Below are 52,654 nucleotides of genomic sequence, written 5' to 3'. Positions count from 1 at the left end.
AGGTCTTGGAATCTGCTGAGCTTGAAGAAGATAAGTATCTCAAGCCGCAGGAGCTGCTTGGTATTGGAGATCTGGAGAAGAAGATCGGCAAAAAGGAGCTTGCTTCTTTGCTAAAGGGTCTGATAGTGAAGCCTTCAGGTAAACCGGCACTGGTGCCGGAGACGGACAACCGGTCGGAGCTTAACAGTGTGGATCAGGACTTTGCTGGAGAGGAATTTGAGGTGTAGTCATGGGTGATATAGCTGATTACCACGTAGACAGAATGACTTCTGGTGCTTGGTCAGTTGGAAGAACTAATTCAAATAAAAGGGGAAATGAACAAATGGCAATCGACAATCAATCAACAAAAGTAATCACGGGAACAGTACGTCTCTCTTATACTCACGTTTTTGAACCACAATCCATTGATGGTGGGGATGAGAAATACAGCACGGCGATCCTGATTCCGAAGTCTGATAAGGATACGCTTCGCAAGATCAAGGCAGCCGTTGACGCTGCTAAGGAGCTTGGAAAAAGTAAATGGGGCGGCAAGATCCCAGCAAACTGCAAGACACCGCTGCGTGACGGTGACGAGGAACGGCCAGATGATGAAGCGTATGCTGGTCATTACTTCTTGAATGCCTCTAGTAAGAACAAGCCTGGAATCGCTAAGCCGATCGGTAAGGACAGCAACGGTAAAACCAAATTTCAAGAGATCACGGACACGACCGAAGTGTACTCCGGTTGCTATGCCAAAGTAAGTCTAAACTTCTATCCGTTTGACGCAAAAGGAAACCGTGGTGTTGCTGCGGGGCTGAACAACCTCGTCAAAGTGCAAGATGGGGACTTCCTGGGCGGACGAAGCAGCCTGAATGATGACTTTGCAAGTGAGGACTTCGACGACATTGTAGACATCAGTGACGATGACGATTACTTGAACTAATTTTACTTCTTTGGAGGGGCTTGGTATCAGGCCCCTTTTCATAACTCCAAAATTCAAATGGGAGAAAGTGATATGACTCTATTGCAGATCGACCTTGAAACATACAGCAGTGTGGACATTAAAAAATCAGGCGTTTATCCCTACGTCGAGGCTCCGGACTTCGAAATTCTCTTGTTCGCTTACGCTTGGGATGACGAGCCGGTAACCGTCATCGACTTTACGGATTTTGAGGAACTGCCTGACGAAGTCCTAGCCGCTCTCACTAATCCGGGCATCATCAAGGCGGCGTTCAATGCAAACTTTGAACGAACTGCGCTGGCGAAGCATCTGGGTGTATCGATACAGCCGGAACAATGGCGCTGCTCAAGTGTTCATGCCCTTACCTTGGGGTTACCTGGAGATCTGGCCGGAGTAGCTAAGGTCCTGAAAGTGAATGAACAGAAAGACAGTGCTGGTAAGGCGCTGATTAAATACTTTTCAACGCCATGCAAGCCGACCAAGGTAAACGGTGGACGAACACGAAACCTTCCGTACCATGATCCGGAGAAGTGGCAGCAGTACAAGGAGTATAACCGGCAGGACGTGGAGGCAGAACGGGCCGTTCGTAAGATGATCGAGAAATACGAAATATCTGAATTTGAACATAAGCTCTGGGCTTTGGATCAGAAGATCAATGATAACGGGATACTGCTTCATCCGGAACTAGATGCTCGGGCCATTGAATGTGATGAAGCCTTTAAGATTCGAACAGTTCAGGAGGCAAGGGAGCTAACTGGACTGGACAACCCCAATAGTGTTGCACAACTAAAGGTTTGGGTGGAGGAAGAGGAAGGGATCCAGATCGATGGTTTAACTAAAGACACTATTCCTGGTCTGATCAAAGAGGTGAAGAGCAAAAAAGTAAAAGCAATGCTAAAGCTTCGGCAGCAGCTTTCCAAAACATCCGTGAAGAAGTTTGAAGCCATGCAGCGCGCACGCTGCCAGGATGGTCGGGTTAGGGGGCTACTGCAATTCTACGGAGCAAATCGGACGGGGCGCTGGGCGGGAAGGTTGGTGCAGGTGCAAAACCTTCCACAGAACAAACTGCCGGACTTGGAACTTGCAAGGGATCTCCTGCTTTCCGGGGATTATGAACTGTTGGAAATGCTGTTTGGTGCTCCGCCATTTGTCCTGTCTCAGCTGATCCGCACGGCATTCATTCCTTCGCCGGGATGTCGGTTCATCGTTTCAGACTTCTCAGCGATCGAGGCACGGGTGATAGCCTGGCTGGCGGATGAGACGTGGCGACTGGAGGTATTCAAGACCCATGGCAAGATTTATGAAGCTTCGGCGGCGCAGATGTTCAATCTGAGTCTTGATGATATCACCAAGGACTTACGGCAGAAAGGGAAGATCTCGGAGCTTGCGCTGGGTTACGGCGGTGCAGTTGGAGCTTTGGAGCAGATGGGGGCCCTGAAAATGGGACTCTCTCCGGACGAGCTGCCACCACTGGTTAAGACTTGGCGTGCAGCTAACCCGAAGATAACAAAGCTTTGGTGGGATGTGGACAGGGCAGCCATGACAGCCGTCCAAGAGCGAAGAACGGTCAAGCTGCAGTACGGTTTAACGTTCTACTGCGAAGGCGGCTATCTGTTTATCCGGTTACCATCCGGGCGGCGGTTATCTTATGTAAATCCCCGGATCGTTGATGGGAAGTTTGACAAGCCGGCACTTGTCTATGACGGCGTGGACCAGACAAAGAAGACATGGGGCAAGATTGACACCTACGGGCCGAAGCTTGTCGAGAACATTGTGCAGGCCATCAGCCGGGACTGTCTGGCCGTGAGCATGCTTCGCTTGGATGCTGCAGGCTTTGAGACTCGGATGCATGTCCACGATGAGGTCATTGTCGATGAGCCTTACGACAATGGCAGGGATTCCTTAAACGAGATAACTGAAATTATGGGGCAGCCGATCGAATGGGCGCCGGGGCTTCCGCTTCGGGCTGAAGCATTCGAGACGGACTTTTATAAGAAGGATTGAGTTTAATGGAACTTACTCTCACTAATGAGGATATTGAAAAGCATAATGGTATGGTTCACAAGCTGGCTGGGAGATATCATAGGCAAGTCCTAGACCCCGCTATTGATTATGAAGATCTTGTTGCAGAAGCTCAAATTGGCCTCTTGAAAGCTTTTGAGAGGTTTGAACCAAAGAAAGGCTTTGCTTTCTCCACTTTCGCATTTGCCACTGTAGCAGGATATCTACAAATTTTTCTAGCTCGGCGGGGGACTCGGATTAGATTTCCAGCCCATGCCGTTACATTAGCTAACAAAATATATCGCGAAGGTTTAGAGATAGAACCCTTGGAGAAAATTGCAAAATTGCTTGGGAAGCCCGTTTCTTACGTTCAGACAGCAATGGAGTATCTGGCATCATTAAATATTTATGAAATCGATAGACCTCAAACTAACTATATGTCAGGTACGGAGGATGAAAAATCAAACTCTCATTTCTTAGTAATATCCGAGGATGATAATTCATTGGTATTTGTTGAAGAGTTTCTTAGTTCAATCAAGCCTCGTGATCGTGAAGTGGTGGAGCTGGTAATGAAAGGATTTAACTATAGGCAGATTGGTAAAATGGCAGGCGTAAGCCATCAGGCAATCTGGAATAGAATGAGGAAAATTCAAGAGATTTACCTCAAATATGAACTTGGGCGGCCAATAAGAAAGAAAGGCAGCCTTAGCATAGGTTGATTGGTGGACGATCATGTTTGAACAAGATCCGTATTTTCAGGATATCCCTTGGGATTTGATATATGACGATGGTGGTGAGCTGATCGGCGAGGTCTACGTGATCTTGCCAGATCCACCACCGAGGAGGAAAGCATTATGAAGTGGGAAGCTTTTGAGTGTGACGACTGTAAACAGCGCTTTGCGCTTGAACAGAAACCTGACGATGAGATTGAAGAACCTTTATGCCCAGGATGCGGCGGTTATTATTGCGGGCCAGTAGAAGTGGAAATCGTGGAGAAAAGTCCTGAGGAATTGGAGGTAGTTGAATGAGTAGAGACAAGTATTTCAAAGGATACAATCCAGACTTTGTATCTGCTTATGGTAAGAGAGACTGGCAAAAGGATATGAACGGATGCCAAGGTTTGCCGCCTACACCATGGCAATGGGTAGAAACCGACACAATGGAATGGATTGAGGACGCAAACCAGAAGTTGGTGTTTGGCGGCGAAATGTCATTCTGGGATTGGGTTGGAGGTAACGTTGAAGCAGAAAAACTGTTTAGGTTCTTCATAAATGCTCCTGATGCGCTTCCCTACTGGCTCCAACAATACGCAACAGAGAAAGAACGTGCTGATAAGCTCCAGGAAGCGTTAGAACAAGCACAAGTACATTTAAGTTCGGAACATTACATGACTGCTGAAGATATCGTTAACGAAGCTCTGGCATCCCTTTACCAAAAGGAGGGAGAGGAATGATTGAGTGGATAAAGTACGATCCCGAGAATCCGCCAGAGCTGAATGTAACTTGCCTCGTGCTCACTGGAATACGTCCAGTGACTGCTTTCTTGGACGTTGATGAAACGGGGACATTGCTTTGGCTGAACAGTGATAGCGCTGAAATGATATCAGGTGTAACTCATTATGCGGTTATCCACCTTCCAGGAAGTGCACGACCATGAGGACTCTGACGGCAGAAGAAAAGGCTCTAAGTAAAGCAGCTAAGCAACGGGCGAATAAACACCTACAGGCTCAGAGACGTGACATCGATGCTCGGATCCGTAAGTTAAAAAATGCTCCTGACCCGGAGTATCCGGTGTCACATCATCGCAGTACTGCAGTGCTGGCAGCTGAATCTGAAATGCTCCAGGATGTGAAAGGGGATCCGGTTGTCCTTAAATTGGACGGAAGCTCTATCATCCTTAACTATGAGATGCTTCGCCGGCTCATCCGATCGCTGAAGAATCGGCAATGGAATATGAGCTTGGATACATCTACAGGATCCCCTGTACTTATCATTACACATCATATCAATTTATGGGGCAAGGATCGGGGTTACATCGAGCTCTATGACTTGCCCTCGTATCAAAAGGAACTACTGACGGAATTACCGGTTATTGAAATAGAACGTAATTGAGGTGGCATCATGCAGGAACTGGACATTAGCTTCGGCAAGCACCGGGCTGATACGAACTGGAAAACTGAATATTTGACCTGGGATGAGTTCGTGGACCGGCTGCGGAAGGTCCGGCGGACGGCAGAGACGATGGCCCAGTATGACAAGATGAACAACAATGCCCGCGGTAAATTGAAGGATGGGCCCGCTTTTGTTGGCGGGCTTGTCCGGACGGGGCGGCGTAAGAAAGAGAATGTCGATAGTCGGAGCTTAATTACCTTGGATGTCGATCGAGGAGACGATGATTTTCTGTTCTCAGCTGAGCTTGTTCTAGGTGGGTCGGCTTACGTTATCTATTCTACCCACAGCCATCGGCCAGAGAAACCGAAATACCGTCTGATCATCCCGGTGGATCGGAACATGAGCCCGGATGAATATGCAGCCGTTAGCCGCAAACTGTCGGAGCATATCGGCATGGAGTATTTCGACAAGACCACGTTTGACGTCCACCGACTTATGTACCTGCCGAGCTGCAGCAAGGACGCAGTCCCGGTCATGGAAGTCTTCGAGGGGGAGCCACTTGATGTGGATCGGATCCTCGATGAATACGCCGATTGGCATGATGTTATGGCTTGGCCGCGGCACCCAGAAGATAAATCTCCTGCTCAGCTGGCAGCCAAGAGGGCGCAGGATCCCCGGGAGAAGTTCGGAACGATCGGCCTCTTCTGTAGGGCCTTCTCTATTGAAGAAGGGATCGAAACCTTTTTATCGGATGTTTATGAAAAGGGATCGATGCCGGATCGGTACACATACACCAAGGGCTCCAGCGGTAATGGCCTGGAAGTCTATCCGGATCAGGATCTTGCATTCTCACATCAAGACAGCGATCCGATCGCAGACGGACGCACTTATAATCTTTTTGACCTTGTACGAGTTCATAAATTCGGTCATCTGGACGAACGGGTGAAAGAGCACACTCCGGATGCGAAGAAGCCAAGTCATATGGCTATGGAGCAATGGGCGATCCAGCGGCCGGAGGTTAAACGTTTGGCGGCTGCAGAGAAACAAGCAGATTTCGCAGAGATGGCTGCCGCGTTCGATGATGAGGACAGCGGCCCTGACGATCCGGAGGATGACAGCTGGACTGAAAAGCTTGAGAGGCACCATAAAAGCGGTGAGCTGCTGCCGACAGCCGGGAATGTCGAACTGATCTTAACCTATGGTTTATGGCAGGAGACGCTTGCTTATGACGCTTTCGGTAACACCGAAGTTATCCGGCGATCGCTGCCGTGGCGTGGACAGGAACGTCTGGGACGCTCCTATGAGCCATGGTTGGGTGCCGATGATAAACGGCTTCAGCATTGGTTTGCCAAGGTACACGGTATTAATTCGGCTAAGACGATCCAAAACGCCTTTACTGAGGTGGTCCACCGGAATACGTTTCATCCGATCAAGTCCTATGTCGAGAGCACCGAATGGGACGGCCAGCCGCGGGCAGAACGCATATTTATTGATTACCTGGGCGCCTCAGACATCCATTACACCAAGCAGGCGACTCGGAAGATGCTGCTGGCAGCCGTTGCAAGGCTATACCGACCAGGGTGTAAGTTTGACCAGATGCTAGTTCTTGTGGGGCCTCAGGGTGCCGGGAAGAGCTCTCTACTGGCGAAGCTAGGACGTGAATGGTTCTCCGATTCCTTACGGACATTTGAGAATAAGGAAGCCGGGGAACACCTGCAGAGTGGCTGGATCTTTGAGATCGGCGAGCTGTCGGCCATGAAAAAGACCGAGGTTGAAGAGGTTAAGGCGTTCTTATCCAAGACCGAGGACCGTTACCGGGTGGCTTATGATCGCCAGGTATCTGAGTTCCCACGGAAGTGTGTATTTTTCGGGACAACGAATACCCGTGATTTTCTTCGGGATGCGACCGGGAACCGGCGCTTTTGGCCCATCGAGATATTCCCCGATCGAGCTGTAAAGAGTCACTGGGAGGAATTGACCGAGGAAGAAGTGAGCCAAATATGGGCTGAGGTATTGAGCTGGTTTAAGGCGGGGGAAACCTTGGAGCTTGACAGCGAAGCCCGCATGGAGGCGGAACGACAACAAGCTGCGCATATGGAGATGGATCCGCGAGAAGGCATTATCCAAGAGTGGCTTGATATGCCTTTAGAGGATGAGATGGGGCGCCCTACCGATGACATGTGTGAACGTGTTTGTGCGGCCCAGATTTGGACGGAGTGCCTTGGTAAAAAGCGCGGAGATATGAAGCCCTGGGATGGAAAGGACATCATGGACATACTCCGCCGCATACCAGGTTGGGTCGAAAGAAAAGGTAAGGCCCGCGTCCCAGGTTATGGAGTCCAACGTGTTTTTGAAAGGTTGCCGTAAAGGGTTGCCGAGGCGTTGTCGTTGTTGCCGTGAAAGGTTGCCAATGTTTCCTTAGGTTGACGAGAATTTGATTTTACGGCAATCGAGTCAATCGCAAGCGTACCAAGGGGCTAAGGCTTGCTGTTTCCGTTGTTGCCGTAAAATCTACTATTTAAGTAAAAATATTAATTAACCCATATAGGGATACGGAAATATAACTTAAACGCGTAAAAACGCAGTACGTGCGTGTAGGGGGCAATTTGGCAACCTGTTGAAAGGAGCAAATATGAGAGAGTCTACACTGGAACGCCGCTTGGTCCGTGAAGTCAAAAAGATCGGCGGGCAAGCGCCAAAGTGGGTAAGCCCAGGAAATCGAGGAGTACCGGACCGGATTGTCCTTCTTCCTAACGGTCAAACGATATATGTCGAGATGAAAGCACCGGGTAAGCAACTGGAGCCCTTACAGGAGCGTTGGAAAAGAAAGCTGCTTAGCATGGGCCACAGACATTATAAAATTGATTCGAATGAGGACATTGACCGGTTTATAGACGAGGTGAGCGCCAAATGAAGTATAAACCGCATCAATATCAGGAGTATGCCACCAAGCGGATCCTGAATACCCCATTCTTAGCCTTGCTGCTTGACATGGGATTAGGGAAAACCGTTAGCACTTTGACCGCTATGGACTTATTGCTGAACGATTATTTCGATGCTAGCCGTGTTTTAGTTATCGCACCGCTGCGGGTTGCAGATGACACTTGGGCCCGAGAGATTGAGAAGTGGGACCACCTGAGACATCTCCGGATCAGTAAGGTTTTGGGGAGCGCCGCGGTTCGACGCAAAGCCTTGAAAGCAGAGGCGGACATCTACGTGATCAACCGGGAGAATGTAGAGTGGCTTGTCAGCGAGTACGGCAGCCAGTGGCCGTTTGATACGGTGGTGATCGATGAGCTATCCAGCTTCAAGAACCCACAAGCAAAACGCTTCAAGGCCCTTCGCAGGGTCCGGCCAATGATGAAGCGTGTGATCGGCCTGACGGGTACGCCGGCACCGAACAGCCTTATGGATCTATGGGCGCCGATGTATCTGATCGATCAGGGGGAACGACTTGGTAAGACGATAACCGGTTATCGCGATCGTTATTTTACACCAGGCAGCCGTAGCGGCCATGTGGTCTACGAATGGAAAGCCAAGCAGGAAGCAGAGGAACGGGTATATGAGGCTATATCGGATATCGCCGTCAGTATGAAAGCCGAGGATTGGCTGGAGCTGCCTGAACGGATCGATCGGACGATTCAAATTCCTTTGAGCCAGAAAGCCCGGGAGCAGTACAAGAAACTGGAGAAGGAGTTGCTTCTGCCATTCCTTGACGCTGATGTGGTAGCGCAAACGGCCGCAGTCCTGTCGAATAAGCTGCTGCAGATGGCCAGCGGTGCTGTGTACGATGAGGAAAAGGGTGTGAAGCTGATCCACGATGCCAAGCTGGATGCCTTGGAGGATGTGATCGAGGCTGCCAACGGAAAGCCGGTTATGGTGCCCTACTATTTTAAGCATAGCCTATCGCGGATCCAAGAGCGATTCCCACAAGCGCGGATCCTGCGGAAAGGCAAAGACGGGAATGAAGATATCCGAGCTTGGAATAATGACGAAATCCCACTGTTGCTTTTGCATCCGAAGTCAGCTGGTCACGGCCTGAATCTTCAGGAATCGAGTTGTCGGACGGTTGTCTGGTTTGATCAGATTTGGAGCCTGGAAGAATACCAGCAGACTAATGCAAGAGTTCACCGTCAAGGAGTGAGGCATAATATTGTGGTCGCCCACTTGGTAGCCGAGGGGACAATGGATGAGGACGCCGTGGCAGCATTGGAGCGTAAAGCTGCAGGGCAAGATGCCTTGATGGAAGCCGTTAAAGCTAGAATAGAAAGGATGAAGGCATCATGAAAATAGAACAACAGGTGATAGAGCAGCTTTCCCAATACCGTCAAAAGAAAGCCCGCATACAGGCACTATCGACGTATAGCGTGGGTGCCGGAATCACCGTATCCCGGTTGAATGAGGATGACCAGCTGCAGGAGCTGCACCGGAAGTTGCGAGGCCTACCGTCATACATGTACCTCTCAGCGCGAGAACAGAAACTGGAGAACGTAGCCCACGCTTACATATCGGGTTACCCTGCCGGTGTTAAAGCCCAGCAGCAAGCCGTACCTGCGCGGGGGATGGATCCGGAAGACACGGAGCTACTTCAAGATTTGCGGCGAAAGATTCAAAAGGTGATCGAGGCAAGAGGGTACGATATTCGGAATGGGATCGAGGAGATTATGGAGCGCTTGGCAAGGCTTCAGGACCTACAGGAAGAAGTAAATCGGATCGATGCAGTATTGGATGCATTGGAGGAATTTAAACCGAACTATGCGAAACTACTTCGGATGAGATTCGTGGATGGAGTTGATCCGGGCGAAGCCGCAAGAGAGCTAAATATCGTAAGGCAAACGTTCTACAAATGGCAGCAAAAAGCCATAGAGGAGTTCTGCAGATTGGCTTCCTAGGGCAAGAAGACAAACAAGTTACAAAAGGGCGACAAACCATATATAACGGGTTAACCACAAGGCCAAATACTCCGTGTTAATATGATATTGTGCCCTTCATGTAAGGAGGCGGTAGTTGATGGATTTCCTTGAGGTTACCGCCTCTTTTTATTTTCACCGGTATAGCTCAATGGTAGAGCGCTGCGGGGCCCCTGTCATAACAGAGAGCAGAGGATCCAGGTTCAATTCCTGATGCCGGTGCCATCATTTCCGGATGTAGTGTAGCTGGGTAGCACGCTTGCCTTGGGCGTAAGTAGTGTGGGTTCAAATCCTGCCGTTCGGATTATTCAAAACCTTTATCATCTCCCCTTTTTGCCGTCTCGGATCGAGGCGGCCTTTTTATTATTATCCTGAGAGGAATGTTCGACATGAACCAACAAATTGAGAACAATTTCAGTTATCACGCCCCGACACCAGGACAACCGGAGGTCTATCAGGCGATCCGGAAGAAAGCCAAAGAGCTTGCCTATCTGATCGATGAACTGGCTCCAGGCAGCCGTGAGAAGTCGCTTGCTATGACGAATCTGGAACAGTCGGTATTCTGGGCGAATGCGGCAGTTGCTAGACACGATAAATAACAGAGCACCTTAACGGGTGCTTTTTTCTTTATTACAAAACCAACACAACGCCGGGGGTGGTGATCGTGTAAATGGCGGAAGCAAGAATATTGGCTGAGCAGGATTATCTGCTAGGCATGAAATATCAAGAGATTGCTGATAAATACGGGGTCTCGATTAACACCGTCAAAAGCTGGAAGCAAAGGCATGGCTGGTCTCGCGAAAAGGGTGCACACAAACCGAAAAGGGTGCACACAAATAAAGGCGGCGCGCCTAAGGGAAATAAGAATGCTGTTGGGAACCGCGGCGGCCCAGGCGGTCCTCCAGGCAATGATAAGGCCGTTACACATGGTTTCTTCCAGAAGTATCTGCCGGCTGAATCTCTGGAGATCATGGAGCAGCTACAAACGAGGCAGCCGCTGGACATCATGTGGGATAACATCATGATCCAGTATACGGCCATCATCCGAGCGCAGCAGATTATGTACGTTAAGGATCGGGACGACGTCACGACGACCAAGATCGAGGAGAAAGGCGGCAACGTTTGGGGCGAGCGCTGGGAAGTTCAGCAGGCTTGGGATAAGCAGGCCACATTCCTCCAGGCCCAGAGCCGGGCCATGGGTACGCTTCAAAGCCTGATCAAGCAATATGACGAACTCCTGAAGACGGATCTAGCGACCGAAGAACAGGAGCTACGGATCGCCAGGCTGAAAGGTGAGGTCGAGAAAATCAACAACGAAACGAATCCGGAAGTCGTTGTGTTTAAGGATGATCTGCATGAGTAGAGAAATCAGCTTACAGCAGACCGTCGGAAAAGGTTATGCCGAGTTCTGGCGCTACAAAGGTCGTTACCGGGTCGTTAAGGGCGGCCGAGGATCCAAGAAGAGCGTAACGAATGCACTTTGGATCCCGTACAACATGATGAAGATGCCGCTGGCGAATACGCTGGTCCTCCGGAAGACGTTCAATACTCATAAGGACAGCACATGGGCACAGCTCAAATGGGCCGTTAACCGGCTTGGGGTAGCTCATCTATGGAATTTCAAGAAGAGCCCGCTAGAGGCTATATACAAGCCCACCGGTCAGAAGATTTTGTTCCGGGGCCTCGATGATCCGATGTCGATCACCTCTATCACGGTGGACACCGGCTATTTGTGTTGGGCGTGGTTTGAAGAAGCCTATCAAATCATGAATGAAGATGATTTCGACAAGGTGGATATGTCCATACGGGGTGAGATGCCGGAAGGGTACTTCAAGCAGCTGACGCTGACATTTAACCCCTGGAACGAAAAGCACTGGTTGAAGTCCCGCTTCTTCGATAACCCGGATCCACACACGTTAGCCATGACGACAACTTACCGCTGTAACGAGTTCCTGGGTGATGACGACCGTGAACGGTTCGCCTGGATGAAGAAGCATAAGCCGAAGCGTCACAGGGTTGAGGGTGACGGGGATTGGGGAATTGCCGAGGGTGCAATATTTGAAGATTGGCGAGAAGAGGAATTTGATTATCGAGCGATCGCTAAGCTTCCAGGGTACCGCGCAGTGTTCGCCCTGGACTTCGGTTACACCAATGACCCGACGGCTCTTGTGGCTGCACTGGTGAACAAGGAAGAGAAGAAGCTGTATATCTTCGACGAGCATTATGAACACGGCATGATGAACGATGACATCGCGACCATGATCAAGTCGAAGGGGTATGCCAAGGAGCGAATTATCGCCGATTCCTCGGAGCCAAAGTCAATCGACGAGATCCGCGGGCTGGGCATAAGCCGGATCCGTGCTGCGGAAAAAGGCAGCGACAGCGTCAAGGTCGGCATTCAGTACCTGCAGCAGTACGAGATCATTGTCCATAAGTTCCACTGCCCTAACGTGAGCATCGAGCTTTCAAGCTATGTCTGGGAACAGAACAAAGCCGGGAAGTTCCTGAATAAACCGATTGATGATTTTAACCATACGATCGATGCACTGCGGTACGCCATGGAGCAGATCCGGAAGCCGAGTGGTGTGTCGTTCGAATAAGAGAGGAGGGGAACTGTGAATACCTTACAGGAGATTTTGCAGAATATCGAATTGAATGCACCAATGACCATCGATGAGATCCTTCGGGAAGAAATCAAGGATTGGGAAAAGTCGGATGAGCGGAAGCTGATGCTACTCGGCCAGAAGTATTACAGAGTCAAAAACAAAATTCTGGAGCGTACTCGCCAGGTCATTGATGCCCACGGAAAGCTATCTGAAGTTAAAAATCTAGCAGACAACCGTATTCCGCATGGTTTTGTGAGAAAGCTGGTCGATCAGAAGACCGGCTATTTATTGTCTCGTCCGTTCATTCCGAAAACGGAAGACAAGACATATCAGGATCTGCTGGATGATTACTTTGACGAAGACTTTAAGCGAATGCTGAAGAACACGGGGAAGGACGCTATCAACTGCGGGAAGGCTTGGCTCCAAGTCTACTATAACGTGCAAGGCGAACTATCGTTTATGCGTATTCCACCTCATGAAGTCATACCGCTCTGGAGAGATGCCGCCCATACGGAGCTCGATGCAGTCATTAGGGTGTATGAGGTGACGATGTATGAGGCTAAGCAGAAAAAGATTATCCGGAAAGCTGAGTTTTGGGACACAACCGGAGTAAGGCTCTACGAGGCTGCCGACGGTGGGGAATTCCGATTCCTGGAGTCCAAAGGACATTTTGCAGCTGTAAGTAAATCTCCAGAAGGTGAAGCTGTCGAAAATCCGATGAGCTGGGAGCAAGTTCCGTTTATCTGCTTTAAGTACAATGACGAGGAGCAGCCAATCATTGATATCATTCAAAAGATGGTCGATGACTACGATCGGAACCGATCTGATAACTCTAATAACCTTGAAGACCTGCCGAATAGCACATACGTGGTGAAGGATTACGACGGTACGGATGCAGCTTCATTTCGGAAAAACGTCTCTCAGTATCGAGTTATCTTTGTCCGCGGAGAAGGCGATGTAAAGACAATCGCCCTAGAGTTGGACACCGAAGCCCACAAGATGCACATCGAGCAGACGCGCAAAGATATTTATGAGTTTGGCCGGGGCGTAGACACGCAGTCGGAACGCTTCGGAAATAGCCCTTCTGGCGTGGCGTTGAAACATTTATATGCTGACCTGGATTTAGACGCGAATGATATAGAATCAGAGTTCCAGGCCAGCCTCAGCCGACTTCTTTGGTTTATTGATACGCACATTTACAACACCACGAAGAAAGACTATTCAGAGACAACGGTTACGTTCATTTTCAATCGAGACATGGCGATTAACGAAAGTGAAATAATAACCAGTGCTAAAGACAGCGTGGGGATCATCTCGAACAAGACTATCCGCGCTAATCACCCGTGGGTTACGAATACGGATGATGAAACCAAACAGATTGAAGAAGAAGAGGCAGCTGATCAGGAGCGATTCAACAAAGGCCAGTACGATGGACTGGAAGATGAGTCATCATGAAGCCGCGGGATTATTGGCGTAAACGGGCTGAACAGGTTGCCGAACGGCAATTTGAGAAATCGGATCGATATGCAGCTGGTCTCAGGAGGCAGTATGTTCTAGCTGAAAAGTCCATTCAACGGGATCTGGAATCCTTTTATGCTAGGTTCGCTGTGAATAATCAGGTCAGTATGGTTGAAGCAAAGCGGCTTCTAACAGCTGGCGAACTGGCAGAGTTTAAGATGACCCTTAGTGAGTTCAGGAAGAAGGCCAAGAACAACACAGACGGCCAGTGGACCAAGGAACTCGATAACGTCTATTATCGGACCCGCGTTACCCGTCTGGAGGCGTTACAGCTTCAAGTGAGGCAACAGGTCGAAATGTTGGCCGCAAGCCAGCAGACGGGCACAGGGAAGCTATTGGGCGATATTTACGAGGATACTTATCACCGCACCCTCTTCGAGATCAACAAGGGCGGAAACGGGATCCTCGCCTCATTTGCTCGTGCTGATAAGGAAGCCGTACAGGAGGTTATCGGTCGGCCATGGTACGGCAAGAACTACAGCTCCCGGATCTGGAGTGACCGTGATAAGCTGCTTCGGGAGTTGCGGACAACCCTGTCACAGTCCTTCATTCGTGGAGACAGTGCCAAAAAGGTCAGTGAGCAGTTGGCAAAGAAGATGGGTGTAGCGACTTCAACCGCTGAAAGGCTGGTCCAGACGGAGAGCGCCCACATCATAAACGAGGCAACAGCTGACGGGTATAAGAATAGCGGCGTCGTACAGCGGTATGAGGTTTTGGCTACGCTGGATAGTCGTACAAGCCCGATATGCCAAGACATGGACGGCAAGGTGTTCAAGTTGAGTGAGCGCGAAGTGAGCGTCAACTATCCACCATTTCATGCCCGCTGCCGCACAACGGTAACGGCCTATTTTGATGACGAAGTTAACCCGGGCAAACGGATCGCCAAGGACCATACCGGTAAGAGAATTTATGTGGCATCGGAAATGAAGTATGAAGATTGGAAGAAAGAGTATATCAGGCACTCTTGAATCACGAGGGTGCTTTTTTATGATCAAAAACATGTCTAGGAGGCGTCCTGATGGGAACTAAAATTTATGAGAAGCGTATCTCGGTGCAGGCGATTCAGTTTCAGGGGTTGGACCAAGCCCATATCAATGAAATCATTGCCTTTGTAGGCATGCCTATTTCAGTTGATTTTGGAACGTATGGTGTGAAATTGCGCATCATCCGCAGCAACTTTGACGTCATCGAAGCTTATCAAGGGGATTACCTTGTTAAAGACGCAGCAGGAGTCCTGAGACGAATGGACAAGAAGAGTTTTGAAGCTGAGTATCAAGAGGTTACACCATAACCGGGCTGTGAATGAGACTGTCACAGCCCTTTGCTCGTTGGCCGGAGCATCACGGCTGCCCATGGCGGGGTTGCGCCATAAAAACCGAATGGGAGAGTGTTGATAATGGATTTGAAGGAACTGCTTGGTGAGGAGCTTTATAACCAAGTCATTGCAAAGGCGGGTGATAAACATAAGATTGCCCTTGTCTCGGACGGCGCATGGATCCCGAAAGACAAATTCAACGAAGTGAACGAGGCAAAGAAGAAGCTTGAAGGTGACCTGAGTGAACGTGATAAGCAACTGGCCGATTTAAAAAAGGATGCTGGGGATAACGAAGCGCTTAAAGAACAGATCAGCAAGCTCCAAGAATCCAATAAAGAGGCAGCCGATAAGTATGCGGCAGATGTAAGAGAATTGCAGCTCAATACGGCATTGAAGTTGGCATTAGGTTCTGACGTACACGATGCAGACTATGCCATTTCACAGTTGGATAAAACGAAAATCGAGATCGGAGAGGACGGCAGCATCAAGGCTGGGCTTGAGGATCAAGTGAAGAGTCTTCGGGAGTCGAAGGCTTTTTTGTTTGCCGAGAAACAGGAGAACACCGGACCGACTTTCAAGGGAGCTAAGCCAGCTGAAGGCGGGAGGGGCAGCGGTGAAGGCGATCCCGTTGCTGCCGAAATATCTAGTATTTTTTCACAACGATAATAACGATAACAAGGAGATGAGTGTAAATGCCTATTAACACTTTAGAGTATGCAAAGCTATTTCAGACCGAATTGGATAAGCAAATCACGCAGCAAGCGACGTCCGGATGGATGGAGAGTAACGCGGGTCAGGTCATCTATAACGGCGGCGATGAGATCAAGATCCCTGAAATTGCCGTGCAGGGTTTGGCCGATTATAATCGCGATTCGGGCTTTGTACAGGGATCCGTTACGTACAAATACCAAACCCACAAGTTGACACAGGACCGTGGACGTACGTTCCAGTTAGACGCAATGGACGTGGATGAAACGAACTTCGGTGCTTCTGCCGCCAATGTCATGAGCGAATTTCAACGCGTGGAGGTGATCCCGGAGATCGATTCTTATCGGTACAGCTTCATTGCGGCTAAAGCCGCTGCAGCCGGAAAGAGCAGGGAATATGCGTTGGCTGAAAGCACGATTTTGAAGGAATTGTATAAAGATATTTTCGACTTGGCGGATATGGGAGTGGATCTGAGTCAATTGGTGATTTCAATTGCCTACCCGGCATACGGAGTCCTGACCGGAAACACCTCGCTACAAAAACGGATCGATGTCGGACAATTTGCACAGGGTGGCATCAATCTCCAAATCAAGATGCTGGATGGTATTCCGTTGATTCCTGTATCCTCCAGTCGTATGAAAACGGAATATGTATTCAATGACGGGGAAACTTCGGGGCAGGAGCAAGGTGGCATTGTGCCAGCAACGGGCGCCAAAGACGTAAACTGGATCGTATCGCCGCGTAACGCCCCAATTGGGATCAGCAAAACTGATAAGGTCCGAATCTTTACGCCAGACGAGAACCAGAAGGCTGATGCGTGGAAACTGGATTATCGCAAGTATCATGACGTGATCATTCCGGACAACAAAACCGCGGCATTCCGCGTTACGACAGGAGGCTAATCTCATGAGCAAGGAAATGATTACTTTGAAAATGTTGAACGTGGTTAAGCAGGTGGAGTCTGAGGCGAAAGCAAAGGCGCTGGAATCCAAGGGCTTTAAACGTGTGGGAGTAGATGAAACCGACGGTAAGAAGGGCAAAAAAGACGATAAGTAGGTGCCGGCCATGTTGAATGAAGCTGTGGCAGAGGTGATCAAGCAGCGCTACAAGCTCCCTGATTCCTTGGATAGTTTGGTCAAATCCTACATCGATGAATCAGGTTTACACATCATGAATTACCTTGGCCTTGATACTGTAGACGAAATTCCTACTGCATTAAAGTTTACCTGGGCCAATATCGCTATGGCTGCCTTCAAATCGGATCAGTCTCATTTACCTGAATTGGATGATATTCTGATGACCGAGATTGATCTGAAGATCGGGGATACCTCGGTGAAGTCATCTGCTGGTGGGGGATCGGGTATGGCAGCGGTACAGGCTTATTCATCAGACCTGATCCGGTACCGCAAACTGAGGTGGTAAATTATGAGTAATGTACGCCGATATCGAAAGATCATGGAAAAGACCTACACCGATAAGGTCACTGTTCAGCGGTTAGTTGATGTCAAACTTCCATCTGGTAAAACGGTCCAAAGACCAGACGTGGTGTACCCTGATGAACGTTGCCGCCTCTCTCAAACCGGGCTTGCTCGTAACAAGCAGACGGAAGCCGAAAATCAAATTGAGTATGATGCCAAGTTGTTCATTGCGCCGGAAATCGTGATCCTTCAAGGGGATGAACTTGCAATCACTCGTCAAGGCCGAACCTATAACTTTATTGCTGGTGAGCCATTTCCGCCATATTCCACCCACCAGGAGGTCAACCTAACCCGGAAAGAGCGAGCCTAATGGCAAAATGGGGGAAGTTTGACTTTGCTGAGATGGACAAGATGGCAAAGGCATTCAAGAAGGCTTTAGACGAAAGGGTTATTGAACGCTTCATTCATGAATTCCTCTTGGAAATGGCTTACCGTGGAGAAGGGAAGATCAAGAAGCGTACACCAGTGGATTCAGGGGAACTCCGAAGGAATTGGCGAGTAGGTAGTATAGAGAGGCAAGGCGATTCATTTGTTGTTGAGATATTCAATAATACCGAATATGCCTCTTATGTTGAAAACGGCCATCGAAACCGAGAAAAAACCGATTGGGTGGAAGGTCGGTTCATGATGGCTATCTCCATGAAGCAGCTTGAAAAGGAGTTACCGGTCTACTTGGAACGCAGACAGGGAGAGCTACTTAAACAAATTATGAATGGCCGTGCGCCAAAAAGGTGATGCCATGAATGCAGATCAAGTTACAGATGCGGTTACATTCAAACTGGATCAGACGTTTGGATGGCCTGTATACGGTAAGAACAGGCAGGGCTTGAAAGAGCCCTGCTTTATTGTGCTTCTCTTAAATGTCGATCACGGCAGACTCCAAGGCCGACGGTATGCAAGAGGGCATCAGTTCAACGTTCATTTCTTTTCAGCGACAAATGATGATTTTATCGTTGTTGCAGATCGTTTGTTTGACGTGCTGGAATGGATTGAAATAGATGGACTGAAGTTTAAAGGAACCGGCATGAACTTTGAGGTGATCGATGACGTCATGCATTTTTATGTGGACTACAACTACCACGTCATGCGAGCCAAGGAGCCGGGGATCAAGATGAAACAAATGGAACAGGAGGGACGCCTGAAATGAGTAACAAAGAGAAAAAAGCGCAGCCGCTACCAGTACCGCGTTACACGAAGGAGCAGCTGGTAAATGCTAAACGGTTTACCACATCAGAGAAAGACGTCCTGATGGGACTGTTGGAAGCTGACAAGACATATACGCTAGATGAAGCCGTCGAAGTCATTGAATCATTCAAAAGGAGAGAGGTGTAATCATGGCCGGAGGAACTTGGAAAGCGCAGAACAAAATTAGACCGGGTGTGTGGATCAACATTGAAACCACACAGCAGACGTTAGGAACCCTTGGAGAACGTGGCGTGGCATCGCTGGCATTGCCGCTATCATGGGGACCAGCAAAGAAGATGATCACAGTGGATGCAGGTGCTGATACGAAGGGCGTACTCGGTTACGACATCACGGCCCCTGAACTGCTTCCTTTGCGGGAAGCTCTGAAGCGGGCAAGTAAGGTGTTGATCTATCGTCTAAACGAGGGCACAGCCGCCACAGCGACTAACACAGACTTGACGGTAACCGCAAACTTTGGAGGCATTCGCGGGAACGATCTCAAGGTTATCGTTCAATCCAACATTGATGACCCGGCAAAATATGATGTTGTGACCCTGCTGGAAGGTGATGTTGTGGATACTCAAATCGTGTCCGAAATTGAAGAACTCGTCCCGAATGATTGGGTTAACTTTACAGGCACCGGGGCGCCGGATGTAACAGCCGGACTTAGTCTGACTGGTGGTTCGGACGGCACCGTGACCAATTCAGACCATACGGCATACTTGAGTACCGTAGAAGGCTATGAATTTAACACCATTGGACTTCTAAGTTCAGACGCCACTCTTAAACCGGTTTATGCTGCTGCGATTCGGCGGATGCGGGACAACGAAGGGAAGAAGGTCCAGGCGGTGATGTCCGATTACCCGAATGCGGATTATGAAGGCGTGATTAGTGTTAAAAACGGCGTGGTGCTTTCAGATGGTACCGTTTTGGATAAAGTGAAGGCTGTCGCTTGGGTTACGGGAGCAACGGCAGGAGCTGCCGCAAACGAATCCTTAACCTATGCGGCTTATGACGATGCGGTGGACGTAGATAAACGCTATACAAACAGCGAGATTGAGGCAGCATTGGTAGCAGGGGAATTCCTGTTCACCGCATCCAATGGGAAGGCTATTGTCGAACAGGATATCAATACTTTTACATCCTTTACGCCGACCAAGGGCAAAGAGCGGTCCAAAAACCGTGTATTGCGGGTGCTGGATAGCTTGGCGAATGATCTCAAACGAATCTTTGAACTGTATTACATCGGCAAGGTGGACAATAACCAAGACGGCAGAGCTCTATTCCGGAAGGAAATTGTCACCTACATCGATACGCTGGTAGAGCTTGGAGCCGTGCAAAACTTTGATGCTCAGACTGATATCACCGTATCGCCAGGCAAGACGTCAGATAGCATTTTTGTAGATGCGCGAATCCAGCCGGTGGATGCTGTTGAAAAAATCTATATGCGGGTATTGGTCCGCTAAGGGAGGTTAAATCATGGCAGGATTTTTGAAAGCGATAGATACCATTTCAGGGCAGGAAGGCCGGGCTTTTGCAACAATTAACGGCCGGAATGAAGAACTTTTCTATATCCAAACCCTTGAGGCAACAGTAGATAAACAAAAAGCGGAAATAAAGACGCTGGGGCGTCGTGGTGTGCAACACAAAGCTACAGGGTGGACCGGTTCGGGGAGTATGACGATTTATTATGTTACTTCTCTATTCCGTCAGATGATGTACGACTATATTAAAACAGGCAAGGATGTCTATTTTGACATTACGATCACCAACGAAGACCCATCTTCGTCCATTGGCACTCAGACCGTAACCATGAAGGGTTGCAATCTTGACAGTGTTGTTATGGCATCGCTAGATACGGAGTCCGAAGCTTTAACCGAGGACCTGGACTTCACGTTTGATGATGTGGATCTGGGACAGAGTTTTGTGGCGCCTGTACTTGGTAACTAATCTAAAATCTACTTAAGAGAGGGAGAATATAAATGTCTGATTTTTCGATGTTTTTTGCTGAAAATGCTGCAATGGAAGTAACGGAGGATTTCGTGGTATCCGATCGTTTTAAGGACAAGGAAGGTAAGCCGGTAGCATGGAAGCTGCGCAGTATCACGGAAGAAAAAAATACCGAGATCCGCAAGGCCGCCATGAAAAAAGTGAAGGGTAAAGGTGGGGTATACACTCCGGAGTTTGACGCGAACGAATATGTGGCGAAGTTGGCGACGAATTGTGTAGTATTCCCGGACCTGAAGGACGCCGAATTGCAGAAATCCTATGGTGCTGTTGGGGCTGAGATACTGCTTCGTAAAATGCTGCTGCCCGGTGAGTTCGGTGCATTGACAGAGCGAGTGCAAGCTATGAATGGCTATGATCAAGATATCAATAGGGTTGTTGAAGACGTAAAAAACTAATCAAGGAGGGTGACGGCGATGCGGTTTACGCCTATTTCGCCCTCCATGAATTGCACATCCTGCCGCATGATCTTATGGCTATGTCAATCAATGAGAGAGGTGTGATATACGCCATGATCTCAACAAAGGTGGATAAGGAGAGGGAGCAAGCCAAGAAATCAAAAGGCAAAAAGCGGTAGACCTAGCCTCCTGGATTTGGTAAACTTGTTGGGAAATATGACCTATTCAGGGGGATTGTCGTGAAAAAAACATTCGCATTACTTATTTCTCTTATTATGCTGATTGCTGTTGTTGGGTGCTCATCTAAAGAAGAAAAACAAGATTTGACTTTAGATAAATTCATTAAGGCTTATCAGGATGAAGGGATTGAGGTAGACCCAGGGGAGAAGCCAGCACTTCAAATGATCAATGCTAAAGATGGTGTCATTTTTTACGTTGATAAGAAAAAAGTTGCGATTTATGAGTATGCTTCTAAAAAAGATATCGATAATGCAATATCGACTTTTAAACAAATGAAAGATATGCCTAGAAAAGGGCTTTTTGTATTAGAGACTAAGAATGAGCAAGCCATTAAAATATTTGAAAATGTGAAATAGCACTTAACGCCTTCATTACGAAGGCGTTTTTATTTTTCTCAGAAATCAGAAAGGAGGGCGAATATGGCAACGGTATCCTCCACATTGCAACTGTTCGACTCCATGTCTGGTCCGATCAAAAGTATAGTTAGTTCAATGGATATGATGCTATCCACCATGAATGAACTGCAAAAAGCTGCGGGCCAGGATACCTCGATGGAAAGTATGATGGTTACTGCTCAACAGAGCATTACTCAGACAGAGACGATCCTTAACCAATTGACGGATACCATTATGAATACAGCCCAAGAACAAGAACATTTGAATAGCGTCATCAGCGAAATGGCAAATGTAAACGAATTAGCTGTGGTCGAGGATGGTTACAGGAAAATGACTTCTCAAGTTGAAGAAGCAGTACATCAACAAGAACAACTCGATCAACTGATGAAGGGATCGCCAGATTTGCAGGGAGTCCAAAACGCTGAAAACGAGATAAGCAAAATGGGCGACGCCATAGAACAAGTCATTCAACAACAAACAAGATTTAACAGCATATTTGGTGTTGTTCGTAGTTTGGCCGCGGGCACTGCTGTTAAAGTAACTTCGCTTGGGTCTGCTTTTAAACGGGCATATACAACAGCGAGAAATAAAATAGAAGAACTTAATCAAAGTATGAGTAGTACTTCGGGGCTTTTAAGTGGTATGACAAGCAAGCTCATGGCTTTTGCTGGCGCTTATATGGGGATATCTGCTGTCAAAGGCTTTTTAGGTCAATCGTCTCAAGCAGCAACTGATCAAATCACAGCAGAACAAAGATTACAATCTATCATGAGTAATATCAACGGAATGACACAAGATGGAATTGACCTAGTCAAAAACTATGCCAAAGAACTAGAAGCGACCGGGAAAACAGCGATCAACGCAGGTGCAGGAATAACGGGGTTATCTCAGCTTGCGGAATATGTTTATGATCCGCAAGTTTTAAAAGATATGACTCGCTCCATGTATGACTTGGCGACAGAGACGTACGGAGTGAATGTTAGTGCTGACCAGCTTACCCAAACCGCAAACTTGATGGGTAAAGTTATGATGGGTGATATCAATGCCTTGTCACGTAACGGCTTTAAGATTGACGCGATTTTCGATGAAGCGCAACAAAAAGTGCTCAAATTTGGTACAGAAGCTGAGCGAGCTGCACTGGTGATCGAAATGATCGATGAAAATCTTCAGGGCTTGTCTGAGTCGATGGCTAATACGCCTGAAGGAAAACTTGTTAGGTTGCAAAATCTATGGGGGGGTATTCAAGAAAAAGTTGGATATTTATTCTTAGATTTCAAACTTCAAATGGCCGAGATTGCACAAGATTTACTACCGGATGTCGAGAAAGGATTTATTAAAGCTTTTTCAGCCATCTTTAAATGGCTAAGTGATGTAGTGAAAATGGTGGTACGCATATATAACTTCACTGTTGAAAATTGGCCAACCATTGAAGCGGTTTTGTGGGGGATTGTCGCAGCAGTAGCGGCTTGGAGATTAGCGCAAATAGGTGTGAACATCGCTATGGCGGCAAACCCAGTAGGCCTAATCATAATGGCAGTTGCAGCCCTCATAGGCGTGATCGTGTTGCTAGTGAAGTGGTTTATAAACCTGTGGAACACAAATGATGAGTTTGTCGAGAATTTTATCAGAGGTTGGAATTCCGTTTTAAATTTCTTTGATCAGGTCCCCGTTTTCTTTACAAAGGTAGGGGTCGGAATAGCAAACGCTTTTCACGATGCCAAAGTAGAGTCTTTGAAAGCGTTAGATCAAATGGTAAATGGAGCCGTTGATAAAATAAATGGTTTGATTGAAAAACTCAACAAATTAAATTTTGTATCGATTGACTTTGTAGATGGAGTCGTCCTTTCAGCGTCTGCCCAAATTGAAGCAGAAGCAGCACGCCAAGCCGGTGAAGCTAAAATAGCTGCTGCTGAAGCAAAAGCAACTGGTAAGGCAGAAGAACGAGAGGCCAAGCTTCAGGAAATGATGAAAGGCAGGGCCGAAAAGAGGGCCCAAAAAGAAAAGGAATTAGAAAAACAGCTGGAAGAGCTAAACGCAGGTAAATATTTGACAGGTTTAATGGACCCAGGCACAGGTGTACCCATCATACCTAGTGAAACCAGTTACCCGGATGAGATAAAAAAGGTCAAACAGGTAGACAAGGTTAAAGGAAAGGTAGATATCTCTAGTGATGATCTGAAGATCATGCGCGAACTGGCCGAGATGAAGAACATACAGTACTTTAACACACTGAAACCTACCATCTCTATCAAGACGGGTAACATCAACAACAGCGGTGATCTGGATTCCATCGTCACCAAGCTCACGACTCGGTTAGAGGATGAAATAGCATCCAGCGCCAAAGGGGTGTATGAGTGATGGCTGACTATAGCATCGAGCTAAGCTTTAATAACCGAGAGGTTGTGTTCCAGATCCCGGTCCTCCCGGAAGAAATCGAGATTAAGGGCGAAGGGCAAGGCGAGGAACATAATGTTGCAGGTCTAGGACAGATCCATACAATCGAAGCGCCCAAGCTCAAAGAAATTACATTCAGTGGTGTGTTTCCGGCGGACATGGAGAACGCGATACAATCCAAAGGCTTTGACGCTCCGGCGGATTACATCCGGCATATTGAGGACTGGATGACCAAAAAGAAGCCCATCCGGTTTATTTTCATCAGTCAGGGATTAAAGATAAATATTCCGGTATCCATTGAGCAGTTTGATTATAAGGAAGTCGGCGGGACTCCTGGTGATTTCGATTATACCTTGTCGGTTAAAGAGTACGTGTTTTACTCGGCCAAGAAGGTGGTATTTGCAAAGGCCGCATCCTCCGGTAAGAAACAGGCAGCTGCATCAAAACCGAAGCGCCCCGACGAACGCGCAAAGCCCAAAACAGTCAAAGTCAAAAGCGGCGACAGTTTATGGTCAATAGCTAAAGCGAATCTGGGGGATGGCAGCCGATACAAGGAAATCATGAAATTGAACAATATCACGGAAGCCCAAGCCAAGAAACTCAAGGTGGGCACCGTGATTAAGTTGCCGGGGTGATCAGACATGAAAATAGTGATCGATAACAAGGACGGGAATGTGTGGGATGTCTCCGACATCGTAAAAAATTTGCGTTACAACACGGCCCGGATCGGAAAGGCTTCCTCTTTGGAGTTTACCTTGGTGGACAGCGGCATCTACCAGGATAAAAAGTTCAAATATCAGAATGGGGATATCGTTCAATTTACCGATGGCACGAACAAGGTGTTTATGGGGTATATCTTTAAATTCGAAATGTCTTTAAACGGTGAAGCCAAGATTACGGCGTATGATCAGCTGCGTTACTTAAACGCCAGTCATACGTATGTACTCAACCAGGTAACAGCTACGCAGGTTGTACAGCGGATCGCCAAGGATTTTAACCTGAAGACGGGTAAACTTGTAGACACCAAATACAAAATTCCAAATTTTCTTCAAGACGATCAGACGTTGTTCGATATGATCTGTTCTGCTTTGGATTCTACGTTAATCAAGAGTGGTACTAATTTTGTCCTTTATGATGATTTTGGCCAACTCACATTGCAAAACGTATCGGCTATGACATACGGTTTTGTCATTGGTGAGGGGAGTTTGATGACGAACTTCAACTATTCTAAATCGATTGATGAAGATACGTATAATCAAATCGTTCTCTATAAAGACAATGAAAAGTCTGGGAAGCGAGAAACCTTTATTGTCAAAGACAGCGGCCGAATCAAAAAATGGGGACTGCTGCAGCTGTATCAAAGCGTTGACGAGGACATGAACAAGGCTCAAATCAATGATCTGTTAACGCGTTTAATTACTGCCAAAAATCGAGAAACTCGTAAGATGCGGATCGATGCGATTGGAGATTTAAGGCTTCGTGCTGGGATGTACGTTAATATTCAGATTCAGCGCTTTGGGATTAATAAGTTGTTTTTGGTGGATGAATGTACACACAGCGTCGAGGGAACGTCGCATACCATGACCCTGGATTTAAGGATGGTGTAACATGCTGGATATCATTAAAAAAGCGGCAATGGATGCGCTAGGCTCTAGCAATCCGGTAGCCATACGAATAGGCACGGTAGAATCATTAAGCCCCTTGGAGATTAGCCTGGATCAAAGGTTAACACTCTCAGAGGCTTTTTTAATTGTCCCGGAATCCTTGACACGCTACGAGATTGATCTTCACCATACCCACGAATACTCGGATGACACCGGCACTGGATCAAGCACAAAGAAAACCGAGCCCGCCCTCCCGGCGAAGCCCGTTGTTATACGGAAGGGTTTATTGGTGGGTGACACGGTGATTCTAGTCCGGGTACAGGGTGGACAACAATTTGTGGTCATTGATAAGGTGGTGAGCGAGTGATACCCCAGAGCGATGTAGAAATGACAGACGAGGAGTTAGAGCCGGTCCAATTACCAGGCCGAACCTATCGATTTGATTTTAACAATGGCAGGGTAAGCAGCCACAAAGTGGATGGGATCGAAGCCGTTAAACAGACGGTGTTTAAGATCCTCTCCACCCGGCGTTTTGACCATCTCATTTACTCCGGCAATTACGGTAATGAGATGGATTTAAGCGCGGTTAGGGGAAGGGTTGTATTTGAATCAGAGGTTGAGCGGTGGGTAAGTGAAGCCTTAACACAGGATGATCGGATATCTGCCGTGACGGGGTTTAGCTTTAACTATCAACTGGACACCGTTCAGGTTAGGTTTACCGTTGAAACCGACTTTGGGTCATACCAAGAGGAACAGGAGGTGTAAGCATGTATGAGCATCAGACATATGAGGCTATATTGGAGCGAATGTTGGACCGGGTACCCGAAGGGATCGACAAGCGGGAAGGCAGCATTATTTATGATGCCTTGGCTCCGGCAGCCGTAGAGCTGGCACAGGTGTATATGGAACTGGATTTTAACTATGCCTTGTCCTATGCAGATACAGCTACTGGCGAGGACTTGGCCCGCAGAACAGCAGAGTTTGGCGTTAACCGGGAGCCTGCCACGAAAGCGAAGTGCGAAGGTAGATTCTACAATGCTTCCAATCAATTGTTTGACATTCCCCTCGGCAGCCGGTTTGCCATAGAAGATATCAATTATGTTGTGATCTCCAAAATTCGAACAGGTGTATTTTTGCTGGAATGCGAAACGGCGGGCGTGGTCGGCAATCAGAAATTCGGTGCTATGCTGCCTGTTGATTATATTAACGGACTGTCTCGGGCAGTGCTTGAGGAAATTCTTGTTCCTGGTGCAGATGAGGAACCGGATGACCAGTTGCGTGAACGGTTCTTTGCAGCCGTTAATGAACCGCCTTTTGGTGGTAATGTCGCGGACTATAAACAGCGGGTTAATGCTATTTCGGGCGTTGGAGCCACCAAGGTTTACCCGACCTGGAAGGGAGGGGGGACCGTCAAATGCACGATCATCGGTGCGGATTGGAGACCGCCGTCCTCTCTGCTGATCTCGCAAGTCCAGACGGCAGTTGACCCCAATGTAAATAGTGGGCTGGGATATGGTACCGCACCTATTGGGCACACCGTGACAATTACAGGGGTATCCACCTCTCTTATTGATGTCGAAACAACCATTACGCTTGAATCAGGCACGAGTCCAGGCCAAGTTCAAGGGCCGATCGAGGATGTTATCAAGGATTATTTGCTAGGTCTTCGAAAGACTTGGGCCTTTCAAGATCAAATGATTATCCGGGTGGCCCTAATCGAAGCGGGCATCTTGACGGTACCGGGGGTAGTGGATATTGCTAAGACAACTTTAAATGGTGCAGCTGAGAATATTATCTTGGGGGAAGAGGAAATCCCGGATATAGGGACGGTGACGCTACATGTCTGATCGCATTTTGCCGTATCTCCCGGAGTATTATCAAGAATTTCTTGAATTTAGGGAGCTGGCTCAAACCGAAGATATCGAGCTGGATCAACTGGAAACGGCTGTTCAGCAGCTATTCGACGACCAGTTTGTCATGCGGTCAAGCATACAGGCGATTAAGCGAAGAGAAATGATGTTGGGTATACAGGCTGATCCCACAACCGAATCTTTAGACTTTAGGCGCCAAAGAATTATGAACCGGTACCAGACTAAACCGCCTTTCACTGTTCGATGGCTTCAGGAGCAGCTTGACCAGCTGGTCGGCCTGGGTATGACCGTTGTGTCGGTGGACGTGGAAAACTTCATTCTATACGTAACAACCAATATTGAGAATGCCAACGTATTTCGCGAAGTCCAACACACCATACAAACCATTAAGCCCGCTAACATGGTCTACCAGCAAAATACTTCCTTAAGCGATGCCATCGACCTCAAGGAACGAATTGCTAAGCGGACCATCACATGGAACTACAAGCTGGATGGATGGAAGCTTGGGGAGAAGCCATTCTCTACGTTAGGTACGGAGGTGTTATTGAAATGATCTCATCCCAATTTTTGAATGGAGTAGCCGAATACATTAATGCCAAAGTCAGCAAGGTGGTCATTAATGAAGATTTTGAAATTACACAGTTTGACGTTAAACAGGTATCCGGCTCTATGTTGGCCCTTAACTATATCGTTCCTGCAAGTAGCATTTCTCTGGTCACACAAATCGATTTGACAGATGAATCGGGAAAACTCATATCTTCAAATCCTGTTTACTTGCCGGTATCGTCAGACACGCTCATATTACAAACAATCGAAGTTAAGGAGGTTATTCGATAATGGCTAAAACTGATTGGCAAGCGGGGGATACTGTCCAACCGGCAGACATGAATGGCATAGGCCAAGAATTAAACGATTTGCGAAATGTGGTAGATAACATCAATATCCCGCCTGCTACATTAACTGAGCCGGGTATCGTGCAGCTCTCCAATGCAACAAATGGTACGCGTGAGAACGTAGCTGCTACAGAGAAAGCTGTAGGACAGGCTTTTCAAGCTGGCAATGAGCGGAAAGCGGAAGTGGTTGCCGCGCTTGTTGCCATTGGTGTACCGGCATCCACAAGTGAAACATGGTCGCAGCTCATTCCTAAGATTGCTGCTGTAATAAAGGCAACGGGAAACGCAACTGCTTCTGATGTAATTGCAGGAAAGACGTTTAGTAGTGTAACAGCGAATGGATTAACAGGCACCATCCCAGACAGAGGCGCTGGTGGCATTGTTACACCAGGAACAACAGATCAAACAAAAGCAGCAGGGCGATATACAAGCGCGATTACTGTACTTGGTGATCCGGATTTAATCCCGCCGAATATTCGGCAGGGGGTTGATATCTTCGGGGTAAAAGGGACGTTGAAAGAAGGGCCACTTTATGCAGCTGGGATGGCGACCAGTGCAGCTTCACCAATGATGTTTCTGACCGTTAATGGGCAGAATGTAACGGGGTATAGTTCATTAACTATTACTGGATTGGGATTTAGGCCTAATAGGATTATTATTCGTGTTCTTGGAGCAGAAAACTCTCCTACATCAGATTACAATACAATTACTAAAAATGCTTCCCCAGATTCTAGTGGATCTGGTTACAATTTAGTGACAGCTGCACCAGGGAATAATGCAACCGCATTTATTTTTAAAGTTCTAGAATTTACTGGGGATAATGCAGGTGGGACGGCCTATGTTAATGACTCTAGTTTTAGATTACCATTTTTTGAAACTAATAGAATAGTGTACTGGGAAGCATTTAGGGTTTAAGGAGGGCTAAAATATTATGCAGGTTGGAAATAGAATTATGCATGAACATGACGAGCGCCGCAAGGCGTATTTTTTATGCCTCTGGTGGTCCGGGGGCTATATTATTCGAGAGGATTGAAGCAAATGGATAAGGTTAAATCTTTTATAATTGCAGCCGGTGCCGCATTGGTACCGGCTTTTGATTACCTGTACGGTGAGGGGGACGCTGTGGCCGCTATCATGGTAACTCTGCTGTTCTTCATTATCATGGATTGGATTAGCGGAGTAAGAGCCGCAAAGAAGGATTTCACATACGCCAGTCGGTACGGTTTGGATGGGATTATTAGGACGTTTTTTATTCTGTTGCTGCCAGCGGGCGGCCATCTACTGGATGTGGTCCTGTCGTTGCCTGGCGCATTTTTTGGTGCCCTAGCATTCGGCACACTGTATCATGTGGTACAAAGTATGACCGCTAACTCAATTCGGGCCGGCTGGGGTGACTTTCTGCCGCTGCCGGTACTCAATGCCATTATTGAGTGGGTTAAGTCAGAGTTGGACAAAAAGATTAAAAGGGCTGAATCGAGAAAGGATGGTGAGGCTCAATGACAAAGCTTAACATCGTAAATCCTGGACTTAAATTTAGGTATGCCTTAGATCCGCCGCCTTCCAAGGTTGCTTATTTAGTACAGCACCATATGGCTCATAAGACGTGGGGGATCCATGAGGTCCACGACTTTCATAAAAACTCTAAAGGTTGGAACGGGATCGGTTATAACTGGTGGGTTGGATTTGACGGAACGATCTATGAAGGCCGAGGCTTCCATTATGGGGCAGGCGTAGAAGGTCACAACCACGATTCACTCCATATCGGGTACCAAGGCGATTTTACACAGCAGCAGATGACCGACGCACAGCTTGCAGCGGGTATTGCGTTAAATGCATGGTTATTGGGAAAATACCCTTCGGCAAAGATCGTCGGTCACAAGGAACTGGCGTCGACAGCTTGCCCTGGTCAATACTTCCGAATGGATGAACTTAAAAAAGGATTATCAAAAAGGGAGGATAAGCCTATGAGCGATAAAGCCAATGTAATTGCATATGGCAAACAGATAAAAGACGGCAAGCTTATTGATGGTACTGTGTATGTGCCTTTAAGAGCAGTAGCAGAAGCTAGAGGGGATAAAGTCTCTTGGAATAATAAAACCAAGACGGCCACGATCACGACTAATTAAAGATACATTGAGGACCCTGTCAGCCTAAGCCAACAAGGTCCTTTTTTCGTTTAGAAGTTTATTTATACAACTAGTTGTTTTATAATAATGAAAACAGATCCTGAGTAAGGAGGGAAATCTGGTGTCTAAGAAAATCCAGTATCTCGACTACGCCGTACAGGACAATGTTTTAGTGCCTCTGGTCTATCTCACTTCGGAACAACTCGACCAGTTGATATTTGAATATGATTCCTTTAATCTGAAACAGGTACAGCGGCGTAAAAAAAGAGGGGCCTGATCTCGGCCCCTCTCCCTGAAACTTATCCGCGACGCTTATGCTGCGTCATGCGGTGGTGCAGGTCATACGCCCGCTGTTCTGCATCTGTGAGGGCATACCGTCCAAGTATCTGTTCCTCACGATTTTTGAATTCCTCCTTGGTGATCCGTCCCAGTCCCATCTGGTCTCGGGTCACTCTAAGGAGGTGTTCTCGTTTTTGGAGCTTTTCAAAAGCTTCCGTTAACACTTTATCCATTTGTCTCACCTCCTTATGATTTAATTATATACGATATTCGTATAATTGTCAACGATATTCGTATAAATATTTCTATTATCGTTTACTTTTAACGAATATCGTATATAATAAAGATGAGGTGATCGAAATGTTCAAGCTTAAACTGGACAAAATACTATTTGAAAAGAGAATGAACGCGAATCAATTATCTGAATTGACCGGAATCCGCTATCCTACAATATTGGATATGGTCAAAAACAAATCAAAAGCATGGTCCCCTGATAATTTAGATAAGGTATATAAGGCGCTCGAATTAACTAGCGTTACTGAATTAATTGAATACGTAAATGAAGAAGCCACCGAGGCATAGCACCCGGCGGCTTTTTTTACATTGATAAAAGAACCTGTGTTCTCATATAATACAAACAAACGTTCTTATTATTTGAGGTGAGAGCCATTGGGTGTTGGACTGAAGACCGAAGAATTAAAATTAGTTAAGGATTATATCTTGTTACCTCTTTTGCTTGATGTCGTGGAAAACGATCGAAGCATCCTGTCCACGGCTGCCTTAAAAATGCCCGCGATAACCAATGTCTTAGTCAATCGATTACAAAAAGCAGCGTTAGCCGATTTGACTCAGGTGCGCAAAAACATGCGTGATCTAGGATTGAAAGTGTACGAACAAAAAAAGACACATCTTGGCGTGGAGGTTGAATTTTTATTTAGGGGATACCACCACAATCTATCCATGCTTTGGGGGCTGGTTGATACCGAGATTGAGCAGAAGTCTTACACGTATCTGGGATTAGATATCGCAGATAAGAGGAGGGAATCATAAATGACTACTCGCAAAAAGCTGGAAGGCAACGGGCTATGGGAATCCAGTCGTATGATGCTTCCAGAGCACAAGGAAGCAATAATTCGTAAACGGCTGGAAGAAGGGAGGAAAGATCGGCCAACGCTAGATCCGCAGCAAATGGAATTGATTGAACAAGCGTTGGTTGAATCTTTTCATGAGCACCGTACCATAACAGTTAGGTTGTTTGATGAATATGAAGATATTGAGTTAAAAGGTATTGTTGTATTGATCCACGCGTTCAAACGGGAGATCAAATTGTCCATTGGCGAAGGTGATTGGCATTGGATTAAGATTGATGAGATTGTTTCGGCAAATTAAAAAGTGAAGGAAAAGGACTCCGCTGTTAAGAGCAGGAGTCCTTTTAATGTAGAAATTTTCTTTTTTTTTAGAACCCACACTTTACCCTCAAAAAAGCTTGTAGGTTGTTGTTTTGCCTTGTAGGTTGTACTATGTTAGAAGGCGTTAAAATCTTGATTCTGAAAGGGTTGTTGTAGAATGAACTATACTCTTGTACATCCTGTCAGATATATGTTCTACATTTAAGTTGTTGTTACATTAGTTGATCGATAAAGCTGATTAAATAAAGGGATAGCGGGCTTTTATGCCAATCGCTATCCCTTAAAAAATCACATAAAAATCACATTCTCTGCAGATCATTCGGGTTCATGATTAATTTTGAGGATGTCTGCGAAGTGTTTTTGAATCTTTTGATCCGCATCTTGTCTCATTTTCTCTGTCACATGTGTATAAATCTGTAGGGTGGTTTTTTCATTGTCGTGACCGACACGGTCCATAATTGTTTTTAGATCGACACCTGCTTCAGCTAACATGCTAACGTGGGTATGTCTAAATATATGAGGAGTCGCTTTTTTTTGTATATCTGTAAATTTCAAAATAGCATACATCCGATCACGAATTGCTTGGGCATTTAATGGGTATCCGTCATTATTACGAAAGAGGAAACCCTTATCGTGATAATCCGGAAACAACAATTTGTGCTCCTTCATCAGTACCTTCATTCGATTAATGTGCTTATGCAGCATCTCCATTACCATGGGGTCCACTGAGACTGTTCGTATGGATCCCGTCGTTTTAGGAGGCGTAAGCAGATATTTCCGCATATTATCACTGTCCATTGTTTTGGTGATCCTGATACTGTTTCTATCGAAATCTAAATCAGTGTTCTCATTCAATGAACATAGTTCCCCAGATCTCATCCCGCTAAAGGCTAGTAGATAAAAGATCTCCTTGTCTTGGGGCTTGCCATGATCAATAGCAGCCTTAAGGAATTCGGACAATTCTTTTCGTGAGAGATACTTCTCTTCGATAACGGCATTCTCAATTTCCTCTACGCTAAGCGTCTTTTCGGGAACGATAGTGTCGATCGCCGGATTATCCATTCTCAATTTATTAAGAACAGCGTATTTAAAAATCATGTTACCTGTATTATGAATACCGTCCATGGTGTTTTTTTCATATCCTTCATCGTCAAGGTGATTAAAGATATGTTGGTATTCTCTATGTGTAATTTGAGAGATGTTTTTCTTCGCTAGATACCTATTGAGGACTTTGATTTGGACACCTCTTTGTCTAACAGTTCTTCGCTTAACTTTACGTTTTGAATAAGTCTTTAACCAATCTTCGGCAACATCCTCGAATGTCATTTTCCGGACTTTCTTTTCATCTATTCCATGATTTTTCAAATCATCTAAAACTTTTTGTGCACGTGCATAGGCTTCCTTTTTCGTGTCTCCACGGCGAGGGATTTGCTTTCGTTTTCCTGTAACTGGGTCTGGAGGACCCTCTAATGTACAAATCCATTTATAACCTTGCTTGTTGTTGGCAGGAATCTTTGTATAACTTGCCATTTTGATCGACCTCCTTAAAACTCGTCACCATGAAATCTCAGAAGTTCTTCAATGTCCCTTTTTTGAATAACAAACCTATAGGCAGAGTTATAGTATCTACTGGCGAGGTGGCTGAGTCTCAAGCTGATACGTCCGTCCAACGTGTAATCCAAATCATTAAACTGTATAGGCTTACTATCTATAAATGTTTCTAATTGATTATCTTCAATTCGATCGAAGGGGCCATCTAAGGAAAAGGTGAATTCTTCTTGATTTAATAACGTATGTTGGTCTACCTGAACTACGAATTGAGAAGGATCAGTACATTCCCAGGATGAATCGTAGTATGCATATATGGCTGTCTCAATATTATTAGCAGCAGAATCTATCGGGGGATCGGATCTTGCGTTGTTATTTTCTGTGTAGGAATGCAATAGTCCCCCGTCGTACAATCTTCGGTGAATTTGATCCAGCCTCTGTTTCGCATGTTTCATTGGCACTTGGAAAACTAACGATAAATAGTTTATTGCTTCATTTTGATTAGTAGGTAAAGATAGTCTTTCTATTAAATAGATTGGCATTGAAGCATATAGAAGGAAAATGTTAGCTTCTGCTTCCTGGCCTTCCTTAAACATTTCGGGCATTTGTCTTTGATCACCGTAATGACGCAACACATGACATAATTCATGAAAAAAGATCATGCGTGAAGAAACATTAGATTTTCGCTTGTCTAAGATAATGACACCTTCGACATTGTCAGAGAATGATTTACAGATATCGTATCTAAGATCAACCCCGAATAGAGCAGCGATACGGCTTGCGTCTAGATCGACAGGAGAATATATCCCATCAGCTTGATAATGGTCATTTATCCATTGTTCAAGAATGGTTTGGCGATACAAGGAGAAATTCATGTGAAACACCTCATAGCTGTTTATGTAAATGTCATATGTTATTTAGTCTGAATCTCTTTTTCTTCCTTTTTGGATCGTTCACATATAGATTTATCTACGATTGCGTCCTTTAGAGATATCTCAGTAACTATAATCAATGGTTCTGAATAGCTACTTCGCTCAGAACCTTTAATGACACCTAATCTAATCAACGTACACCCTCCTTTTGAGAACCTATGTTCGGTTTGACTTAAAAATAAAAAGCCAAGAGTGGCTTTTATCTTTTTATATACTGACCGTTAGCGTGCAAGATTAATGGGGAACGACATTTATAACGGGTTGGGATTTTACCCACTATGTTGATCTTTCTACCGCAAACTGATTATGAAAGAGCTGCCACAGATTGAACAGTTTTAGCAAATTAAGTTATTCCCCATCGGCTGGGGTAGATGCTATTTTTTCTGGTCCTTTTCTGCCTGTTCAGCAGCTCTACGCTTCATCGCTCTGTAACGTTCAAGCGCTGCTTCCATCTCTTCAATTTCATCCTCAGTGTAATTTTCAGGGCCTCCGAAGAATGACAGATTGTATTCTGGTTTCTTCAGAAGATCTGAACCGATATAACCAACAGCTCTCATAAGATCGTAGTAGTCTACACCTTTCAGATGTGATGCCAGAATTTTGAGGTTGTCAGGTGAAACTTTGTGGGCACCAGATTCTATTCTGTTTATAGTAGAATGGCTCACGCCTGACACATCAGCCAGTTCTCTTTGGCTTCTATAGCCACTTTCCTCCCGGAGTTTTGCAAAGTAAACCCCGAATTCCTTAAGATTCATAAGTTTATCACCCACTTACAGTTTAACAGAATGTTTCATTCTTGAAACAAAATAAATGTATCAATAATGAAATTTATTGTTGCATACGTGTTACAATCATGTTATATTGGGTTTGTAACAAGCGTGAAACACGAAAAGAGGTGAAAATATGAGGATCGTTCCCAAACCTGGGGAGCTTGAAAAATTGCAGAAGGAAAGAGAAATGACCGATCAGGAATTCGCGGATTTTATAGGAACATCCCGTTCCTCACTATGGCGGGCTAAGCTGCCGCCAGAAGATAATAGATTCTCAATGGGTCAAGATGTAATGGCAAAAATTCTAAAGAAGTTTCCGGCAAAGTCGTTTGAAGACTTATTTTTTTTAGACCAACTGTCTCACGAGTGTTACATTGACGAAGCAGCTTCTACAAATACAGATGTAGTTTAAAAGAGGATCAACATGAAAGGAGGGACATCATTGGAACAGAGCTTACAAAACATCAAAGAGATTCGCGAAACGCGTGATCCAGAAGAAGTTAATCAGCTATTGAATGAAGGTTGGGTTATGAACTTTATCAGTCATGAGCCAAGCCGCAGTCGTTATGTCCTCTTAAAAGTCGAGTAGGAAGGAGAGTCCTATATGGAATCAAGTTTTTTACAAGTACAGTTCGACTACACCCAATTACAAGATGCTATAAACATTGCTGTGGACCAGGCACTGGAAAGGCATACCTTGAAATCAAGCCTGCCGCCACTTCTCACAAAGTCACAGCTTATGGACTTATTAGATATCGGAGCGACCAAGGCTTCCGAACTCTTAAATCGTGAAGATTTCCCAGTGATCCGAGAATTCGGTCATCCAAGAGTACCGACTCACTCTCTTATGATCTGGATTGACGAACATACCGATTGGATCAGGGACAACTCCGGGGAAAAATCGAAGGTCAAAAGGAAAGGGCGGGTGGCATAGGATACGATTTCGCTGGATTCGCCAGTCATCCCGATCAGGTTGTGTGTCAGCCACGGTAACAAGAAGCCTGTTGAAAAACATAGATGTTGAGGTCGCATTGGATCTGTCACTTCCGCACTACGCTTTGAACTCTGAGAGTCTATCGAAGCTTGAAAGAAAAAGAGTTTTGAAGGAAGCGACTGCTAGCTTGAAAAGGATAGTAGAAACCCGCCGGAGCGGATCCAGCGCCAGCGGGTAGGGGATTGGAGTGAGGTAGAACTCTTAATTTCATATTACAAAAATGCACCTCACTTTCCCATTCCAAAATGGAATATTTGGGGGAGGTGAACAAGGAATTGAAGTTTGGAGCAATCATGCAAGCCTGCCGGGAACGGGCAGGACTTACTCAGGAACAGATGGCAGAGAAACTGCACCGGACCCAGGCTTGTATATCAAAGTACGAGAACGATCATAAAATCCCGGACATGCCCACCATGATGAAATGGATGGACGCTACCGGGGCCAAAGAGGTGCTCGTTGCATTTCTATACGGAATGGACGGTCTCTCAATTTTGCAAAACATGATGACATTAGTAGGAGGTTGATGGATTTGAACAGAGAGGTCTTAGCAAAACAAGCACTACAGGCGGGAAAAAGAGCTGAACATAATCTGCAGGTCATCGTTCGCAATCCGGATAAAATGATTCACCCGAACAACTTGGTTAATGGAATCGGCTATTTAAACAACATGATCAAATTTGCAGAAAAAGAATTGGAAATGAAAAAAGACCGCCGGCCAGGGCAGTCTCGGTTGAGAACACGTCTTAAGAGTCTCTTGGTGTCTATTTTAATCGTCGAACGTCAGAAGCGCAAGGGGGTTGAACTATGACGACCCCACAATCACCTGCAGCAGCTGCATACATAGCCAGCGTACAAGCATTACGAGCAAGTTCAGCCTCACTTCTGATTTTCGCAGAACAGGACCAAAACGATCCTGATCAGCTGCGCGAATTAGAGCGCCAGCGGCAAAATGCATACCTGAATTGGAGTAACTCAGTCTATTTCCTTAAAACCTTACCTGTGGCTGACATGGCCGCAGCAATGGACCAAATCGAAACAGAACTCGGGTACCAATGACAGAGCTTCGGCTTTGTCTCCCGGCGTCGGACAGTATTCTAACCTATTCTCCTGTCTGGCGTCGAGAGATGCGGCTGACGCATCCAAGGTGGCGCCAACCCCCGGCCCATCTTGAAAAGTACATATGAAGGGAGGAAACGGCTATGCAGGTGATTCAGAAACTGACCGTTGTTAGTAACCCTACTCGAATATTTGAGGTCGGGACAGAAGTGAACAAACGAGAAGTAATTGAAATCAAGCAAGTGGGTGATGACAATATTTCAGAGTTTTGGGTGATCGATGAGAACGAGCAGATCATTGTGAGTGTGGAAAATTGCCCAGTGATCGTAGAGTGGCAGGAGTTTGTGGAAGATGGACCAGCGGAGACTGTGAAAACAGAAAATGACCCGCAGCAACGGGTCATATCTGGTGCCAAAAATTAAATTTTTGATGCCCCCATATTAGCAGATGGGGGCAAATCATTCAAGAGGGAGTGATCCAGGAATGGGAGCAGCGATGTCGCTTGATATTACTGGCGAACGCATAGAAATCGTGGTGCAGCCCCAGAGGATGTATACGCCGACGATCCTGTCGGTAAGGGGTAAAAGCGGCACAATAGAGATTCATTGTAACGATGAGCAGTTGGCTGAGATCGAATATGCGATCCAGCAACACTTTGAAAACAAAAGAATTTCTGATTCACCTAAACAGACCATTAAAGATGTCGAATTGGATTATTCCATTAAGGAGGGAATCGCTTGAAGAAGATTGTTCTTGTATCGTTGATTCTTCGCAATTTCAAGGGAATGCGGGAATTTGTGCTAGACACTGGTAGCGATAGTGTTTCCGTATTCGGTGACAACGCTACAGGCAAGACAACGCTGTTTGATGGCTTTGTATGGGCGTTGTTCGGCAAGGACAGCCAGAATCGGACGGACTTTGAAATCAAAGGTCTGGACGAACTGGGACTAGTAGCTGAGCATGGTCTCCAACACGAGGTTGAAGCAGTGTTGATGGTTGACCGCCGTCGCCGTTCCTTTAAGAAAGTATTTGCTGAGAAATGGACGCGTAAGCGTGGGCAAGCAACTTCTGATTTCAGCGGGCACACTACGGATTATTATGTGGACGGTGTGCCAGTGAAACAAGGTCAATATAAAGCAGAAGTCGATGGGTTGATTAGTGAGGATATCTTCAAATTGCTGACAAGCCCTTCGTATTTTAATGATGTGTTGAAGCCAGATGCTCGCCGCAAGGTGCTCCTAGAAGTGTGCGGGGAGATGACGGATGCCGAGATCATAGCAGGTAATAAGCAATTGGCACCGTTGGCTGACATTCTGGGTGATCGCAGTCTTGAGGATCATCGCAAGGTGATTGCAGCTCGCCGCACTGAGATCAACAAGGAACTGGAGAAGATTCCGGTTCGGATTGACGAAGCCCGTCGCAGTATGCCTGATGTATCCGACCTAGATGGAGAGCTGCTGCAGGAGGACATCGACACTCTTCGTGGGCGGATAGATGCCAAAGTCGCAGAGCTTCAACGAATCCAATCCGGTGGAGAGCTATCGGCTAAGGAGCTTCGACTGCGTGAGATAAGTGCTGAACTGATAGATATTAAACAACGAGTGCAGGCAGGCGGAATGCAGGCGGTAAATGATCATCGGGAGCGGATGTTTCAACTTGGCGGCGAAGCATCTGGATTAAAATCGCAAATTGCCGCTGGTCAGCGTGAGATTGAGCAGTATAAACGGCAGGTCACTCGAGCTGAGAATCAAGCGGCCCGCCTGCGGGAAGAGTGGCATTCGGCCAATGAGTTGGCTTTCTCGGGTGAACATCAACATGACGGAAACTGTCCTTCTTGCGGTCAAGCCCTTCCTGCAGATCAAGTGCAGGCAGCTCATGAGAAAGCGTTGGAAGACTTTAACCTGAACAAGTCAAGACGCCTCGAGCGGATTTCGTCAGATGGCAAAGCTGCTGCTGAAGAAGCCAGAAAGCTGAAACACTCCATGTTCGATCAGGAAGAAAGCTTAAACAATCTTGAAAAGCAGTTGACTGTCAAACAAAAAGAGATATCTGAGGCGGAAGCAACCTTGCAAAGACTGTCAACCCAGGTTGCTGATCCGGGCGAGGATCCGGAATATCAGGCGAAAAAGCAAGAAGCTAACGCAGTGCGTGAAGAAATAGAGCAGCTTAACTTCGCTGCTTCCGATGCGATTTCCAAAGTACAATCGGAAATCAGATTGTTCCGCAGTCAAGTGGACGAGCTGGAGGCAGACAAAGCCAAACTGACCACAGTAGTAACGACCGAAAAACGCATCACTGAGCTGGCCGAACAGGAGCGCAAACTTGCTGCTGAATACGAACAACTTGAGCATGAACTGTACCTCACGGAGGAGTTCACTCGCACAAAGGTCAGCATGCTGGAATCCAAAATCAATAGGAAATTCAAGTATGCACGGTTCCGTCTCTTTGAAGAACAAGTCAACGGTGGTCTGAAGGATGTCTGTAAAACAATGTACAACGGCGTGCCATATGAGGGCGGGTTGAATAACGCCGCACGGATCAATGTAGGGTTGGACATCATCAACACGCTAGGTGAACATTACGGATTCTCAGCCCCTATCTTTGTAGACAATGCCGAAGCGGTAACACAATTGATCGATACAGATGCACAAGTGATTCGCTTGGTGGTATCTGAGAACGACAAAAAGCTCCGTTTGGAGCACAACGACATCCAGGAGGCGATCTAATTGAGCGACTTTTCAACAACTCTTTCCAAGGTCAATGACAACTACTTTCCGATGATCGAACGTCAACTCATCGGGAATGGCGTAAATATGGACGAATATGCAAAATCATGTGTGATAAATGCGATTTCAGCAATTAACAATGCTTTGGATTCCAAAGGCATCGGCTGGAATGACGCAGATCTCGACAAAAGCAATATTACTCAGATCTTGCTTCAGGTCGCTTCCCTTAAACTCAATGCCGCGGCTAGCCCCCGAGAGGTATACTTTCAAACTCGGAATGTCTCAGTCAAAAAGAAGGTTGATGGCAAGGACGTTACTATTTGGAAGAAGCAAGTCGAGATGGGAATCGAGGGCGATGGCAATGATGCCATCCTCGCTCGCTACGGACGTGACGTGAAGAAAGTGGGTCAGTTCTGGCTTGTACGAGAAGGCGATGATTTCACTTATCCAGAATACACCGGATTCGATGTTGTGCCGCCAACGTGGCGGCCAAAGGGCAAGGGTGATGTGGTGAGAGTTGTGTATCCCATCATGAAGAAAGACGGAACTATTGAATTTCACATCGCTGAAAAGGAAGATGTTGTCCGTAATCTTGTTGCACATATGAATAACAACATGATGAATGAGACATTCGGTATTTGTGCTGATAGATACAAAGCAACCCCCGAACAACGCAAACAGATCGCAAAGAAGAAATCAGAAATCCTTAACAAAGCGAAGAGTGCGGGAATGGCAGCATTGGATGACCCTGAACTACAACAATATATCAGCCCTGCATGGACTGAGCCACAGAGTCGTGAATCCATGATTATACGTAAGATGCGGAACAACGTAGTGAAGAAGATTCCTAAAGACTTCGGTAATGCTTTGGTTGAAATGTCATACGTAGAAGCCACGGACGAATCGTATAACGAAGTTCAACGTGAGATCGCAGAACACGCTAACTCGGAGCCGATTGACATCACTCCACCAACAGGACAACCGACGGATGAAAGCGAGAATCCACAGGAACAACCACAAGAGGAAGAACAACGGGAAATGGACTTCAGTGATCCGGGAACTGAGGGCGCTGTAAGCCCTGATAAATGGTGATCGAAATTACTTCCCTTGGCTCCAGCAGCGCGGGTAACGCCTATCGGATTACGGATGGTAAAACGCCCCTGTTGTTGGATGCAGGGCTTCGTTACAAGGACATTCAACGAGGCCTGGCCTTTCAGGTATCGTCCTTGGCTGGTTGCCTTGTAAGTCACGAGCACGGTGACCATACGGTGGCTGTCAAGGATCTGATCCGCACAGGGGTAGACATTTACACCAGCGCAGGCACCGCTGATGCATTGCGCATCGATGGCCATCGTGTGAGACTCCTGCAAGCTTTGCAACCTATTACCATTGGTACTTGGTCCATTTTGCCGTTTGATACACAGCACGATGCAGCGGAGCCGTTGGGTTTCCTCCTAGCCAATTCAGCGGGAGACAAGCTGCTTTTCGCAACTGACACCTATTTCATCAAGCATCGCTTTTCTGGACTCACTCACATCATGATCGAATGCAATTATTCAATTCAGATACTCAATCAAAATATTGCCGCTGGTCGTGTGCCGGCGGTGATGAAACATAGATTGCTCCGATCACATTTCTCTCTTGAGAACGTGAAGGAGTTCATCAAAGCGAATGACATGCGACGGGTACAAGAGATTCATTTGCTTCACCTATCAGACAACAATTCAGATGAAGCACTTTTCAAGCGTGAGATTATGGCCATGACGGGCAAGCAAGTGTTTGTAGCAGGTAGGTGATCGTTATGGAGGATCTTGCAGGACAACCGATTCTTCGCAGCATGATGGGTGAACGGATTTGGAAATTGTTTGATACCGATAAGGCAGCATTTCAACGGGAAACCATTGCTTACTTTGCTAGAGGGTATCCTGGCTGGACAGTTGTACGAGTTAAGTACCCGAACGTATTCCTACGAGATGACAGGGGGCATAAAGCGTGAATGAACCCGTACAGTTAGATCTCTTCGGAGATCATGAAGATAAGCCCAAAGAACCAGCCTTAAATGGGATGTATTACGAACGATCGTCAGGCAATTTCGTCTCTTACGTACTTGGACGCAGACACTTTGAGATTACGCCAGGTCGATGCCTTGGGGATAAGGGTTGGAAAGAAAGAATCATGAGAGAACGTGCTATATAAAAGCAGTTTTAGGTCAAATCAATTGTAGTTAGTCAGGGGATGAGCATATGCCCGGTAGTTACCCTTTTCCGATTTACTCCGGATTACTGGAGCCAGAACACTACAAGAAAATAGGCAGCGCGATATGGCTTTTCCTTTGGTGCGTAAGCTCCACGACAGCGGAGAAAGAGGAAGAAGGAACAGTCTGGGGCATCGTCCTTGGGAACAAGCCTATGAAGCTGTCAGAGATCGGTGAGAGATTTGGGGTTAACGACAAGACAGTGAGCCGCTGGCTGGACAACTTAGAGCAGCATGAATACATACGAGTGACCAGGGCTCCAAGAGGTTTGATTCTCGCAGTTAGAAATTCAAAGAAATGGACGGACAAAATTGTCCGATCACATGAAAATGAACAGACAGAAATGTCCGATCAAATGGAAAGTGATAAGACAAAACTGTCTGATCATGAAGGTAGTGAACAGACAAATATGTCCGATCATCAGCAATTTTCAGAGAGTGATCGGACAGAAATGTCTGATCTAAAAGATATTATAAAGAACTTGATAGATAGATGGATTAATGGATTAGGCGAAGACGATCAAAAAGAGTTGAGTTCAAGGTCCGGGGTGCTGACGTCCGCTGTGGGTGCCGTCTCCACAGGCCAAATAGACCTTGATAAACCGACAATCGAACAGCGTGTTCTCCAAATCGAAAAATATTACATGCAGAAGAATGGGGTGCTTAATCCTGTTCCAAGCGATTGGGAACATGTACGTGAGGTTGCGAACGAGGCCATGCCGCTGGATCTCGTATACTTTTTCATCGATCTTGCTATCGCTAGAAAGAAGGCTACCAGAAGGCGGCCAGCAGATAAGATCAGGATGTTTTCTTACTGCAAAACTGTGATATTCGGCTGCTGGGACGACTTACTTTCCTATCTCGAACGGGTTCAGGCAAAGACTAGGGTACCGGCTGCAAATCCAGAATCGCCAAAACGGAAAAGCAAGCAACAGCAAGAGATAGACGAACTTGAACGTTTTATCAGGGAGGAGAGAGAGCGTGGAACTCATTGAAGTGGCAGAGCTGTATAGGCATATAAAAAAACACTATCCGTTCTTCGACGCAGCTGTTGAAAAAATCAAGGAAGATCACGAGCAGTACCTAAAGGACTTCTCGGCTGATATGGCGTGGCACAACATTCATCAGCATATCAAGACGGAGACGGTAACGCCGGGAATACCACACATTCGTGGAAGACTCGGTGAGCAGATCGAAAGGAACCGAATGAGAACTGAGACTGCGGAATACTTCTCCCGTCTGGATTCATGGGGCAATGATAGCACGCCGCCTGACGGCTATTGGGAACGAGGTCGCCAACTACTGAGAGGTGAGACTGGTGTTTGATCACACAGAGTTACTGGAAGCCATGGGCATTGAGAGGCCATTTGATATTGAGGTCGAACAAGCGGTGCTCGGCTCTATTCTGCTCGACGAAGCTGCCTATGACCAAGCGGAGGAAATTCTCCAAGGTGGCGAATTTTATGAGCAGGATCACGCTCGGATTTTTCGTGCTATGCGGCAATTACGCACTGAAGAACAGCCGATTGATATTCTTTCGTTAACCGCGCAGCTACAGGATAGTGAGGAGCTTGAAAAGGTCGGTGGGGTCAGTTATCTCTCAAGAATTGCGGCATCGGTGCCTACGTCGGCTAACGTTTCCTACTACGCCGGGCGGGTTCAGGAGATGTTCCTTCGCCGACAAGCTGTGGACGTGGCATTCAATTTACTACGTAATGCTGGAGAGGAACAGGATGTCAAAGGGTTCATCGCCATGGCCGAAACGGCGGTATCAAAACTGTCAGATCAGACTGTAGCGGCACGGGAATTCGTGACCATGAGTGATGTTCTAATGCAGGTATGGGACGAAGCCGAGGAACGGTACAAAACGAAGGATATCAACCGAGGAGTTACGGGCACACCATCGGGTTTTGCGGACCTGGATCGCATGACTGCGGGTTTCCAGAAAAACGATCTGATCATCGTAGCAGCACGGCCCTCTGTCGGGAAGACGGCCTTCGCACTCAACATCGCCCAAAACGTTGGGATACACGCCAAGGAGACGGTAGCTGTCTTCAGTTTAGAAATGTCGGCAGGGCAGCTCGTTCAGAGGATGATTTGTGCTGAAGGACAGATTGACGCAAGCCGCATGCGATCGGGGCGATTCGAAGATGATGATTGGGAGAAGATGTCCTCGGCTGTAGGGTTGTTGTCTGGCGCAGACATTCACATTGATGACACGCCAGGCATTACGGTGAACGAGATCCGTGCCAAGTGTCGCCGGCTCAAGAAGGAAAAGGGTCTCGGGATGATCCTCATTGACTATCTGCAGCTGATACAAGGGAACGGTCGCCGCGGGGCTAATCGCCAAGAAGAAGTTTCACAGATTTCGCGCACGCTGAAGCAAATTGCACGGGAACTCGAAGTTCCAGTTATCGCTCTGTCCCAGCTTAGCCGGGGCGTTGAACAGCGGCAGGACAAACGTCCGATGATGAGTGATCTTCGTGAATCTGGATCGATAGAGCAGGACGCAGATATCGTCGCCTTCCTATATCGAGACGATTATTACAATCAGGAGAGCGAGAAGAAGAACCTCATCGAGATCATCATTGCTAAACAGCGGAACGGACCGGTCGGTACCGTGGAATTGGTATTCCTGAAGAACTTTAATAAATTCGTCAATTATGAACGGACACAAGCCAATACCTTCGAACCACAGCCGTCACAGCAGAAGAAGGTCAATATGGATAAGCGCCGATGGGCGTGAAGGGAGAAAGGGAGATGAGGAGTCCATGGAGCAAGTGGAGCGTGTTCGAATACATGAAGCACCGTTTCGTCCGGACGGGGCGGGTGCCTGATCAGCAAGAGCTGCTTATGGAGTTCACTGGAATGGAGCTTTCTGAAATTGATGAGGGCGTCAAAGAATTTCAACTAGCAATCGAGATCGGAGGCGAGAGGCTTGCGCAGTGAAGCTCGAATCGACCCGTATTTTCAGGACACACCTTATGACATCATCTATGACGATAAAGGACGTTTAATCGGAGAAGTCTTTGTACTACTTGGTATAGCACGGAAGGAAGGGGAAGTTAGAAATGAAGCTTATGGGTATAGATCACGGAACAAATTACGCGGGCTGGGCAACCATGGAACGCGGAAAGCCCCTAGATTTCGGTCTCCAGGATTACAGCAAAATAAGAATGCCAAACGTACTTGATGCAATTTATCAGGAAACATATCGAATGATTAAGCAGGAAGGGCCCCATGTGCTCGTTCTAGAAAGGCCAGTTCATTTCAAAAATGCCAATAGTGTGCTTGCCTTGGTAGGAGCTTATTCCATGGTTACGTTGGCAGCCTTACATCTTGGTGTGAAGATCGCAGAAGTGCGACCGTCTGAGCTTAAAATGCAAACTGGAAAGGGCAATGCGGATAAAGAGACAGTCGCGACTGAAATGCAGATGCTATTTGATTTGGATTATGACGAAATTGCGGTTCCTGTTTTGTACAAAAGAGATGATCCAAAAGGGAAGTACAAAACTGGGGATATAAAAGAACGGCTATTTGATCCATCAGATGCTATTGCTCTCTGCTGGACCTATCATCAAAAATTCATTAAAGGAGCTGCTTAAGATATGGGATACATGGAATTCAAACCAACAGTGAAAAAAGTTAATTTGAAACCTAAAGGAGAGGTCGAGATCGTTCTTGCTACTACAATCAGTGAGCTACAAGGAGCTATGGATTCACTCTCTAATATGATTGACCAGAAAGTCGATGCTTCTTTAGATTCCCTAATCGTATCATACAGCATTCAAGTGAACGCCCAGACAAATAAACCAATCCGTGAATACCGTGTTGATCCGCAAGGTGTTGTGTCAGAGGTAAAACCCGAAGGGGAGCAGCTTGAGGCGGATTTAGGTCTTCCGAAGGAAGAACCTAAGATTGAAGAAAAACCAGTTCAAGCAGATCGAGACATAGTAGACGAGTTCATTTTGAGTGGTCTAGCACCTTCTTACGAGGATCTGGATTATAACTTTGAAGATCTCCTACGTCGGAAGAATGACGGAGAATCATATATGAAGTTAGCTTCCGAGCTGAATATCTCAAGCGGGAAAATTGTCGAGGATATTGATATATATCGGAAGCGTGTCGCTCCATTAGCGGCGAAGTGGGATGAGTGGCGTGAAGGGAAAATTGAATCGGCAGGCAATATTCAACAACAAGAACCAAAGAAAATAGAGGCTGATAAATCTGATTCACCGGAAGAAGGACAAAAGGACGGTTCGACCTCATCGGATAAAGATGAACCTCGCGAAATGAACTTTGAGGGAGGCGATCAGAACGGTGCTACTGGATCAGAAGACGGAGAGGAAGTCGAGTCTGAGTCGGGTGAAATTAGCAAGGAAGACCTTGAGCAGTTCATTTTGAAAGAACGTCCTTCCTTCGAAGATATCCCACTGGATTTCCCTATGTTTTTGGAAAAACGTCTGAAAGAGGGCAAGACGTGGGTTGAGATTTCAAAGATTGCGGGCATTCCTTCCAGCCAAATTCAGCCGAAGTGGAAGAAATATAAGGAAATGGTCACCAAGATGATGAAGGACGGCGGAGCCGCTTAATAATTGCAGTATCACACCCCCGGTCGATGCAGACCGGGGTACCTAAATACATGGTTTTAACGGAACGTTAGTTCTTATTGGAGGGGATACAGCATGAAAACATCGGTACCTAATCGTGAAAATGAACTAAAGGGGTCACCCCCGAGTGAAGTCCTGAACTATAAGCTTAGTCCAGATGAATTGGCACAGATTGTTGGAAAACCCATCCCGGCATCGCATAAGGAGCCAATCAAGTTTCGATCCAAGGCGAAGGGGAAGGAGTGACGGCTTTGCAGGCAATAGAAAATATCGAATACAAAGCCGCCGCTTTCCTCTTTTCAGGAGTAGGAGGAGCAACCGCTGGCGCAATGCGCTCCCAGGTGGAGTATGGCGGAAAGGTTTACAAGTTCAAGGTCCTTTGTGCGATCGATAGTGATCCAGTAGCTTGTCGTAATCATGATTTGATCACTGGGGAGCAAACAGCTGTTCAGATGGACCTCTTCAAGCGCTGGCAATATGTCGCCTGGCACGGTCATGAACCACCACCTGAATGGCAAGAAGTCACACCTTGGGATATTTGGCAGGCGTTCAAGCAGCAGGTTCCATTCTTTCTGTTTCTCAGCCCACCATGCAAAGGGCTGAGTGGTCTGCTCCCAGCAAGTAAAGCTGCATCAGAGAAGTACCAAGCGCTCAATTATCTGACTGTGCACGGGCTAGAAATCACGCTGCAAGCTTGCCTTGAGTACGGTGGGAAGTTACCAGCTGTCATTCAGCTGGAGAATGTGCCACGGATTACATCCCGTGGAAAACCGCTGCTCCGTCAGATCAAGAAGCTTCTGATTAAGTACGGATATGCCGTGAGTATTCGCGCAGATCACAACCTCGGAGAGATTGGCGGTCTTGGTCAAAATCGTGTCCGTTTCCTGATCAAGGCTCGGCACGAATCGCAAATACCGAATGTGATCTATTATCCAGAAAAGAAGCTGCTGCGGTCCATCGGAAGCGTGCTGGAAAACCTCCCAGAGCCGGGCGACACAGTGGCAGGCGGTCCATTGCACCGATTACCAAAGCTCCAATGGAAGACATGGATGCGGCTTGCCCTTATCCCTGCAGGTGGTGACTGGCGGGATCTCAACAAGATCGATTGGGAAAACCTCCGCGTTGTACATCAACCTCGCAGCGGCGCTTATGAGGTGGCCGATTGGGACAAGCCATGCAGAGCAGTCACCAGTACTGCGGGACCTGGTCGAAGTAACGGCGTCACGGCTGTATCCGATCCACGTCTGCAGATTAATGGGGAAGGAAAAACGAATTTGTTTCGGGTGCAGATTGCTGATGATCCGGCGACATGCATTACCGGAGCTGCCGGACCAAATCAAGGCGCTGCCTGCATATCTGACCCCAACCTAAAGGAACGGGAAGGGCGACATCCAGGAGTGTACCGGATCGTTCGAGCGGATGAACCAGCACCCTGCGTAACGGGCACACGCTTTGGTTCAGGAGCAATTGCGGTTGCTGATCCGCGAGTGAATACCAAACTGCATCCGGACAGCTACGGTGTTCAGGATTGGGATGCCACGGCCAAGACAGTTCGCTCTGCCAACCGCATCATGCAGGCAGCTGGCAGCGTGTCCGATCCACGGGTACCGGATAGACCAGGGCGTTACACTGATCAGTTCCGAATGCAGTCGGCAGACGGACCAGCCGGGACAGTAACCGGATCGACCGACGTACAAAATGGGGCACAACTCATCGCAGATCCACGGATCAAAAGCGCTCCGCGTGCTGATACCATGGGTGTTCTGGATTGGACGCAACCGTCCAAAACCGTGATTGGTAGCGCCGATGTGCATGCAGCAGCTGTAGCCGTCGCTGACCCACGTATCCCACCTGATAATGAACGAGGTATCTGGACGATTATTTCTTTGGATGGTACATGGCATCGACCACTGACAACCTATGAATTGGCAATGATACAAAGCTTTCCGCAGTACCTTCCGGACGGACGACCATTTCAACTTGAGGGATGTTCAGACGCCAAGGCTCGCGAGTACATCGGAAACGCAGTGCCTCCGGATGCTGCCGAGGCTATGGGCAATGTCATTCTGCTGGCTGCAGCTCAAGCTGACGCTGGAATCACCTTTGAAATGAGTTGGGATCCTGTATGGGTAGCTCCGGAAGAAGAACAGATTCCGGCAATGGTGCATTAAGGAGGATAACTGAATGGATCGAAGTAAAATCATGTTGCCGCCAAATGAACAAGAAGATTACATCCTGACAGTTGATCAGCTAAAGGGGTACGCCAGATCGGGGTGGGATGCAGGAACAAAGATTCGACGAGTATCAAAATGGTTGTCGGGAAATGGGTGTGGAGTCAGACAAGCACTATTTGTTAGGGCTGACAACCCACGGGGTGACTATGCCGTTTGGGAGGATCATGTTAAGCCAGTACTTGGTCAAATGGACTTATTCGATATACTGCCAAGGAGTGTAAGCGGATGATCATATAAATTAGAGTCCTTGTCAATTGCATAACAAGGACTCTAATGAAATTAATTAGTTCTTACAACAGAAAAGGAAGATGTTTCCCAATCACCTAACCATCCGTCCGGATTACCATACTGAAATACTTTTAACATTACGGTGAATGTACCTTGCGAATTAACAGGTAGCAATCTACTAATTGGTATCGAATGAGTGATTGAGGAAGTCCCTATCGTTCCGTATATATCACTAATAGTTGATCCAGAGCTAGTTTGACTCCAAACATAAATTTGATAATCAGCTGCACCCACAGTGGATTTATCAATGGTTACATTGATGTTTTTTGAACCTGGCCCATAGCTAGTGGCATCAGTATATACTCTTGCCCGAATATTGTTCTTGGTTTGCCAGCCTGAACTTGCTCCTATCGATTGAGTTAAGTCAGCTAAACTCTCAAGCCGGGTGGGAACGGTTGAGCTATCGGCAAAGGAAACAGCCGAGAATGCAGCCGACACTAATGCAGCGGACAAAAATGAAATTATGTACTTTTTCATTCTAAAACCTCCTAAAAATGGAATCAAGATATGTATATATCTCATCGCTCCCTAAAATTCCTTATTCGTAACAAAATATTAATCAACAGTAAGGGGAGATACCAGATTATGAAAGCCATAACCATTATTCAACCCTGGGCGACGTTGATCGCTCTTGGCGAAAAGCAATTTGAGACACGCAGCTGGTCCACAAAACACCGCGGCGATCTTGCGATCCATGCTGGAAAGAAGATCGATCGGGAAGCGTGCCGCGCAGAGCCGATCCGGTCCACATTAGCACAGCATGGATATACCGAGGATAACCTGCCAACTGGATCCGTTGTAGCAATAGCGAATATGAAAGACTGCTTGCAGTCAGTAGATACTTGGACAGATGGATATGTACTCGAAAATGGTTCTTATATCTATCCGTCAGAATATGAGTTTGGTGACTTTACACCTGGCCGATATGGATGGCAGATGTCAAACGTTCAGCAGCTGAGAGAGCCGATTCCTGCAAAGGGGCAGCAAGGGCTATGGAATTGGGATGGGATGCTGGCATGATAGAGTACAAGTTCCGCGGAAAGAGACTGGATAACGGCGAGTTGGTGTTCGGGTTCGGCGCATTCATATGGGACGATGATGGAATCAAAAGAGCAGAGATATATAGCACACATGGAGTATTTGAAGTCGATCCCGAAACAGTTGGTCAATATACCGGACAGACTGATCGTAACAGCAAGGAAATATACGAGAATGCTACGGTTCTAATTACTGGGACGCAGGAACTGGGTGGCGGTTTAACATTCGAATGGGATGAAAGAGCCATAGTCAAATGGTCGGACGAAGAATGCGGGTTTTACTTGGATGTCATCAAAAAGCGAGAAGCAAACCTTTGTCAGGATGGGTATTTCACCGTCGATACATTCCCCTTAAGGAAATGGGAAGAAGGCGAGTGGGATATCGAATACGAGGTATTGGAGGGGTAGATATGAATAACCAACAAGAAAACTGTATGAAATGCGATAAACCTATAGATTATGAGCCGGAATACTGTTGTAACGGTCGAGAGTGTGGCTGTATGGGGAAACCTATTGAACCGCCATTATGCGATAGGTGTTGGGACGAGGTGATGGGATGAGTAGAGACTGGCAAACGAATGAAGATCGTTTACAAGAAATTAAAGCAATTGCTGAAGCACCGGGAGAAACGTTTTATGGATCGATCACTAAGGAAGGCATTGTTTTGCAAGACGTTGCTGATGCAAGTGAGGATTTCGAATGGCTTATCGGACAAGTTGAGACAGAAAAAGAACGGGCAGATAAGCTTGAGGAACGACACAACAGTCTCTTAAAAGTTGTTCAAGAAGCGACAGAATATATGTCTTGGAGAAATGAAGGGAATGGACCTGAGATAGCATTAAAACTCATTTATAAATGGTTAGAAGCAAATCCAATGCCGAAGGAGGAAGAACGTGGATCAGACAAAACCAATTTGTGAGCTCTGCAAAGAAAAAGAAGCGGTGTGTGTCATGAGAAACCAAGTGAATGGCAACAAAATGAAGGTCTGCTCTAGTTGTTATGAAGAAATTTGGGGAAAGTGATATCGAAAGGTCAGAAAATGAATAAGACCCCCTAATCCTTGGCCGGGCCGGGGGTCAATCGGTAATATATTCCTCTCAATGATTATAACATAAAGGGGATTGAGGGGAATGGCGATGGCATGGAGGCAAGGGGAACTTTTCGCTAAAGCATCTGAGGATGAGATCCAGACGACGGAATTCTACCTCAGTAATTTCAAATCTATGCAGCTATTCATGAGCGACTTCGAAAAATATCAGAAAGAGTTGGCTCAGGTGGCAATTGACGGAGAAGCAGCTCGCCGGATCGATCTGGAAGACCTCTACGCAGATAAGACGGCGAATGCTGTGATCCTTACGGAAAAACAGAAATGGGTCTATGGCCGATACAAGGTTTACTCATCTATGATCCGGAGAGCTCATGGACAGATCTTAGATGAGGAAGCTAAACAAGCGATCGATATCCGATTTCTTCAAGGATATAGCCGAAAAGAAACTATCTTGTTTATGAAGCGAGGCGTTGCAGGAAGCACGGTAGATCGGCGAATCGACGATGGTATCGAAAGTATGGCCAACACGTTAAAATTGTTGGGGTTCTTCGAAGAGATATGCCGAGAATTTTGACGAAAAAGTGGGACCATCCGGGAAATCTTGAAGACCACCTGATGATTTTACCGTGTTACTATGGGAGCATAGAAAAAGGCGAGAATGACACGCACGGCTGCATGAATGCGGCGTTGAAACCGGGGCGTACCTCTTTTCGCTTTTTCTGTTTTTGGAGTAAAGCAACTGACGGGCCAACCGGGAGGCAGTCGAGCAA

77 protein-coding genes, 1 tRNA gene and 1 pseudogene (1 of these 79 running past the window's edge) are annotated in these 52,654 nt (G+C 46.8%); 74 read left to right on the top strand and 5 right to left on the bottom strand.

The genetic code is table 11. The annotated features are described in order from the left end of the window. The 45 genes and pseudogenes from ABEQ74_RS00710 to ABEQ74_RS00490 form a co-directional block, all read left to right on the top strand. A protein-coding gene (locus ABEQ74_RS00710; protein ID WP_430118427.1) for a DUF2800 domain-containing protein crosses the window boundary here: on the top strand, nt 1-227 show its final stretch. 973 nt of this gene lie to the left of the window's left edge; 227 of the gene's 1,200 nt are visible here — the last part of the coding sequence; the start codon falls outside the window, past its left edge; it ends in the stop codon at nt 225-227. A gap of 95 nt (nt 228-322) precedes the next feature. Continuing rightward, nucleotides 323-922 (top strand): DUF2815 family protein, encoded by a 600-nt coding sequence (locus ABEQ74_RS00705; protein WP_430118425.1) that lies wholly within the window; start codon nt 323-325, stop codon nt 920-922. 72 nt (nt 923-994) lie between these two features. Next, nucleotides 995-2,944: a DNA polymerase gene (locus ABEQ74_RS00700; protein ID WP_430118423.1), complete on the top strand. Its 1,950-nt coding sequence runs from the start codon at nt 995-997 to the stop codon at nt 2,942-2,944. A gap of 5 nt (nt 2,945-2,949) precedes the next feature. Then, a complete protein-coding gene (locus ABEQ74_RS00695; protein ID WP_430118421.1) occupies nt 2,950-3,660 on the top strand; it encodes a sigma-70 family RNA polymerase sigma factor in 711 nt (236 codons plus the stop codon). Nucleotides 3,661-3,673: 13 nt separating this feature from the next. Next, entirely contained in the window at nt 3,674-3,799 is a 126-nt protein-coding gene (locus ABEQ74_RS00690) for a hypothetical protein (RefSeq protein WP_430118419.1), read from the top strand. After that, on the top strand, nt 3,796-3,969 hold the full coding sequence (locus ABEQ74_RS00685; protein WP_430118417.1) for a hypothetical protein: 174 nt from the start codon (nt 3,796-3,798) through the stop codon (nt 3,967-3,969). The genes ABEQ74_RS00690 and ABEQ74_RS00685 overlap by 4 nt, the downstream gene beginning before the upstream one ends. Beyond that, nucleotides 3,966-4,394 carry a hypothetical protein gene (locus tag ABEQ74_RS00680; protein ID WP_430118415.1) on the top strand — a complete coding sequence of 143 codons (429 nt, stop codon included), beginning with the start codon at nt 3,966-3,968 and terminating at the stop codon, nt 4,392-4,394. The genes ABEQ74_RS00685 and ABEQ74_RS00680 overlap by 4 nt, the downstream gene beginning before the upstream one ends. Then, nucleotides 4,391-4,597 (top strand): hypothetical protein, encoded by a 207-nt coding sequence (locus ABEQ74_RS00675; protein ID WP_430118413.1) that lies wholly within the window; start codon nt 4,391-4,393, stop codon nt 4,595-4,597. Before ABEQ74_RS00680 ends, ABEQ74_RS00675 begins: the two co-directional genes overlap by 4 nt. Then, nucleotides 4,594-5,052, top strand: a complete 459-nt coding sequence (locus ABEQ74_RS00670) for a hypothetical protein (RefSeq protein WP_430118411.1) — start codon at nt 4,594-4,596, stop codon at nt 5,050-5,052. Before ABEQ74_RS00675 ends, ABEQ74_RS00670 begins: the two co-directional genes overlap by 4 nt. Before the next feature lie 9 nt (nt 5,053-5,061). Next, complete coding sequence (locus ABEQ74_RS00665; protein WP_430118409.1) at nt 5,062-7,419, top strand: VapE domain-containing protein; 2,358 nt, start codon at nt 5,062-5,064, stop codon at nt 7,417-7,419. A gap of 250 nt (nt 7,420-7,669) precedes the next feature. Beyond that, nucleotides 7,670-7,966, top strand: coding sequence for a VRR-NUC domain-containing protein (locus ABEQ74_RS00660; RefSeq protein WP_430118407.1), 297 nt, complete (start codon nt 7,670-7,672; stop codon nt 7,964-7,966). Further along, complete coding sequence (locus ABEQ74_RS00655; RefSeq protein WP_430118405.1) at nt 7,963-9,339, top strand: SNF2-related protein; 1,377 nt, start codon at nt 7,963-7,965, stop codon at nt 9,337-9,339. The genes ABEQ74_RS00660 and ABEQ74_RS00655 overlap by 4 nt, the downstream gene beginning before the upstream one ends. After that, nucleotides 9,336-9,944, top strand: coding sequence for an RNA polymerase subunit sigma-24 (locus ABEQ74_RS00650; RefSeq protein ID WP_430118403.1), 609 nt, complete (start codon nt 9,336-9,338; stop codon nt 9,942-9,944). The genes ABEQ74_RS00655 and ABEQ74_RS00650 overlap by 4 nt, the downstream gene beginning before the upstream one ends. Nucleotides 9,945-10,099: 155 nt before the next feature. Next, a pseudogene (locus ABEQ74_RS00645) lies at nt 10,100-10,187 on the top strand. Nucleotides 10,188-10,193: 6 nt separating this feature from the next. Then, nucleotides 10,194-10,266 (top strand) — tRNA-Pro (locus tag ABEQ74_RS00640). Nucleotides 10,267-10,351: 85 nt separating this feature from the next. Continuing rightward, nucleotides 10,352-10,561, top strand: coding sequence for a DUF7681 family protein (locus ABEQ74_RS00635; protein WP_430118401.1), 210 nt, complete (start codon nt 10,352-10,354; stop codon nt 10,559-10,561). 71 nt (nt 10,562-10,632) lie between these two features. Next, nucleotides 10,633-11,325 (top strand): phage terminase small subunit, encoded by a 693-nt coding sequence (gene terS, locus ABEQ74_RS00630; RefSeq protein WP_430118399.1) that lies wholly within the window; start codon nt 10,633-10,635, stop codon nt 11,323-11,325. Continuing rightward, the gene (locus tag ABEQ74_RS00625) at nt 11,318-12,562 is read left to right on the top strand and encodes a PBSX family phage terminase large subunit (RefSeq protein WP_430118397.1); all 1,245 of its coding nucleotides are present in this window, start codon (nt 11,318-11,320) and stop codon (nt 12,560-12,562) included. The genes terS and ABEQ74_RS00625 overlap by 8 nt, the downstream gene beginning before the upstream one ends. A gap of 15 nt (nt 12,563-12,577) precedes the next feature. Continuing rightward, nucleotides 12,578-14,023: a phage portal protein gene (locus ABEQ74_RS00620; protein WP_430118395.1), complete on the top strand. Its 1,446-nt coding sequence runs from the start codon at nt 12,578-12,580 to the stop codon at nt 14,021-14,023. Next, nucleotides 14,020-15,054 carry a minor capsid protein gene (locus ABEQ74_RS00615; RefSeq protein ID WP_430118393.1) on the top strand — a complete coding sequence of 345 codons (1,035 nt, stop codon included), beginning with the start codon at nt 14,020-14,022 and terminating at the stop codon, nt 15,052-15,054. The genes ABEQ74_RS00620 and ABEQ74_RS00615 overlap by 4 nt, the downstream gene beginning before the upstream one ends. 50 nt (nt 15,055-15,104) lie before the next feature. Further along, the gene (locus tag ABEQ74_RS00610; protein WP_430118391.1) at nt 15,105-15,377 is read left to right on the top strand and encodes a hypothetical protein; all 273 of its coding nucleotides are present in this window, start codon (nt 15,105-15,107) and stop codon (nt 15,375-15,377) included. A 105-nt stretch (nt 15,378-15,482) separates the two neighbouring features. Beyond that, complete coding sequence (locus ABEQ74_RS00605) at nt 15,483-16,067, top strand: phage scaffolding protein (RefSeq protein WP_430118389.1); 585 nt, start codon at nt 15,483-15,485, stop codon at nt 16,065-16,067. A gap of 26 nt (nt 16,068-16,093) precedes the next feature. Then, complete coding sequence (locus ABEQ74_RS00600; protein WP_430118387.1) at nt 16,094-17,011, top strand: hypothetical protein; 918 nt, start codon at nt 16,094-16,096, stop codon at nt 17,009-17,011. A 4-nt stretch (nt 17,012-17,015) separates the two neighbouring features. Beyond that, the gene (locus ABEQ74_RS00595) at nt 17,016-17,165 is read left to right on the top strand and encodes a hypothetical protein (protein WP_430118385.1); all 150 of its coding nucleotides are present in this window, start codon (nt 17,016-17,018) and stop codon (nt 17,163-17,165) included. A gap of 9 nt (nt 17,166-17,174) precedes the next feature. Further along, nucleotides 17,175-17,531: a hypothetical protein gene (locus tag ABEQ74_RS00590; protein ID WP_430118383.1), complete on the top strand. Its 357-nt coding sequence runs from the start codon at nt 17,175-17,177 to the stop codon at nt 17,529-17,531. Between the two features lie 3 nt (nt 17,532-17,534). After that, the gene (locus ABEQ74_RS00585; protein ID WP_430118381.1) at nt 17,535-17,897 is read left to right on the top strand and encodes an ABC transporter ATP-binding protein; all 363 of its coding nucleotides are present in this window, start codon (nt 17,535-17,537) and stop codon (nt 17,895-17,897) included. Then, nucleotides 17,897-18,322 (top strand): HK97 gp10 family phage protein, encoded by a 426-nt coding sequence (locus ABEQ74_RS00580; protein WP_430118379.1) that lies wholly within the window; start codon nt 17,897-17,899, stop codon nt 18,320-18,322. Before ABEQ74_RS00585 ends, ABEQ74_RS00580 begins: the two co-directional genes overlap by 1 nt. Before the next feature lie 4 nt (nt 18,323-18,326). After that, the gene (locus ABEQ74_RS00575) at nt 18,327-18,734 is read left to right on the top strand and encodes a phage tail terminator family protein (protein WP_430118377.1); all 408 of its coding nucleotides are present in this window, start codon (nt 18,327-18,329) and stop codon (nt 18,732-18,734) included. Continuing rightward, complete coding sequence (locus ABEQ74_RS00570) at nt 18,731-18,919, top strand: hypothetical protein (protein WP_430118375.1); 189 nt, start codon at nt 18,731-18,733, stop codon at nt 18,917-18,919. Before ABEQ74_RS00575 ends, ABEQ74_RS00570 begins: the two co-directional genes overlap by 4 nt. Nucleotides 18,920-18,921: 2 nt before the next feature. Further along, a complete protein-coding gene (locus tag ABEQ74_RS00565; RefSeq protein ID WP_430118373.1) occupies nt 18,922-20,238 on the top strand; it encodes a phage tail sheath family protein in 1,317 nt (438 codons plus the stop codon). 13 nt (nt 20,239-20,251) lie between these two features. Beyond that, nucleotides 20,252-20,722, top strand: coding sequence for a phage tail tube protein (locus ABEQ74_RS00560; protein ID WP_430118371.1), 471 nt, complete (start codon nt 20,252-20,254; stop codon nt 20,720-20,722). Nucleotides 20,723-20,754: 32 nt separating this feature from the next. Beyond that, on the top strand, nt 20,755-21,177 hold the full coding sequence (locus ABEQ74_RS00555) for a phage tail assembly chaperone (RefSeq protein WP_430118369.1): 423 nt from the start codon (nt 20,755-20,757) through the stop codon (nt 21,175-21,177). Between the two features lie 239 nt (nt 21,178-21,416). Continuing rightward, nucleotides 21,417-21,773, top strand: coding sequence for a hypothetical protein (locus ABEQ74_RS00550; RefSeq protein WP_430118367.1), 357 nt, complete (start codon nt 21,417-21,419; stop codon nt 21,771-21,773). Between the two features lie 63 nt (nt 21,774-21,836). Next, nucleotides 21,837-24,170, top strand: a complete 2,334-nt coding sequence (locus ABEQ74_RS00545; protein WP_430118365.1) for a hypothetical protein — start codon at nt 21,837-21,839, stop codon at nt 24,168-24,170. Next, the gene (locus tag ABEQ74_RS00540) at nt 24,170-24,841 is read left to right on the top strand and encodes a LysM peptidoglycan-binding domain-containing protein (RefSeq protein WP_430118363.1); all 672 of its coding nucleotides are present in this window, start codon (nt 24,170-24,172) and stop codon (nt 24,839-24,841) included. Before ABEQ74_RS00545 ends, ABEQ74_RS00540 begins: the two co-directional genes overlap by 1 nt. Before the next feature lie 6 nt (nt 24,842-24,847). Further along, nucleotides 24,848-25,813, top strand: coding sequence for an XkdQ/YqbQ family protein (locus ABEQ74_RS00535; RefSeq protein WP_430118361.1), 966 nt, complete (start codon nt 24,848-24,850; stop codon nt 25,811-25,813). A gap of 1 nt (nt 25,814) precedes the next feature. Further along, a complete protein-coding gene (locus ABEQ74_RS00530; protein ID WP_430118359.1) occupies nt 25,815-26,177 on the top strand; it encodes a DUF2577 domain-containing protein in 363 nt (120 codons plus the stop codon). After that, complete coding sequence (locus ABEQ74_RS00525; protein ID WP_430118357.1) at nt 26,174-26,575, top strand: DUF2634 domain-containing protein; 402 nt, start codon at nt 26,174-26,176, stop codon at nt 26,573-26,575. Before ABEQ74_RS00530 ends, ABEQ74_RS00525 begins: the two co-directional genes overlap by 4 nt. 2 nt (nt 26,576-26,577) lie before the next feature. Continuing rightward, a complete protein-coding gene (locus ABEQ74_RS00520; protein WP_430118355.1) occupies nt 26,578-27,657 on the top strand; it encodes a baseplate J/gp47 family protein in 1,080 nt (359 codons plus the stop codon). Beyond that, complete coding sequence (locus ABEQ74_RS00515) at nt 27,650-28,234, top strand: putative phage tail protein (RefSeq protein WP_430118353.1); 585 nt, start codon at nt 27,650-27,652, stop codon at nt 28,232-28,234. Before ABEQ74_RS00520 ends, ABEQ74_RS00515 begins: the two co-directional genes overlap by 8 nt. Next, nucleotides 28,231-28,518 (top strand): ketopantoate hydroxymethyltransferase, encoded by a 288-nt coding sequence (locus tag ABEQ74_RS00510; RefSeq protein WP_430118351.1) that lies wholly within the window; start codon nt 28,231-28,233, stop codon nt 28,516-28,518. The genes ABEQ74_RS00515 and ABEQ74_RS00510 overlap by 4 nt, the downstream gene beginning before the upstream one ends. Further along, a complete protein-coding gene (locus ABEQ74_RS00505) occupies nt 28,518-29,489 on the top strand; it encodes a phage tail protein (RefSeq protein WP_430118349.1) in 972 nt (323 codons plus the stop codon). The genes ABEQ74_RS00510 and ABEQ74_RS00505 overlap by 1 nt, the downstream gene beginning before the upstream one ends. A 123-nt stretch (nt 29,490-29,612) precedes the next feature. Next, on the top strand, nt 29,613-30,074 hold the full coding sequence (locus ABEQ74_RS00500) for a phage holin family protein (RefSeq protein WP_430118347.1): 462 nt from the start codon (nt 29,613-29,615) through the stop codon (nt 30,072-30,074). Further along, on the top strand, nt 30,071-30,700 hold the full coding sequence (locus ABEQ74_RS00495; protein WP_430118345.1) for an N-acetylmuramoyl-L-alanine amidase: 630 nt from the start codon (nt 30,071-30,073) through the stop codon (nt 30,698-30,700). The genes ABEQ74_RS00500 and ABEQ74_RS00495 overlap by 4 nt, the downstream gene beginning before the upstream one ends. A 121-nt stretch (nt 30,701-30,821) precedes the next feature. Continuing rightward, a complete protein-coding gene (locus ABEQ74_RS00490; protein WP_430118343.1) occupies nt 30,822-30,977 on the top strand; it encodes a hypothetical protein in 156 nt (51 codons plus the stop codon). A 22-nt stretch (nt 30,978-30,999) separates the two neighbouring features. Here the strand turns inward: ABEQ74_RS00490 and ABEQ74_RS00485 are convergent, their stop codons facing one another. Further along, nucleotides 31,000-31,212 (bottom strand): hypothetical protein, encoded by a 213-nt coding sequence (locus tag ABEQ74_RS00485; RefSeq protein WP_430118341.1) that lies wholly within the window; start codon nt 31,210-31,212, stop codon nt 31,000-31,002. Between the two features lie 127 nt (nt 31,213-31,339). Here ABEQ74_RS00485 and ABEQ74_RS00480 point away from each other — a divergent pair, with 127 nt between their 5' ends. From ABEQ74_RS00480 to ABEQ74_RS00470, 3 genes are all read left to right on the top strand, one after another. Continuing rightward, nucleotides 31,340-31,561: a helix-turn-helix domain-containing protein gene (locus tag ABEQ74_RS00480; protein ID WP_430118339.1), complete on the top strand. Its 222-nt coding sequence runs from the start codon at nt 31,340-31,342 to the stop codon at nt 31,559-31,561. 87 nt (nt 31,562-31,648) lie between these two features. Then, a complete protein-coding gene (locus tag ABEQ74_RS00475; protein WP_430118337.1) occupies nt 31,649-32,029 on the top strand; it encodes a hypothetical protein in 381 nt (126 codons plus the stop codon). Next, on the top strand, nt 32,030-32,368 hold the full coding sequence (locus ABEQ74_RS00470; protein WP_430118335.1) for a YolD-like family protein: 339 nt from the start codon (nt 32,030-32,032) through the stop codon (nt 32,366-32,368). A gap of 335 nt (nt 32,369-32,703) precedes the next feature. On the opposite strand, the gene ABEQ74_RS00465 is transcribed toward ABEQ74_RS00470, so the two are convergent. The 3 genes from ABEQ74_RS00465 to ABEQ74_RS00455 all read right to left on the bottom strand — a co-directional run bounded on the left by ABEQ74_RS00465 (nt 32,704) and on the right by ABEQ74_RS00455 (nt 35,623). Continuing rightward, nucleotides 32,704-33,918 (bottom strand): tyrosine-type recombinase/integrase, encoded by a 1,215-nt coding sequence (locus ABEQ74_RS00465; protein WP_430118333.1) that lies wholly within the window; start codon nt 33,916-33,918, stop codon nt 32,704-32,706. A gap of 14 nt (nt 33,919-33,932) precedes the next feature. Continuing rightward, nucleotides 33,933-34,811: an ImmA/IrrE family metallo-endopeptidase gene (locus ABEQ74_RS00460; protein WP_430118331.1), complete on the bottom strand. Its 879-nt coding sequence runs from the start codon at nt 34,809-34,811 to the stop codon at nt 33,933-33,935. 431 nt (nt 34,812-35,242) lie between these two features. Beyond that, a complete protein-coding gene (locus tag ABEQ74_RS00455; protein ID WP_430118329.1) occupies nt 35,243-35,623 on the bottom strand; it encodes a helix-turn-helix domain-containing protein in 381 nt (126 codons plus the stop codon). A gap of 148 nt (nt 35,624-35,771) precedes the next feature. On the opposite strand from ABEQ74_RS00455, the gene ABEQ74_RS00450 reads away from it, so the two are divergent. The 22 genes from ABEQ74_RS00450 to ABEQ74_RS00345 all read left to right on the top strand — a co-directional run bounded on the left by ABEQ74_RS00450 (nt 35,772) and on the right by ABEQ74_RS00345 (nt 49,740). Beyond that, entirely contained in the window at nt 35,772-36,050 is a 279-nt protein-coding gene (locus ABEQ74_RS00450; RefSeq protein WP_430118327.1) for a hypothetical protein, read from the top strand. A gap of 30 nt (nt 36,051-36,080) precedes the next feature. Continuing rightward, nucleotides 36,081-36,227, top strand: a complete 147-nt coding sequence (locus ABEQ74_RS00445) for a hypothetical protein (protein WP_430118325.1) — start codon at nt 36,081-36,083, stop codon at nt 36,225-36,227. Nucleotides 36,228-36,242: 15 nt separating this feature from the next. Then, on the top strand, nt 36,243-36,572 hold the full coding sequence (locus ABEQ74_RS00440; RefSeq protein ID WP_430118323.1) for a DNA-binding protein: 330 nt from the start codon (nt 36,243-36,245) through the stop codon (nt 36,570-36,572). Between the two features lie 335 nt (nt 36,573-36,907). Next, a complete protein-coding gene (locus ABEQ74_RS00435; protein ID WP_430118321.1) occupies nt 36,908-37,156 on the top strand; it encodes a helix-turn-helix domain-containing protein in 249 nt (82 codons plus the stop codon). A gap of 5 nt (nt 37,157-37,161) precedes the next feature. Then, nucleotides 37,162-37,440: a hypothetical protein gene (locus tag ABEQ74_RS00430; RefSeq protein WP_430118319.1), complete on the top strand. Its 279-nt coding sequence runs from the start codon at nt 37,162-37,164 to the stop codon at nt 37,438-37,440. After that, on the top strand, nt 37,437-37,688 hold the full coding sequence (locus tag ABEQ74_RS00425) for a hypothetical protein (protein ID WP_430118317.1): 252 nt from the start codon (nt 37,437-37,439) through the stop codon (nt 37,686-37,688). Before ABEQ74_RS00430 ends, ABEQ74_RS00425 begins: the two co-directional genes overlap by 4 nt. Nucleotides 37,689-37,831: 143 nt before the next feature. Then, nucleotides 37,832-38,110, top strand: coding sequence for a hypothetical protein (locus ABEQ74_RS00420; protein ID WP_430118315.1), 279 nt, complete (start codon nt 37,832-37,834; stop codon nt 38,108-38,110). 61 nt (nt 38,111-38,171) lie between these two features. Continuing rightward, entirely contained in the window at nt 38,172-38,429 is a 258-nt protein-coding gene (locus ABEQ74_RS00415; RefSeq protein WP_430118313.1) for a hypothetical protein, read from the top strand. Next, the gene (locus ABEQ74_RS00410) at nt 38,426-40,414 is read left to right on the top strand and encodes an AAA family ATPase (protein WP_430118311.1); all 1,989 of its coding nucleotides are present in this window, start codon (nt 38,426-38,428) and stop codon (nt 40,412-40,414) included. The genes ABEQ74_RS00415 and ABEQ74_RS00410 overlap by 4 nt, the downstream gene beginning before the upstream one ends. Continuing rightward, complete coding sequence (locus tag ABEQ74_RS00405; protein WP_430118310.1) at nt 40,415-41,506, top strand: hypothetical protein; 1,092 nt, start codon at nt 40,415-40,417, stop codon at nt 41,504-41,506. Further along, nucleotides 41,503-42,210: an MBL fold metallo-hydrolase gene (locus tag ABEQ74_RS00400; RefSeq protein WP_430118525.1), complete on the top strand. Its 708-nt coding sequence runs from the start codon at nt 41,503-41,505 to the stop codon at nt 42,208-42,210. The genes ABEQ74_RS00405 and ABEQ74_RS00400 overlap by 4 nt, the downstream gene beginning before the upstream one ends. A gap of 5 nt (nt 42,211-42,215) precedes the next feature. Continuing rightward, nucleotides 42,216-42,410: a hypothetical protein gene (locus tag ABEQ74_RS00395; RefSeq protein WP_430118308.1), complete on the top strand. Its 195-nt coding sequence runs from the start codon at nt 42,216-42,218 to the stop codon at nt 42,408-42,410. Beyond that, on the top strand, nt 42,407-42,610 hold the full coding sequence (locus ABEQ74_RS00390; RefSeq protein ID WP_430118306.1) for a hypothetical protein: 204 nt from the start codon (nt 42,407-42,409) through the stop codon (nt 42,608-42,610). Before ABEQ74_RS00395 ends, ABEQ74_RS00390 begins: the two co-directional genes overlap by 4 nt. 47 nt (nt 42,611-42,657) lie before the next feature. After that, a complete protein-coding gene (locus tag ABEQ74_RS00385) occupies nt 42,658-43,662 on the top strand; it encodes a MarR family transcriptional regulator (protein WP_430118304.1) in 1,005 nt (334 codons plus the stop codon). Then, nucleotides 43,649-43,993: a hypothetical protein gene (locus ABEQ74_RS00380; protein WP_430118302.1), complete on the top strand. Its 345-nt coding sequence runs from the start codon at nt 43,649-43,651 to the stop codon at nt 43,991-43,993. The genes ABEQ74_RS00385 and ABEQ74_RS00380 overlap by 14 nt, the downstream gene beginning before the upstream one ends. A gap of 22 nt (nt 43,994-44,015) precedes the next feature. Next, complete coding sequence (gene dnaB / locus ABEQ74_RS00375) at nt 44,016-45,413, top strand: replicative DNA helicase (RefSeq protein WP_430118523.1); 1,398 nt, start codon at nt 44,016-44,018, stop codon at nt 45,411-45,413. 14 nt (nt 45,414-45,427) lie between these two features. Continuing rightward, nucleotides 45,428-45,616: a hypothetical protein gene (locus tag ABEQ74_RS00370; protein WP_430118300.1), complete on the top strand. Its 189-nt coding sequence runs from the start codon at nt 45,428-45,430 to the stop codon at nt 45,614-45,616. Nucleotides 45,617-45,738: 122 nt separating this feature from the next. Further along, a complete protein-coding gene (locus ABEQ74_RS00365; RefSeq protein WP_430118298.1) occupies nt 45,739-46,272 on the top strand; it encodes a crossover junction endodeoxyribonuclease RuvC in 534 nt (177 codons plus the stop codon). 3 nt (nt 46,273-46,275) lie between these two features. Then, entirely contained in the window at nt 46,276-47,259 is a 984-nt protein-coding gene (locus tag ABEQ74_RS00360) for a hypothetical protein (protein ID WP_430118296.1), read from the top strand. Nucleotides 47,260-47,352: 93 nt separating this feature from the next. Then, nucleotides 47,353-47,523: a hypothetical protein gene (locus ABEQ74_RS00355; protein WP_430118294.1), complete on the top strand. Its 171-nt coding sequence runs from the start codon at nt 47,353-47,355 to the stop codon at nt 47,521-47,523. 5 nt (nt 47,524-47,528) lie between these two features. Continuing rightward, nucleotides 47,529-49,448, top strand: a complete 1,920-nt coding sequence (locus ABEQ74_RS00350) for a DNA cytosine methyltransferase (protein WP_430118292.1) — start codon at nt 47,529-47,531, stop codon at nt 49,446-49,448. A 13-nt stretch (nt 49,449-49,461) separates the two neighbouring features. After that, nucleotides 49,462-49,740, top strand: a complete 279-nt coding sequence (locus ABEQ74_RS00345; RefSeq protein WP_430118290.1) for a hypothetical protein — start codon at nt 49,462-49,464, stop codon at nt 49,738-49,740. A 50-nt stretch (nt 49,741-49,790) separates the two neighbouring features. Here ABEQ74_RS00345 and ABEQ74_RS00340 read toward each other — a convergent pair whose 3' ends face one another. Then, the gene (locus tag ABEQ74_RS00340) at nt 49,791-50,276 is read right to left on the bottom strand and encodes a hypothetical protein (protein ID WP_430118288.1); all 486 of its coding nucleotides are present in this window, start codon (nt 50,274-50,276) and stop codon (nt 49,791-49,793) included. A 108-nt stretch (nt 50,277-50,384) separates the two neighbouring features. Between ABEQ74_RS00340 and ABEQ74_RS00335 the strand changes: the two genes are divergently transcribed. From ABEQ74_RS00335 to ABEQ74_RS00320, 4 genes are all read left to right on the top strand, one after another. Then, a complete protein-coding gene (locus ABEQ74_RS00335; RefSeq protein WP_430118286.1) occupies nt 50,385-50,819 on the top strand; it encodes an ASCH domain-containing protein in 435 nt (144 codons plus the stop codon). After that, the gene (locus ABEQ74_RS00330) at nt 50,792-51,244 is read left to right on the top strand and encodes a YopX family protein (protein ID WP_430118284.1); all 453 of its coding nucleotides are present in this window, start codon (nt 50,792-50,794) and stop codon (nt 51,242-51,244) included. The genes ABEQ74_RS00335 and ABEQ74_RS00330 overlap by 28 nt, the downstream gene beginning before the upstream one ends. Nucleotides 51,245-51,392: 148 nt before the next feature. After that, on the top strand, nt 51,393-51,755 hold the full coding sequence (locus ABEQ74_RS00325; RefSeq protein WP_430118282.1) for a hypothetical protein: 363 nt from the start codon (nt 51,393-51,395) through the stop codon (nt 51,753-51,755). A gap of 211 nt (nt 51,756-51,966) precedes the next feature. Beyond that, the gene (locus ABEQ74_RS00320; protein WP_430118280.1) at nt 51,967-52,458 is read left to right on the top strand and encodes a hypothetical protein; all 492 of its coding nucleotides are present in this window, start codon (nt 51,967-51,969) and stop codon (nt 52,456-52,458) included. Nucleotides 52,459-52,654: the final 196 nt, after the last annotated feature.

The sequence above is a fragment of the Paenibacillus solani genome (assembly GCF_050475945.1).
GTDB classification, from domain to species: domain Bacteria; phylum Bacillota; class Bacilli; order Paenibacillales; family Paenibacillaceae; genus Paenibacillus_AQ; species Paenibacillus_AQ solani_A.
This window is presented reverse-complemented; position numbering and strand designations above follow the sequence as displayed.

Coding starts and splice junctions, on each gene's coding strand:
- ABEQ74_RS00465 (WP_430118333.1), bottom strand. CDS start 33,918: ATGGCAAGTTATACAAAGATTCCTGCCAACAACAAGCAAGGTTATAAA.
- ABEQ74_RS00690 (WP_430118419.1), top strand. CDS start 3,674: ATGTTTGAACAAGATCCGTATTTTCAGGATATCCCTTGGGATTTGATA.
- ABEQ74_RS00635 (WP_430118401.1), top strand. CDS start 10,352: ATGAACCAACAAATTGAGAACAATTTCAGTTATCACGCCCCGACACCA.
- ABEQ74_RS00470 (WP_430118335.1), top strand. CDS start 32,030: ATGACTACTCGCAAAAAGCTGGAAGGCAACGGGCTATGGGAATCCAGT.
- terS (WP_430118399.1), top strand. CDS start 10,633: ATGGCGGAAGCAAGAATATTGGCTGAGCAGGATTATCTGCTAGGCATG.
- ABEQ74_RS00535 (WP_430118361.1), top strand. CDS start 24,848: ATGAAAATAGTGATCGATAACAAGGACGGGAATGTGTGGGATGTCTCC.
- ABEQ74_RS00580 (WP_430118379.1), top strand. CDS start 17,897: ATGGCAAAATGGGGGAAGTTTGACTTTGCTGAGATGGACAAGATGGCA.
- ABEQ74_RS00650 (WP_430118403.1), top strand. CDS start 9,336: ATGAAAATAGAACAACAGGTGATAGAGCAGCTTTCCCAATACCGTCAA.
- ABEQ74_RS00575 (WP_430118377.1), top strand. CDS start 18,327: ATGAATGCAGATCAAGTTACAGATGCGGTTACATTCAAACTGGATCAG.
- ABEQ74_RS00325 (WP_430118282.1), top strand. CDS start 51,393: ATGAGTAGAGACTGGCAAACGAATGAAGATCGTTTACAAGAAATTAAA.
- ABEQ74_RS00560 (WP_430118371.1), top strand. CDS start 20,252: ATGGCAGGATTTTTGAAAGCGATAGATACCATTTCAGGGCAGGAAGGC.
- ABEQ74_RS00685 (WP_430118417.1), top strand. CDS start 3,796: ATGAAGTGGGAAGCTTTTGAGTGTGACGACTGTAAACAGCGCTTTGCG.
- ABEQ74_RS00570 (WP_430118375.1), top strand. CDS start 18,731: ATGAGTAACAAAGAGAAAAAAGCGCAGCCGCTACCAGTACCGCGTTAC.
- ABEQ74_RS00495 (WP_430118345.1), top strand. CDS start 30,071: ATGACAAAGCTTAACATCGTAAATCCTGGACTTAAATTTAGGTATGCC.
- ABEQ74_RS00625 (WP_430118397.1), top strand. CDS start 11,318: ATGAGTAGAGAAATCAGCTTACAGCAGACCGTCGGAAAAGGTTATGCC.
- ABEQ74_RS00565 (WP_430118373.1), top strand. CDS start 18,922: ATGGCCGGAGGAACTTGGAAAGCGCAGAACAAAATTAGACCGGGTGTG.
- ABEQ74_RS00320 (WP_430118280.1), top strand. CDS start 51,967: ATGGCGATGGCATGGAGGCAAGGGGAACTTTTCGCTAAAGCATCTGAG.
- ABEQ74_RS00590 (WP_430118383.1), top strand. CDS start 17,175: ATGTTGAATGAAGCTGTGGCAGAGGTGATCAAGCAGCGCTACAAGCTC.
- dnaB (WP_430118523.1), top strand. CDS start 44,016: ATGGGCATTGAGAGGCCATTTGATATTGAGGTCGAACAAGCGGTGCTC.
- ABEQ74_RS00595 (WP_430118385.1), top strand. CDS start 17,016: ATGAGCAAGGAAATGATTACTTTGAAAATGTTGAACGTGGTTAAGCAG.
- ABEQ74_RS00460 (WP_430118331.1), bottom strand. CDS start 34,811: ATGAATTTCTCCTTGTATCGCCAAACCATTCTTGAACAATGGATAAAT.
- ABEQ74_RS00545 (WP_430118365.1), top strand. CDS start 21,837: ATGGCAACGGTATCCTCCACATTGCAACTGTTCGACTCCATGTCTGGT.
- ABEQ74_RS00520 (WP_430118355.1), top strand. CDS start 26,578: ATGTATGAGCATCAGACATATGAGGCTATATTGGAGCGAATGTTGGAC.
- ABEQ74_RS00700 (WP_430118423.1), top strand. CDS start 995: ATGACTCTATTGCAGATCGACCTTGAAACATACAGCAGTGTGGACATT.
- ABEQ74_RS00385 (WP_430118304.1), top strand. CDS start 42,658: ATGCCCGGTAGTTACCCTTTTCCGATTTACTCCGGATTACTGGAGCCA.
- ABEQ74_RS00540 (WP_430118363.1), top strand. CDS start 24,170: ATGGCTGACTATAGCATCGAGCTAAGCTTTAATAACCGAGAGGTTGTG.
- ABEQ74_RS00485 (WP_430118341.1), bottom strand. CDS start 31,212: ATGGATAAAGTGTTAACGGAAGCTTTTGAAAAGCTCCAAAAACGAGAA.
- ABEQ74_RS00585 (WP_430118381.1), top strand. CDS start 17,535: ATGAGTAATGTACGCCGATATCGAAAGATCATGGAAAAGACCTACACC.
- ABEQ74_RS00675 (WP_430118413.1), top strand. CDS start 4,391: ATGATTGAGTGGATAAAGTACGATCCCGAGAATCCGCCAGAGCTGAAT.
- ABEQ74_RS00600 (WP_430118387.1), top strand. CDS start 16,094: ATGCCTATTAACACTTTAGAGTATGCAAAGCTATTTCAGACCGAATTG.
- ABEQ74_RS00360 (WP_430118296.1), top strand. CDS start 46,276: ATGGGATACATGGAATTCAAACCAACAGTGAAAAAAGTTAATTTGAAA.
- ABEQ74_RS00615 (WP_430118393.1), top strand. CDS start 14,020: ATGAAGCCGCGGGATTATTGGCGTAAACGGGCTGAACAGGTTGCCGAA.
- ABEQ74_RS00355 (WP_430118294.1), top strand. CDS start 47,353: ATGAAAACATCGGTACCTAATCGTGAAAATGAACTAAAGGGGTCACCC.
- ABEQ74_RS00510 (WP_430118351.1), top strand. CDS start 28,231: ATGATCTCATCCCAATTTTTGAATGGAGTAGCCGAATACATTAATGCC.
- ABEQ74_RS00670 (WP_430118411.1), top strand. CDS start 4,594: ATGAGGACTCTGACGGCAGAAGAAAAGGCTCTAAGTAAAGCAGCTAAG.
- ABEQ74_RS00605 (WP_430118389.1), top strand. CDS start 15,483: ATGGATTTGAAGGAACTGCTTGGTGAGGAGCTTTATAACCAAGTCATT.
- ABEQ74_RS00450 (WP_430118327.1), top strand. CDS start 35,772: ATGAGGATCGTTCCCAAACCTGGGGAGCTTGAAAAATTGCAGAAGGAA.
- ABEQ74_RS00665 (WP_430118409.1), top strand. CDS start 5,062: ATGCAGGAACTGGACATTAGCTTCGGCAAGCACCGGGCTGATACGAAC.
- ABEQ74_RS00335 (WP_430118286.1), top strand. CDS start 50,385: ATGAAAGCCATAACCATTATTCAACCCTGGGCGACGTTGATCGCTCTT.
- ABEQ74_RS00705 (WP_430118425.1), top strand. CDS start 323: ATGGCAATCGACAATCAATCAACAAAAGTAATCACGGGAACAGTACGT.
- ABEQ74_RS00680 (WP_430118415.1), top strand. CDS start 3,966: ATGAGTAGAGACAAGTATTTCAAAGGATACAATCCAGACTTTGTATCT.
- ABEQ74_RS00440 (WP_430118323.1), top strand. CDS start 36,243: ATGGAATCAAGTTTTTTACAAGTACAGTTCGACTACACCCAATTACAA.
- ABEQ74_RS00655 (WP_430118405.1), top strand. CDS start 7,963: ATGAAGTATAAACCGCATCAATATCAGGAGTATGCCACCAAGCGGATC.
- ABEQ74_RS00515 (WP_430118353.1), top strand. CDS start 27,650: ATGTCTGATCGCATTTTGCCGTATCTCCCGGAGTATTATCAAGAATTT.
- ABEQ74_RS00420 (WP_430118315.1), top strand. CDS start 37,832: ATGCAGGTGATTCAGAAACTGACCGTTGTTAGTAACCCTACTCGAATA.
- ABEQ74_RS00695 (WP_430118421.1), top strand. CDS start 2,950: ATGGAACTTACTCTCACTAATGAGGATATTGAAAAGCATAATGGTATG.
- ABEQ74_RS00555 (WP_430118369.1), top strand. CDS start 20,755: ATGTCTGATTTTTCGATGTTTTTTGCTGAAAATGCTGCAATGGAAGTA.
- ABEQ74_RS00425 (WP_430118317.1), top strand. CDS start 37,437: ATGACGACCCCACAATCACCTGCAGCAGCTGCATACATAGCCAGCGTA.
- ABEQ74_RS00530 (WP_430118359.1), top strand. CDS start 25,815: ATGCTGGATATCATTAAAAAAGCGGCAATGGATGCGCTAGGCTCTAGC.
- ABEQ74_RS00415 (WP_430118313.1), top strand. CDS start 38,172: ATGGGAGCAGCGATGTCGCTTGATATTACTGGCGAACGCATAGAAATC.
- ABEQ74_RS00505 (WP_430118349.1), top strand. CDS start 28,518: ATGGCTAAAACTGATTGGCAAGCGGGGGATACTGTCCAACCGGCAGAC.
- ABEQ74_RS00345 (WP_430118290.1), top strand. CDS start 49,462: ATGGATCGAAGTAAAATCATGTTGCCGCCAAATGAACAAGAAGATTAC.
- ABEQ74_RS00610 (WP_430118391.1), top strand. CDS start 15,105: ATGGGAACTAAAATTTATGAGAAGCGTATCTCGGTGCAGGCGATTCAG.
- ABEQ74_RS00365 (WP_430118298.1), top strand. CDS start 45,739: ATGAAGCTTATGGGTATAGATCACGGAACAAATTACGCGGGCTGGGCA.
- ABEQ74_RS00455 (WP_430118329.1), bottom strand. CDS start 35,623: ATGAATCTTAAGGAATTCGGGGTTTACTTTGCAAAACTCCGGGAGGAA.
- ABEQ74_RS00370 (WP_430118300.1), top strand. CDS start 45,428: ATGAGGAGTCCATGGAGCAAGTGGAGCGTGTTCGAATACATGAAGCAC.
- ABEQ74_RS00500 (WP_430118347.1), top strand. CDS start 29,613: ATGGATAAGGTTAAATCTTTTATAATTGCAGCCGGTGCCGCATTGGTA.
- ABEQ74_RS00330 (WP_430118284.1), top strand. CDS start 50,792: ATGGAATTGGGATGGGATGCTGGCATGATAGAGTACAAGTTCCGCGGA.
- ABEQ74_RS00480 (WP_430118339.1), top strand. CDS start 31,340: ATGTTCAAGCTTAAACTGGACAAAATACTATTTGAAAAGAGAATGAAC.
- ABEQ74_RS00395 (WP_430118308.1), top strand. CDS start 42,216: ATGGAGGATCTTGCAGGACAACCGATTCTTCGCAGCATGATGGGTGAA.
- ABEQ74_RS00340 (WP_430118288.1), bottom strand. CDS start 50,276: ATGAAAAAGTACATAATTTCATTTTTGTCCGCTGCATTAGTGTCGGCT.